General features: G+C 63.8%; 42 protein-coding genes and 2 pseudogenes (1 of these 44 only partly in view). 19 read left to right on the top strand and 25 right to left on the bottom strand.

Annotated features, from left to right (window positions below; translation table 11 throughout):
• Positions 1-520: 520 nt before the first annotated feature.
• Entirely contained in the window at positions 521-1,267 is a 747-nt protein-coding gene (locus tag FJW08_RS17470; protein ID WP_140811645.1) for a glucose 1-dehydrogenase, read from the bottom strand.
• A 113-nt stretch (positions 1,268-1,380) separates the two neighbouring features.
• Here FJW08_RS17470 and FJW08_RS17465 point away from each other — a divergent pair, with 113 nt between their 5' ends.
• Positions 1,381-1,746, top strand: a complete 366-nt coding sequence (locus FJW08_RS17465) for a helix-turn-helix domain-containing protein (protein ID WP_140765386.1) — start codon at positions 1,381-1,383, stop codon at positions 1,744-1,746.
• 433 nt (positions 1,747-2,179) lie between these two features.
• Here the strand turns inward: FJW08_RS17465 and FJW08_RS17460 are convergent, their stop codons facing one another.
• Genes FJW08_RS17460 through FJW08_RS17425 form a run of 8 tightly spaced genes read right to left on the bottom strand, consistent with a single transcriptional unit; the run spans position 2,180 to position 10,933 of the window.
• On the bottom strand, positions 2,180-3,259 hold the full coding sequence (locus tag FJW08_RS17460) for an ABC transporter ATP-binding protein (protein WP_140811644.1): 1,080 nt from the start codon (positions 3,257-3,259) through the stop codon (positions 2,180-2,182).
• Entirely contained in the window at positions 3,256-4,056 is an 801-nt protein-coding gene (locus tag FJW08_RS17455; protein ID WP_140811643.1) for an ABC transporter permease, read from the bottom strand. The genes FJW08_RS17460 and FJW08_RS17455 overlap by 4 nt, the downstream gene beginning before the upstream one ends.
• A 1-nt stretch (position 4,057) precedes the next feature.
• Entirely contained in the window at positions 4,058-4,918 is an 861-nt protein-coding gene (locus tag FJW08_RS17450; RefSeq protein WP_140811642.1) for an ABC transporter permease, read from the bottom strand.
• 60 nt (positions 4,919-4,978) lie between these two features.
• A complete protein-coding gene (locus FJW08_RS17445) occupies positions 4,979-5,983 on the bottom strand; it encodes an ABC transporter substrate-binding protein (RefSeq protein ID WP_140811641.1) in 1,005 nt (334 codons plus the stop codon).
• 59 nt (positions 5,984-6,042) lie between these two features.
• The gene (locus FJW08_RS17440; protein WP_140811640.1) at positions 6,043-7,512 is read right to left on the bottom strand and encodes an aldehyde dehydrogenase; all 1,470 of its coding nucleotides are present in this window, start codon (positions 7,510-7,512) and stop codon (positions 6,043-6,045) included.
• Positions 7,513-7,522: 10 nt separating this feature from the next.
• Positions 7,523-8,560, bottom strand: coding sequence for an LLM class flavin-dependent oxidoreductase (locus tag FJW08_RS17435; RefSeq protein ID WP_140811639.1), 1,038 nt, complete (start codon positions 8,558-8,560; stop codon positions 7,523-7,525).
• Positions 8,557-10,353: an alpha/beta fold hydrolase gene (locus tag FJW08_RS17430; protein ID WP_140811638.1), complete on the bottom strand. Its 1,797-nt coding sequence runs from the start codon at positions 10,351-10,353 to the stop codon at positions 8,557-8,559. Before FJW08_RS17430 ends, FJW08_RS17435 begins: the two co-directional genes overlap by 4 nt.
• The gene (locus FJW08_RS17425) at positions 10,346-10,933 is read right to left on the bottom strand and encodes an amino acid synthesis family protein (RefSeq protein WP_140811651.1); all 588 of its coding nucleotides are present in this window, start codon (positions 10,931-10,933) and stop codon (positions 10,346-10,348) included. The genes FJW08_RS17430 and FJW08_RS17425 overlap by 8 nt, the downstream gene beginning before the upstream one ends.
• A gap of 114 nt (positions 10,934-11,047) precedes the next feature.
• On the opposite strand from FJW08_RS17425, the gene FJW08_RS17420 reads away from it, so the two are divergent.
• Positions 11,048-11,725 (top strand): GntR family transcriptional regulator, encoded by a 678-nt coding sequence (locus tag FJW08_RS17420; RefSeq protein ID WP_140811637.1) that lies wholly within the window; start codon positions 11,048-11,050, stop codon positions 11,723-11,725.
• Between the two features lie 17 nt (positions 11,726-11,742).
• Here FJW08_RS17420 and FJW08_RS17415 read toward each other — a convergent pair whose 3' ends face one another.
• Positions 11,743-13,182, bottom strand: a complete 1,440-nt coding sequence (locus FJW08_RS17415; protein ID WP_140811636.1) for an ROK family protein — start codon at positions 13,180-13,182, stop codon at positions 11,743-11,745.
• 34 nt (positions 13,183-13,216) lie between these two features.
• Positions 13,217-14,125 carry a tagatose-bisphosphate aldolase gene (locus tag FJW08_RS17410; RefSeq protein ID WP_140811635.1) on the bottom strand — a complete coding sequence of 303 codons (909 nt, stop codon included), beginning with the start codon at positions 14,123-14,125 and terminating at the stop codon, positions 13,217-13,219.
• 266 nt (positions 14,126-14,391) lie between these two features.
• Between FJW08_RS17410 and FJW08_RS17405 the strand changes: the two genes are divergently transcribed.
• The 4 genes from FJW08_RS17405 (at position 14,392) to FJW08_RS17390 (ending at position 18,622) form a co-directional block, all read left to right on the top strand.
• Entirely contained in the window at positions 14,392-15,297 is a 906-nt protein-coding gene (locus FJW08_RS17405) for a sugar-binding transcriptional regulator (protein WP_140811634.1), read from the top strand.
• Positions 15,298-15,733: 436 nt separating this feature from the next.
• Complete coding sequence (locus FJW08_RS17400) at positions 15,734-16,711, top strand: ABC transporter substrate-binding protein (protein WP_140765358.1); 978 nt, start codon at positions 15,734-15,736, stop codon at positions 16,709-16,711.
• 101 nt (positions 16,712-16,812) lie between these two features.
• Entirely contained in the window at positions 16,813-17,874 is a 1,062-nt protein-coding gene (locus tag FJW08_RS17395) for a ribose ABC transporter (protein WP_140811633.1), read from the top strand.
• On the top strand, positions 17,867-18,622 hold the full coding sequence (locus FJW08_RS17390; protein WP_140811632.1) for an ATP-binding cassette domain-containing protein: 756 nt from the start codon (positions 17,867-17,869) through the stop codon (positions 18,620-18,622). Before FJW08_RS17395 ends, FJW08_RS17390 begins: the two co-directional genes overlap by 8 nt.
• Positions 18,623-18,660: 38 nt before the next feature.
• On the opposite strand, the gene FJW08_RS17385 is transcribed toward FJW08_RS17390, so the two are convergent.
• The 5 genes from FJW08_RS17385 to FJW08_RS17365 all read right to left on the bottom strand — a co-directional run bounded on the left by FJW08_RS17385 (position 18,661) and on the right by FJW08_RS17365 (position 24,156).
• Positions 18,661-19,437, bottom strand: coding sequence for a dipeptide/oligopeptide/nickel ABC transporter ATP-binding protein (locus tag FJW08_RS17385; protein WP_140811631.1), 777 nt, complete (start codon positions 19,435-19,437; stop codon positions 18,661-18,663).
• Positions 19,434-20,462, bottom strand: a complete 1,029-nt coding sequence (locus FJW08_RS17380) for an ABC transporter ATP-binding protein (RefSeq protein WP_140811630.1) — start codon at positions 20,460-20,462, stop codon at positions 19,434-19,436. The genes FJW08_RS17385 and FJW08_RS17380 overlap by 4 nt, the downstream gene beginning before the upstream one ends.
• On the bottom strand, positions 20,459-21,289 hold the full coding sequence (locus FJW08_RS17375) for an ABC transporter permease (protein ID WP_140811629.1): 831 nt from the start codon (positions 21,287-21,289) through the stop codon (positions 20,459-20,461). Before FJW08_RS17375 ends, FJW08_RS17380 begins: the two co-directional genes overlap by 4 nt.
• On the bottom strand, positions 21,286-22,272 hold the full coding sequence (locus tag FJW08_RS17370) for an ABC transporter permease (RefSeq protein WP_140811628.1): 987 nt from the start codon (positions 22,270-22,272) through the stop codon (positions 21,286-21,288). Before FJW08_RS17370 ends, FJW08_RS17375 begins: the two co-directional genes overlap by 4 nt.
• 273 nt (positions 22,273-22,545) lie before the next feature.
• Positions 22,546-24,156: an ABC transporter substrate-binding protein gene (locus FJW08_RS17365; protein ID WP_140811627.1), complete on the bottom strand. Its 1,611-nt coding sequence runs from the start codon at positions 24,154-24,156 to the stop codon at positions 22,546-22,548.
• Between the two features lie 369 nt (positions 24,157-24,525).
• Between FJW08_RS17365 and FJW08_RS17360 the strand changes: the two genes are divergently transcribed.
• Positions 24,526-25,716 carry a Xaa-Pro peptidase family protein gene (locus tag FJW08_RS17360; protein WP_140811626.1) on the top strand — a complete coding sequence of 397 codons (1,191 nt, stop codon included), beginning with the start codon at positions 24,526-24,528 and terminating at the stop codon, positions 25,714-25,716.
• Positions 25,717-25,935: 219 nt separating this feature from the next.
• Here FJW08_RS17360 and FJW08_RS17355 read toward each other — a convergent pair.
• From FJW08_RS17355 to FJW08_RS17345, 3 genes and pseudogenes are all read right to left on the bottom strand, one after another.
• Positions 25,936-26,347 (bottom strand): annotated as a pseudogene (locus FJW08_RS17355) (cupin domain-containing protein).
• Positions 26,348-26,353: 6 nt separating this feature from the next.
• Positions 26,354-27,217, bottom strand: coding sequence for a phosphoenolpyruvate hydrolase family protein (locus FJW08_RS17350; RefSeq protein ID WP_140811625.1), 864 nt, complete (start codon positions 27,215-27,217; stop codon positions 26,354-26,356).
• Positions 27,218-27,226: 9 nt separating this feature from the next.
• The gene (locus FJW08_RS17345) at positions 27,227-28,423 is read right to left on the bottom strand and encodes a Tm-1-like ATP-binding domain-containing protein (protein ID WP_140811624.1); all 1,197 of its coding nucleotides are present in this window, start codon (positions 28,421-28,423) and stop codon (positions 27,227-27,229) included.
• Positions 28,424-28,521: 98 nt separating this feature from the next.
• Here FJW08_RS17345 and FJW08_RS17340 point away from each other — a divergent pair, with 98 nt between their 5' ends.
• The 8 genes and pseudogenes from FJW08_RS17340 to FJW08_RS17305 form a co-directional block, all read left to right on the top strand.
• Positions 28,522-29,199 carry a TetR/AcrR family transcriptional regulator gene (locus tag FJW08_RS17340; RefSeq protein ID WP_140811623.1) on the top strand — a complete coding sequence of 226 codons (678 nt, stop codon included), beginning with the start codon at positions 28,522-28,524 and terminating at the stop codon, positions 29,197-29,199.
• Between the two features lie 365 nt (positions 29,200-29,564).
• Positions 29,565-30,881, top strand: a complete 1,317-nt coding sequence (locus FJW08_RS17335; RefSeq protein ID WP_140756449.1) for an extracellular solute-binding protein — start codon at positions 29,565-29,567, stop codon at positions 30,879-30,881.
• A 65-nt stretch (positions 30,882-30,946) separates the two neighbouring features.
• The gene (locus tag FJW08_RS17330; RefSeq protein WP_140756447.1) at positions 30,947-31,852 is read left to right on the top strand and encodes a sugar ABC transporter permease; all 906 of its coding nucleotides are present in this window, start codon (positions 30,947-30,949) and stop codon (positions 31,850-31,852) included.
• 1 nt (position 31,853) lies between these two features.
• Positions 31,854-32,810, top strand: a complete 957-nt coding sequence (locus tag FJW08_RS17325; RefSeq protein ID WP_140756445.1) for a carbohydrate ABC transporter permease — start codon at positions 31,854-31,856, stop codon at positions 32,808-32,810.
• Positions 32,807-33,028 carry a hypothetical protein gene (locus FJW08_RS17320; protein WP_140811621.1) on the top strand — a complete coding sequence of 74 codons (222 nt, stop codon included), beginning with the start codon at positions 32,807-32,809 and terminating at the stop codon, positions 33,026-33,028. The genes FJW08_RS17325 and FJW08_RS17320 overlap by 4 nt, the downstream gene beginning before the upstream one ends.
• A complete protein-coding gene (locus FJW08_RS17315; RefSeq protein WP_140811620.1) occupies positions 33,025-34,128 on the top strand; it encodes an ABC transporter ATP-binding protein in 1,104 nt (367 codons plus the stop codon). Before FJW08_RS17320 ends, FJW08_RS17315 begins: the two co-directional genes overlap by 4 nt.
• Positions 34,128-35,231 (top strand): ABC transporter ATP-binding protein, encoded by a 1,104-nt coding sequence (locus FJW08_RS17310; RefSeq protein WP_140811619.1) that lies wholly within the window; start codon positions 34,128-34,130, stop codon positions 35,229-35,231. Before FJW08_RS17315 ends, FJW08_RS17310 begins: the two co-directional genes overlap by 1 nt.
• Before the next feature lie 142 nt (positions 35,232-35,373).
• A pseudogene (locus FJW08_RS17305) lies at positions 35,374-35,808 on the top strand (MFS transporter); the annotation flags it as partial.
• A 106-nt stretch (positions 35,809-35,914) separates the two neighbouring features.
• Here the strand turns inward: FJW08_RS17305 and FJW08_RS17300 are convergent.
• A complete protein-coding gene (locus FJW08_RS17300; protein WP_140811618.1) occupies positions 35,915-36,262 on the bottom strand; it encodes a GFA family protein in 348 nt (115 codons plus the stop codon).
• Positions 36,263-36,377: 115 nt separating this feature from the next.
• On the opposite strand from FJW08_RS17300, the gene FJW08_RS17295 reads away from it, so the two are divergent.
• Complete coding sequence (locus FJW08_RS17295) at positions 36,378-37,673, top strand: amidase (protein WP_140811617.1); 1,296 nt, start codon at positions 36,378-36,380, stop codon at positions 37,671-37,673.
• Between the two features lie 23 nt (positions 37,674-37,696).
• On the opposite strand, the gene FJW08_RS17290 is transcribed toward FJW08_RS17295, so the two are convergent.
• The 5 genes from FJW08_RS17290 to FJW08_RS17270 form a co-directional block, all read right to left on the bottom strand.
• Positions 37,697-37,981, bottom strand: a complete 285-nt coding sequence (locus tag FJW08_RS17290) for a hypothetical protein (RefSeq protein ID WP_227792053.1) — start codon at positions 37,979-37,981, stop codon at positions 37,697-37,699.
• A gap of 144 nt (positions 37,982-38,125) precedes the next feature.
• A complete protein-coding gene (locus tag FJW08_RS17285) occupies positions 38,126-39,106 on the bottom strand; it encodes a hydroxyacid dehydrogenase (RefSeq protein WP_140811650.1) in 981 nt (326 codons plus the stop codon).
• 14 nt (positions 39,107-39,120) lie between these two features.
• Positions 39,121-39,840 (bottom strand): FadR/GntR family transcriptional regulator, encoded by a 720-nt coding sequence (locus FJW08_RS17280; RefSeq protein WP_140811615.1) that lies wholly within the window; start codon positions 39,838-39,840, stop codon positions 39,121-39,123.
• Between the two features lie 2 nt (positions 39,841-39,842).
• Complete coding sequence (locus tag FJW08_RS17275) at positions 39,843-41,012, bottom strand: mandelate racemase/muconate lactonizing enzyme family protein (protein ID WP_140811613.1); 1,170 nt, start codon at positions 41,010-41,012, stop codon at positions 39,843-39,845.
• Between the two features lie 59 nt (positions 41,013-41,071).
• Positions 41,072-41,959 (bottom strand): sugar phosphate isomerase/epimerase, encoded by an 888-nt coding sequence (locus FJW08_RS17270; RefSeq protein ID WP_140811612.1) that lies wholly within the window; start codon positions 41,957-41,959, stop codon positions 41,072-41,074.
• A 399-nt stretch (positions 41,960-42,358) separates the two neighbouring features.
• Between FJW08_RS17270 and FJW08_RS17265 the strand changes: the two genes are divergently transcribed.
• The 3 genes in view from FJW08_RS17265 to FJW08_RS17255 are tightly spaced (at most 53 nt apart) and all read left to right on the top strand, a layout consistent with a single transcriptional unit that may run on beyond the window.
• Positions 42,359-43,414: a sugar phosphate isomerase/epimerase gene (locus FJW08_RS17265; protein ID WP_140811611.1), complete on the top strand. Its 1,056-nt coding sequence runs from the start codon at positions 42,359-42,361 to the stop codon at positions 43,412-43,414.
• A gap of 53 nt (positions 43,415-43,467) precedes the next feature.
• Entirely contained in the window at positions 43,468-44,655 is a 1,188-nt protein-coding gene (locus FJW08_RS17260) for a Gfo/Idh/MocA family oxidoreductase (protein ID WP_140811610.1), read from the top strand.
• 37 nt (positions 44,656-44,692) lie between these two features.
• On the top strand, positions 44,693-45,374 hold the 5' portion of the coding sequence (locus FJW08_RS17255) for a sugar phosphate isomerase/epimerase (protein ID WP_140811609.1). It continues 170 nt past the right edge of the window; 682 of the gene's 852 nt are visible here — the first part of the coding sequence; the start codon lies at positions 44,693-44,695; its stop codon lies beyond the right edge, outside the window.

Genomic DNA, 45,374 nt, shown 5'->3' with positions numbered 1-45,374 from the left:
CGGTAGCTCGTCAGGCTCATAACCTGAAGGTCACAGGTTCAAATCCTGTCCCCGCAACCAATTTTGCCATAAATCACTGGCCGTCCCGAGCTAATCGGGGCGGTTTTCGCGTTTGAGGAACGCGGTTCTTCTTCTCGGCAGCCGCGTCGCGGCAGCACCAAGGCGGAGCCGAATGAAGGCGTCCGCACGGTCCCTCCGCCCCCCAATACAGTACAGCTGCCGCTCGAAGCAGTGAAGCAGTTCACGATCAGGACTTCGAGCAAATCTGCGTCGACATCGCCGAAAAGGAAAGCGGCGTTGCCCGGGCAGAATTGAAACGGGTTTCCGGCGTCGCGCAATTCGGCGTCGATGTCGCGGGCTTCTCGGACGCGCAGACGCGTTCGAGTCCCGCCCGGTCCGGCATCACGCTGCAGTGAAACAGAGCGTGCCGCAGATTGCTGGATCGCAGAATCGGTGTTTCCCGTGCGCTCGCAGAAAAGGCCCCAAGCAAGGAAGCTCGGGGCCGAGGTTCGATGGGCCGTCAAACTTGTGCGGCTCCGCCGTCAACGAAGACCTCGCTACCGGTCATGAAGCTGCTTTCGTCCGAGGCAAGGAAGAGCGCCACAGCAGCAGTCTCCTCGGGGTGCCCGATACGGCCGAGCGGTATCTGCATGGCAAGGCCCTTCAGCAAGGCATCCTCCTCTCCAGCCTCTGCTAGACCCTTGAGGCCGGGTGTCTCAGTGGCGCCGGGAGAGAGCACGTTCACACGGATGCCTGCCCCCTTCAGGTCCAGCGCCCAGCTTCGGGCGAAATTGCGGATTGCAGCCTTGGTCGCGCTGTAGACGCTGAATGCAGGCGTTCCCGTCGAGCCGGTGGTCGAGCCGGTGAGGATGATGGATCCACCGGCCCGCATAAGCGGCAGCGCCTTCTGCACCGTGAAGAGCGTGCCTTTGACGTTGACGTCGAACGTCAAATCGAATGACGCTTCATCGATGGCGCCAAGCGGAGCCAGCTTTCCGAGCCCCGCATTGGCGAACAGAACGTCTATTCGTCCGCTCTTTGCACGCACTGCCGCGAACAGCCGATCAAGATCATCCAGACGCGAAACGTCGCCGTGCACCGCTGTCACTGCGGAGCCGATCTCTTCGACCGCCCTGTCCAGTTCCTCCTGACGACGGCCGGTAATAAAAATTTCTGCGCCTTCCGCCACAAACCGTTTGGCGGTAGCCAGACCGATGCCACTGTTGCCGCCAGTTATGACGACGATTTTACCTTCAAGCCTGCCCATCTCGATCTCCTGGAAAATGATGACCGCTTCGATCTAGAGGCTTGCTTTTCTTTCTTCCAGTATGCACATTTTGGTAAGTGACATTTTAGCAAGAACTAATTGGAGCATACGAAATGGCGACACCTAGCTTTATCTGCGGGCTGGATGCTGCGTTGGCTGTCATCGGTGGCAAGTGGAAGCCTTTGATCCTGTTCCACCTTGCTCACGAAGCCCGACGCTATGGTGACCTGAGGCGCGCCATCGGCAATGTCAGTGACAAGATGCTCATCCAGCAACTCAAGGAACTGGAGGCTGATGGGATCGTCGACCGGCTCGACTTCAAGGAAATTCCGCCGAAAGTCGAGTATTCCCTCACTGCGTTTGGCCAGACCCTTGCCGGAGCCTTGAAGCCACTCTGCGCCTGGGGAACGGAACATATGATCGAAGTCGAGAAACTCATGTCACGCCGCGGCGCTTCCGAGGTGGAGAAAGTCGCCTGAATTTCAGAATATCTCGCAGGCAAGCTATAGGGTCTCGCAGGTGGCTATAGCGTGAAAATTGTGCCCATCTGCATCTTCCCGGACGGCTGGACGATTTGAACCGTAGCGGCATTTCTCCAAATCAGACGTAAGTTCGCTTTCCTGCCATCGCTCTCCAGAAGCGGACGGTCCCCTTCCGGCCTTGAGGACGAAGCCGCTCGCGCGACACCGGCGCCCGTAGTGACGGTGCGGCAATGATCTGAACGCCGTGCATTCTGTGGGTTTGCCATCTTGATCGAGAAGCCGACGCATGTCAGGCAGCGCTTCACCGTCGGCTACTGATTGATGCCGGCTGCGGGGCTGGCGGTGATTTCTCATGGCCCGGCGTTACGGGCGACAGGCCTGGTCGTGCGGGCCGCTGGCGGAATCGACGCTGTGGTTTCAAGGGCAGGCTTCAGGCTGGAAACAGGAAGGCGGAAGCAGGATCGAAAAAGATCCGCCTGCCCGTGGCGCAATCCGCGCTATCCGGTTCCACCGCATCCGAAGTCGGCCTGACATCGATCTCATCGCCGCCGGCGGTTCGCGCCACGACGCGCTTGCGGTCGCCGAAGAAGGCGGTATCGACGATCTCGACAGCAAGTGCTGCGCTCGCCGGCCCAGGCGTGAGCCGGAACGCTTCAGGGCGCACCATCAGGCGGGCCTTCTGGCCGCGATCGAAGGCCTGTGTGGTCTTAACGCCGCTCACGACCGAGCCGTCGGCCAGGCGCACGGTCGATGCGCCATTGGCGGTTTCCAGATGCTCGGCGGGCAGGAAATTCGAGTTGCCGATGAAGCCGGCGACGAACTCGCTGGCCGGCCTGAGATAAAGGTCCTCGCCGGTACCGATCTGTTCGATGCGCCCCTCCTTGAACAGGGCGATGCGGTCCGACAGATGGAGCGCCTCCTCCTGGTCGTGGGTGACATAGAGTATGGTGACGCCGGTCTCGCGGTGGATGCGGCGGATCTCGGCCTGGATCTCCTGGCGCAGCTTTTTGTCTAGCGCCGACAGCGGCTCGTCCATCAAGAGGATCGGCGGATCGTAGGCGAGCGCACGGGCAAGTGCCACGCGCTGCTGCTGGCCGCCCGACAGCGCGCCGGGATAGCGGCCGGCGAAATTCTCCAGCCGCACCAGCGCCAGCATGTCGGCGACTTTCCCTTTCACTTCGGCGTCGGGGCGGCCGCGTACACGTAGTGGAAAGGCGACGTTCTCGGCGACGCTCAGATGCGGAAACAGCGTGTAGCGCTGGAAGACCATGCCGATGTTGCGCTTGTGCGACGGCACTGAAAGCAGCGACTTGTCCTCCAGCAGGACGTCGCCGGCGGACGGGTCCTGGAAACCGGCAATCGCGTAGAGCGTCGTCGACTTGCCGGAGCCGGACGGCCCGAGGAAGGTCAGGAATTCGCCCTTGGGCACATCGATGGTGACATCGTGGACGGCGACGAAGGCGCCGAACGTCTTTCTCACCGCGCGTATGGATAGGAATGGCCGGGTCATCTCGATAATTTTCTGCGAAGGAGTGCGGTCACGATCATCAGGCACAAGGTCAGGCCGACGAGCAGGCTGGAGGCGGCGGCGACGACCGGACTGAGGTCGGCGCGCAAGCTGCCCCAGATCTTCACCGGCAAGGTCTGCAAGGTCGGGCTCGCCATGAAGATCGCCACCACGACCTCGTCCCATGAGGCGAGGAAGGAGAAGATCGCCGCCGAAAAGATGCCGATCCGGATCGAGGGCAGGGTGATCCGCAGACGTGCCTGCAGCGGGCTGGCGCCGCAGACGATGGCCGCGTCCTCGATGGACTTGTCGAAACCCTCGAGCGCGGCGGTGATCGGAATGATGGCGAAGGGCAGTGCCAGGACGGTGTGCGCGATGACGAAGCCGATCGTGGTGCCGGCCAGCCCGATGCGCAGGAAGAAAGCGTACACGGCGATGGCGAACACGACCACCGGCAGCACCATGGGCGTCAGCAGCAGCCCGCGCAGAATTTGCCGCCCGCGAAATTCACCCCGGACCAAAGCGAAGGATGCGAACAGGCCGATGACGACGGCCAGGATGGCGGCCATGGCGGCAATCCTGGCGCTGGTCAGCGCGGCATCGATCCAGGTCGGGTCGGCCAGCAGCTGCTGGTACCATTTCAGAGTCCAGCCGGGCGGTGGAAAGGCCAGCCAGCGCGAGGAGCCGAACGACAAGAGCACGATGAAGACCACCGGCAGCAGCAGGAAAGCCGCGACCAGCGCGGTGAAGCCGGCAAGCGCCACGCGCAGCCATCCGAGCCTGTCATAGTCGAGCAGCATGTCAGAGCCCTCCGGCGGGGCGCTTGGCGCCAACGAGGCGAAGCTGGAGCGCGTAGAGCGCCATAGTGACGGCCAGGAGCACGAAGGCGGCGGCACTGCCGAGCCCCCAGTTGAGCAGCGACTGCACCGTCTGGGCGATCATCTCCGCCAGCATCATGTTGGATGTGCCGCCGAGCAGGGCAGGCGTGACGAAATAGCCAAGCGACATGACGAAGACCATCAGCCCGCCGGCGGCGATGCCGGGAAGCGACAGTGGCAACAGGATGCGGCGGAAGGCCTGGTACGGGGTTGCCCCGCAAAGAGCGGCGGCGCGCAGCGTCATCGGGTCGATGGCACGCAGCGTGCCGACCAGCGGCAGGATCATGAAGGGCAGCATGATGTAGACCATGCCGATGGTGACGCCGGTGAGGTTGTTGATCAGCGGCAGGGGCTCCTGGATGACGCCCAGGCCCATCAGCGTCCTGTTGATCACCCCCGTGCGTTGCAGCAATACCATCCAGGCATAGGTGCGGGTGAGCAGGTTGGTCCACATCGACAGGATGATGATGCCGAAAACCAGCGAGCCGAAGGCCGGCGGCATGATCGCCAGCATCCAGGCGACCGGAAACGCCACCACGATCGTGACGGCGGTGACGACGGCGGCGACCAGGAAGGTGTTCAGGAACACCCGGGCATAGGTGCCGCTGCCAAGCAGCGCGGCGTAGTTCTGCAGACCGGGCTCGGGATCGGTGACGCTGCGCAGCAAAAGAGCGATGACCGGCACGACGAAGAAAAGGCCGACTAGAACCAGGGCCGGCAAGGAACCACCGCTGCCGGCCGGCAGGCCGGCAATGGCGCCGCGTTTGAGAGAATTTCGTTGCATCGGCCGGTTCCCGTTGCCCGAACGGGGCGCGGTTCCCGCGCCCCGCCGGTTCCTGTGGCGCTACTTGGTCTGCCAGGCGTACCAGCGCGTGGCGATCTCGTCGCGATGCTCGGCCCAGTAGTTCATGTCGAGGTTGATCTGGCCGTCGACATGGGCGTCGGGCAAGGCCTTGACCGCATCGGCCGGCATCTCGGCCTTGGCCTTGGTATTGATCGGCGCATAGCCGCTGGCCTCGGCGAATTTCGCCTGGCCGGCCGGGCTGGTGGCAGCGGCCAGGAACTTCATGGCGCTATCCTTGTTCTTCGCCCCTTTCGGTACGACCAGAACGTCGGCGGCGGTGAGGTTCTGGTTCCAGGAGACACCGACATCGGTTCCGTCCTGCTGCAGCGCGAAGACGCGGCCGTTCCAGAGCTGGCCGAAGGCAGCCTCGCCGGAGGCGATCAGCTGCTGCGACTCCGCGCCACCGCCCCACCAGACGATATCAGACTTGATGGTGTCGAGCTTCTTGAAGGCACGGTCGAGGTCGAGCGGATAGAGCTTGTCCGCCGGCACGCCGTCGGCGAGCAGCGCGATCTCGATGACGCCCGGCGCCGACCATTTGTAGAAGGTCCGTTTGCCGGGGAACTTCTTGGTGTCGAACATGTCGGCCCAACTCGCCGGTTCACCGGAGACCGCGCCCTTGTTCCAGGCAAGCACGAAGGAATAGTAGAAGCTGCCGACGGCATGCTCGTTGCTGAAGCGGGGGTCGAGATCTGCCTTGGGCACGATCGCATAGTCGATAGGCTCCAGCAGACCGTCCTTGGCGGCCTTTATGGCGAAGTCCATCTCGACGTCGACGACATCCCAGGTGACGTTGCTGGCGTCGACCATGGCCTTGAGCTTGCCGTAGTCGGTCGGCCCGTCCTGGAGGACCTTGATGCCGGAGCTCGCCTCGAAGGGCACTGCCCAGGACTTGGTCTGTGCTTCCTGCGTTGTGCCACCCCAGCTGGTGAACGCCATCTCATCGGCCTTGGCGGCGGTCGCCGCGAGCAGTCCGGCCAGAATGCCGGTCAAAATCAGTTTCATCTTATTCTCCTCTGTTGGTCTGTTCTTGTTTTTCTCAGTGCACCTTTGTCCTGCGCTCCTCAGCGCATGACGAAGGGATCGGGGATCGGCTCGTCCGACGTCTTGATCCAGACGGATTTCGAGCGCGTGTAATCTCTAATGGCATCGAGGCCGCCCTCGCGACCGAGCCCGGAATGGCCGTAACCACCAAAGGGAACGAGCGGCGACACGGCGCGATAGGTGTTGACCCAGACCACGCCGGCATGGATGTCGCGCGCCATGCGGTGCGCCTTGCCGAGATTGCTGGTGAACACGCCGGAAGCCAGCCCGAAGGGCGTGTCGTTGGCGAGCGCCAGCGCTTCAGCCTCGGTGTCGAAGGCAAGCACGCTGAGCACAGGCCCGAACAATTCCTCGCGCACGCAGGGCAGGTCGGTGCTGCCGGCATCGATGATGGTCGGCGCGTAGTAGAAACCGGGGCCGCCGGGACGTGTCCCACCGGTGATAAGCTTGCCGCCCTTGTCGAGGCTTTCCACGACGATCTTCTCGATCCAGTCGCGCTGCCGTTGCGTGGCGAGCGGACCCATTTCGGTGGCCGGGTCCTGCGGATCGCCGATCCTGATCGCCTCGGCCTTGCGCTTCAGCCGGGCGAGGAACTCGTCCTTCACCGAACCTTCGACCAGCAGGCGCGAGCCGGCGACGCAGCTCTGGCCGGTCGCCGCAAAAATGCCGGCGACCACCGCATTGGCGGCGCTGTCGAGATCGGCGTCGGCGAAGACCACGACCGGGCTCTTGCCGCCGAGTTCGAGCGTCGTATAGGCGAGATTTTCCGCCGTGTTCCTGACGATCGCACGCGCCGTGGACGGGCCGCCGGTGAAGGCGACGCGCGAGACCAGCGGGTGGCTGGTCAGGCGGCGGCCGCAATCCTGGCCGAAGCCGGTGAGAATGTTGACGGTGCCTTCGGGAAAGCCGGCCTGCTGGACGAGCTCGGCGAAGGCGAGCAACGGCGCCGGGCCGTCCTCGGAGGCCTTGAGCACGACCGTGCAGCCGGCGGCCAGCGCCGGGCCGAGCTTGACGGCGGAGAGGAAGAGCTGCGAATTCCATGGCACGACCGCGGCAACGACGCCGATCGGCTCGCGGCGGATGGTGACGTCGAGGTCCGCCTTGTCGATCGGCACATGCGCGCCTTCATGCTTGTCGGCGAGCCCGCCATAATAGCGGTAGTAGTCCCCGACATAGGCGATCTGGGCGCGGGTCTCGCGAATGATCTTGCCGGTGTCGCGCGTCTCGAGTTCGGCGAGACGTCCGGCATTGGCGGCGACGAGGTCACCGAGCTTGACCAGCAGTTTGCCGCGCGCGGTGGCGGTCGTCTTTCGCCACGCGTCGGACCGCAGCGCCCGGTGCGCCGCTTCGACGGCGCGGTCGACATCGGCTTCGCTCGCCGCCGGCATCCTGGCCCACGGCGTACCCGTCGACGGATCTACGCTGTCGAAGGTCGCGGACGGCTCGTCGAAGCGGCCGTCGATGTAGTTCCTGAAAAGAGCGTCGGTCATGGGCTCGCTATCAGAGGAAGGCCGGCATCACCCGGTCGATGAACAGTTGCAGCGATTTCTTCTTGCGTTCGTGCGAGAGCCCGCTGTCGATCCAGATCGAATACTGGTCGTAGCCAAGCGCCTCATAGGCCTTCAGCCGGGCAATGACTTCGTCCGCTTCGCCGATCACCAGGTTCTGTCGGATCTTGTCTGGCGCATATTGCGGCATCGCGGCGATCTCATCCTCTGTGAGCGGCTCCAATACGCCTTGATGCACCGGCTTCTTGTTCTGGAACCAGGCGCCGAACTGGCAGTAGAAACTCGACAGGTCCCGGGCTAGCCGGTCGGCATCGGCCGCGTCCTCGGCGACGAATGTGTGCATCAAGAGCATGATTTCCGGCCGGGCGATGTCCGGATGTGCGTCGCAAGCGGCGTTGAAGCGCTGCATCAGGCTCGACACCTCGTCGTCGCCTGAAGCTAGCGGCGTCACCTGGATCTTGCATCCGTTGGCGACGGCAAAATCGTGCGAGTTCGGGTCGCGCGCCGCCACCCAGATCGGCGGATAGGGTTTCTGCAAGGGCTTGGGCGAGGAGGTGGTCGGCGGGAACGACCAGAACTCGCCGGAGAGTTCGAAGTCGCCGTCCCATAGGCCACGGATCGCCGGCACCATTTCGCGCATGCGCTGGCCGGCGCCCCAGGCGTCGAGACCGGGGAAGAGACGTTGATATTCGTAACTGTAGGCGCCGCGCGCGATGCCGATGTCGAGCCGGCCGCCGCTGATGACGTCGGCCATCGCCGCTTCGCCGGCAAGCTTGATCGGATGCCAGAACGGCGCAACGATCGTGCCCGTGCCGAGACGGATGCGGCTCGTTTTGGCCGCCAGATAAGCGATGTTGATGAACGGGTTCGGCGAGATGGTGAATTCCATGCCGTGATGCTCGCCGATCCAGGCCGTCTCGAAGCCGGCCTGCTCCGCTTGCAGGACCAATTCCTCGAGCTCGCTCACCAGCTCCGAATGCGGCTTGGCGAGATCCGACCGTTCCATATGCACGAAGAGCGAGAACTTCATCTGTGGTCACCTGTATAGGAGGCAGCGGACATAGGCGCTTTGCCTAGCGGCCTGACTTCGCCTTCCCTCTCATTGCCGACATAGACGCCAAAGGCGTCCTGCGTGCATTCCCTGACATAGCGGGCAAGCATCGAGCGGACCGCCGGATCGACGATCTTCAAGTCGCCGATCGAGTCGATGTCGACCAGCCGGATGCCACGATCGCTGGAGGCGGGCACGTCGAACGTGCCGCGATAATAGACATGCGTGCGCGCCGAATTGCCAGCGTCGTCCCAGACGGCGAAGAGGAAGCCGAGCTGGGCCTCGATAGCCTTGGCGGCAAGCAGGCCCCGGAGACTTTTGGCATCGCCGGCCGAGCCCAATCCCCGGCCGCGCGGCAGTTCGAAGCCATCAGCCGTTTCCAGGAACAGGACCCTGCCGCCATTTTCGAGGATGGCGCCGACATCGGTGCCGGGCTGGGTGGCGGCAAGCGCCTCCTGGCTGAGGCCGGGTGCGATATAGGCGCCGCGGCAGTAGCCGAGAGGCTGCGAGGAGTTGTGCTCGAAATCGCGTACGCGGCCGATAAGAATCGAATGGTCGCCCGCGTCGACCAACCGCTCCATGTCGCAGTCGAAGGACGCGACCGAGCCGTCCAGCAACGGACTGCCGGTCTGTCCCGGGCGCCAGGCCACGGAGGCGAACTTGTCGGCCGCTTTCGAGGCGAAGATGCCGGATGCCGCCTTCTGATCCTCGTTGAGGATGTTGATGGCGAAGCTCTTAGAGGTGGCGAAGACGGGATGGCCCAAGGCCTTATGGGCGACGCAGACGAGTACCAGCGGCGGATCGAGCGACACCGAGGTGAAAGAGTTGGCTGTGAAGCCGCGCGGCTCGCCGTCGGGCCCGATCGTGGTGACGATGGTGACGCCGGTAAGGAAGGAGCCGAGTGCGCGGCGGAAGTCGCCGCTATCGAAACCGGAAGTCACCATCCCATCCCCTTGCCCCGCCGCTTCGAGGAAGTCGACGATGCGGCGTGTGGTGAGGTCCGGTGCGGCTACCGCCATCATGTGCCGTTCGCCGGCAAGCACGATGCAGCGGCCATGCGGCGCCAGCCGCGCCATGGCGGCCGACATTGCCGGCGAGGAGTTCCTGTCCTCGGACCCGGTCATGAACAGGACCGGCACGGCAAGCGTTTGCAGGCGCTCGGCGTGGTCGCCGTCGGCGCGGGCGAACAGGCGATAGGTGCGGGCGTAGCCTTCCGGGTCGACCGCGCCAAGCGCGGATGCGGTCTTGCTTGCCGCCGCCTCGAGCTCGGCCGGCACTGGATCTCCGAACCAGCGGGTGATGGTCTGTGCCGTGCCAGCCGCGTCGCCCCGGCCGGTGAGGGCGGCCGCGCGCTGACGGACGGCCTCGGCCAATTCTGGTGGGCGCCGGAACACGGCATTCATCGATACGATGCCGCGCACGCGCTGGGGTGCCCGCAACGCAAGCTCCTGGGCGACGAGCGCGCCCATCGAGTGACCGACGACCGACACCTTGTCGAGGCCGAGGTGATCGAGCAGGCGAATGGCCTGATCGGCATAGTCGGCCAGTTCCGGGCTCGGTGGCGGCAGCGGCGACCGGCCATGGCCGAGCATGTCGATGGCGATCACATCCCATTTGCCGGCCATCCGTTCGATCTGCGGCTGCCAGATCGCGGCGTTCATGCCGACACCATGGATGAACAGCACCGGCGCGCCCGAGCCGGCTCGGATGAAGCCGGTGCCATCAGGCGCCGTATCCTGTCGAGCCCATGCCGATGCGGGTGCGTCAGCCATGCAGGTCGCCCACTTCCTTGAGGTCCTGGTAGCGGTCGCCAATACGATGGTGCGGCCGGCCGCCGATCGAGGCGCCGAGCGCCACCACCAACTCGTCCGGCGCCGGCGCGTCGCCGATCTGGAAATGCACCGTCAGGTAGTGCGAGCGCCGACCCTCGTCGTTCTTGTCCATCAGCGGGATCATGATGGGCGTGTTCGGGCCACCGCGCAGATTGGTGAAGGCAAGATAGGTCTTTGCGGCGACCGCGCGGCGGTAGTGATTGCCGAAATGCAGCGTGTGGATCAGTGCCGAAGCGTGTTCGATCTCGCCCGACGTGCCGCAGATGGCGGCCTTGCCATAGCCCTCGATGGCGTCGCCCGAACCGGCGATGGCGATGATTTCACGGGTCAGTGTCTCTCCCAGCACGGGCGCACAGGCGCGGATTTCGGGCGACAGATCCTCGGTGAAGCCGCGTCCGGCCCACGGATTGGTAAGCACCGCCGCGACGCCGATGAGGCGGAGCGGCCGAGGCGCTGCCTTGCCGCCTTCGATCAGCGTGTTCTCGGTGTAGGTGACGATCTTGCGAATGACGGGCTGCATGAAATCCTCGGTCGTCGATGCCATATCATCTTATGGTATACCATGCTATGGAGCGCCAAGTAACTTGTCAACCGGCCATGGAATCTGTTTTCGTGGCGAGGCAGGAGACCGCCCATGTCAGACGACACGCTTCGCATCGATCGCAGCGCCAAGACCTTGAGAACGCTGGCACTGGAGCGCATGCGCGAGGCGATCATGGATTTCCATTTCCAGCCCGGCGAAAGGCTGGTCGAGCGGCCGCTTTGCGACCAGCTCGGCGTCAGCCGTTCGGTCGTGCGCGAGGTCTTGCGGCAGCTAGAGGCCGAAGGCCTGGTGCAGATGATACCAGGGCACGGGCCGGCGGTGGCCAAGCCGGACCTTGGCCGCACCGACGAGATCTATGAGCTCAGGGCCCTGCTCGAAGGCATAGCCGCGCGTGCCTGCGCCATGTCCGCGACGAATGCGCAACTGACCCTGCTCGACAGTGCGCTCGCCGATCTTTTCGAAGCCTGGGCATCCGGCAAGCCGGCCGAGGTGATGCGGGCGACGACAAAGTTTTACGAAGTGCTTTTCGACGCGGCCGACAAGCGCGTCGCCTGGGAGATCGTGACCGGGCTCAATGTACGCATCAACCAGCTGCGCTCCATGACCATTCTCTCGGAAAACCGACGCGTACCGGCGATTGCCGAGATGACCGAGATCATGGATGCCATCAGATCGCGCAAGCCCGACGCGGCCGAAGCGGCGGCGCGGCGGCATGTCGAATCCGCCTGGCAGATCGCCCGCACGACGCTTCGGCTGCCGCCGGCGTAACCGGCACCGGCAGCGGCTCAGGCGTCGCTGGCCAAGGTCGCGCGCAGCCATGCGGCGATGGCATCGAAGTCGATCGGCTGCGTCGTATCGACGTCGAACAGCGGCCCGCGCCGCAGCGGTTCGGCGCGCTTGGCCAGTTCAATCAGTTCAGGGATGTAGGCAGCGCCGGGATGGCCGGGGAGACGCTGACCGAGCCGGGCGCCATAGCGTTCGGCCAGAACCTCGCCGGGGGCGTGGCACCAGATTTCGACGGTGTGTTCGACGCCGGCCTTGCGCAGATGATCTTCGAGCACTTGCCGCGGCTGGAAGCCGAACCAGGCATCGACGATGAAGGTGCTGCCGGCCGGAGCGTCGCCGACCACCGACCAGATTGCCTGGTAGCTGGCGCGGCCCAGCGTGCGATTGAATTCGCGGTCGGCGCCGCCGAGCACTTCGAGGAATGGGTTCTTGATCGTGTCGAGCGCAAGCAGCGGCCATCCCATGCGATCGGCGATGCCGCGCGACACCGTGCTCTTGCCGCTGGCCGGGATGCCGTTGACGAGCACGGCGCGTCTGGCGCGGCCAGGCTGAACGGCAAGCGATGTCGGCGCCGAAAGCGCCTGGAGCGCGGCGCCGATCACACCGGCATCGTCGCCGAGCTGCGCCGGCGCTACCGGGCATTGGTACCACGGCGCCAATGCCGGCGCGTGGTCGAGCGCTCTGTGTGCCGCCAGGCCAAGCCCACCGCCAAGCAGGATGAGATCGGGGTCGAACATGGCGACGGTGGTATCGATCGCCGCGCGCAGCGGTCTTGCCCAGGCTTCCAGTATGCCGCGCGCCTTGATATCGCCGGCCGCGTCGCGGGCAAAGAGCTGGTCGACCGAAACGTCGGGGCCCAAGCCGGCGCGCGCGATATGGCGGCCAAGTGCCGTGCCGGAACTGGTGGTTTCGACACAGCCGCGCCGCCCGCAGGCGCAGACCTCGCCGTTGACGTCGACGGTGATGTGGCCAAGTTGCCCCGCCGTTGCCCGGCCGCGCATGATCCGTCGGTTCTGGACGACGGCGCCGCCAATGCCGGTGCCGATGGTGAACATGGCGATGTTGTCGTGGCCCTGGCCGGCGCCAAGCGCCATCTCGGCGGCCAGCGCCATGTTGCAGTCATTGTCGAGGATGACAGGCTTGCCGGTCATGCTTTCCAGCCGCTGCGCGAGCGCGACCGAGGCGAGGTTGACATAGCCTCCCGACAGGACCGCGCCGCGGCGCGCGTCGACGCGGCCGGGAACACCGACGCCGATGGCCGCCACATCAGGCGTATCGAGAACGCGCACCATGTCGGCGATGCGGCCAAGCACCAGCTCCGGGTCGGGCGCGCTCTTCTCGGAAAGACGTTTGAGGATTTCACCTTTGCCCGAGATGCGGGCGGCACGCAAATTGGTGCCGCCGATATCGATCCCTATGGCCATCGATTTTTGTGGCATGACATCCTGCACGTGCCGGTGATCCAACAGGATATCAGGCGGCGGCCTTCTGCCGATAGTGCCCGATCACCGCCTGGATCTCGCGCAGTCGCGGCACCGCGATGGTCTCAAGCCTTTCGCGCTGAATGTCACGATCGAGCGAGATGCAGTCCTTCCACAGCGAACGGCCGGCGATCACACCGGAGGCGCCATTCTGCATGGCGATCTCGACCTGGCCGAGGAAGGTGGCGTGGTTGACGCCAGCCGAAAGTACGGCCCACGGCACTTCGCCGGCCATTTCCGTGATGGTGGCGCAGGCTTCCGGCGTTCCGGGGTAGGGAAGCTTCAGCACCTTTGCGCCGCATTCCAGCGAAATCCTCGTACCTTCTTCTACCAGCCAGGGCGTCTTGGCCGCATAGTCCTCGGGGCTTTCCCCTTCGAGCTGGTAGGTCAGGAATTCGACGACGAGCAGCAAGTCCTCCTTGCCGAAATCGGCGATGCATTGGCGCAGGATGGCGATGTTGTGTTCGTTGGCTTGCGGCTTGTCGGCCCGCAGATAGACCATGATCTTGCCACCCGTGCCGCCGAGTTCGCGCACTCGCCGCGCATCGATGCCGGGAACCAGCCGCGACAGGCGGTAGCCTTCCGGCGAGACGTCGAAACCGGACGCGTCGAGGCCGATGAGGAGTGCGGTATCCCGGTTCAGCACGCCCTCGTCCACAACCCGCGGTACCGCGCAGAGCGGGTCGAGCAGTACACAGGAGGCCGCACTTGCGAGGTAGCGCGTGATGTCGGCCTTGGTGTCGCCGAGCATGTCGTTGGTGATCCTGGCCTGGTCCTCGGGGTCCGACGCCAGCAAGGTGCGCATGCCGCCGCGCTGGTCGCAGGCGATGGCCACCATGGCTCCATCCTTGCCGCATATCTGCTGGTAGCCGCGCAGTTCCGCGGTGGTCATCTTCGTCATGGTTTTCTTCTGTCCGATGTTGGCGCGCCGACGGCGCTGATCCCGTGGAACAATGGTCAGTTTGCCCGCCTGCCGGCAGGAAGATTTCGCCGCCTGATGCATCGCCGGCCGCTGGGATAAGCAGCCTTGCCGGCGTGGCCCTCAAAGTTGCGAGTTCGCCGGATTTGCGCGATAACTCCCATCGGCGTATACGTGTGTAACACGTTGCTGAAAGGAATTGCAAGCTGTCTGTTCCCTCCGTCCAGGACGCGACCGCATCGCGCACGATGCTGCACACGGTTGCCAAGCTGCACTATGTGGAAGAGATGTCGCAGGTCGATATAGCGCGGCAGCTCGGTGTCTCCACCGCGACGATTTCGCGCCTGCTGCAGCGGGCGCGAGCGGAGGGCATCGTGCGCATCGAGGTCATCGACCTGGTGACGCCCGAGGATATCACCAGGCAACTGGTCGATGGATTGAAATTGCGGGACGCCGCCGTCGTCGAGACGCCGGCGGCGGGCGCGCTGACGGCGCTTTCCGCCCCGCTCGGCGCTTTGCTCAGGCAGGCACACCTGGTGGCCGGTTCCGTCGTCGCGATCGGCTGGGGGCGCGCCGTGCGCGAGGTCATTCGAGCCGGCCTGCCGCGTATGCCGGGCGTGCTGACGGTGGCCGCAACCGGCGGCATGCAGCAGCACGCGGCGCATTTCCAGGTCAACGAATTCGTGCGGCTTGCCGCGGAGGAGTTCGGCGGCACACCGCACTTCATCCACGCTCCCTATCTGCCGTCGAGCGAGCTGCGTGAGGTCTTCCTCGGAGACGCCACCATCCGCGATGCCGTCGCGCTGTGGGAGAGGACCGATGTGGCGATCGTCGGCATTGGCCTGCCGCACGCCATCAACCCCCCCGAGGCGAGTGCCGCGACGCCGACCGAGCAGGCGCTGGTCCATGCGGCTGGCGACGTGCTGCGTCATTACTTCGATCCGGAAGGCGCGCTGATCGCCTGGGAAGGGGAGAGCCGGATGATCGCCATGTCGCCGGCGCAGCTTCGCGCCGTGCCGTTGGTTATCGGCGTCGCCGCCTCGCCGGAAAAAGCGACGGCCATTATTGGCGCCGCTCGCGCCCGGCTGATCAACGCGCTGGTAACGGATACCAAGACGGCGCAGGCTATCCTCGCGGTTCTTGCAACGCGATAGCGGCGGATATGCCGGACTGATGCCGCGCTGTCGCACGGAGAGAAGTCGTTGCGAAATCGATTGTGTCGCCGGAGAGTCGGGACGATAGTTCGCCGGGGCTCCGAGGAACAGTCATATGGTGTCTGGAAAAAGCCGGCGTTGCGGCCTCGGAAAAACCGAGTTGCAATTTATTTCTGCAAAGTGTTACAAAATGCGGACCCGACGTGCAGGCATGCCGGGCGCGGTGGTTCCCTGACCTTGCGGAGGCGAGGAAAGCGAGTACGGCGATTGTGCCGGTCGGCTGGACCGGCTGACATTTAGACTGGAGGGCGCTTGGGAGGAGCTGCCCGCGAAAGGCAACAGGCGTTCCCGGCCGTCGGCATCCTGCCTCCGCGCGGATGACGGCCATTCCAATGTCACCGAAAACGGCAGAACTGCTAACAATGAGGAGGATGTCATGAAGAAGATCGTTGCCGCGCTCGCGGCGCTTGCCGTCAGCGCGACGGTGCTGATGGCGCCCGCGCAGGCGCAGGACAAGAAATACACCATTGCGCTCATTCCGGGCCTCACCACCGACGGTTTTTACATCACCATGCGCAAGGGTGCCCAGGCAGCCGCCGACGCGCTCGGCGTGAATCTGGTCTTCCAAGGTGCTCCGGACTTCAACCCGGTCACCCAGGTGCCGGTGCTCGACGCGGTCATCGCCAAGAAGCCGGACGCGATCCTGATCGCGCCGACCGACAAGGTTCAGCTGGTCGAGCCGCTGCGCAAGGCCAATGACGCCGGCATCCCGGTCATAACAGTCGATACGTTCATCGGTAGCGGCGTCTACCAGACGGGTGCCGGCGATGCCGATTTCCCGCTGGCCTACATTGCCTCGGACAATGTGCTGGGTGGCGAGATCGCCGCGCGCGCGCTAGCCGCCGCCATCGGCGACAAGGGCAAGGTCTACGTGTCGAACGTCAAGCCGGGCATTTCGACCACCGACCAGCGCGAAGAGGGTTTCAAGAAGGAGATGGCCAAGCATACGGGCATCACCGTGCTGGAGACCCAATTCAATGACGACGACGCCAACAAGGCGGCCTCGCAGCTGCAGGCCGTCTTCGCGCGCAATCCCGATCTCGTCGGCGTGTTCGGCGCCAACCTGTTCTCGGCACTGGGTGCCGCCAACGGCGTCAAGCAGGCGGGCCAGACGGGAACCGTCAAGGTCGTTGCCTTCGACGCGCCGACCAGCATCGTCGACAACATCAACACCGGCCTCGTGGATGTGGCAATCGCCCAGCACCCCGCCGAGATCGGTTATTTCGGGGTCGTTTCGGCCTATGCCCATCTGACCGGCCAGTCGATCCCGGTCACGATCGGCACCGGCTTCACGATCATGGACAAGTCCAACATCGCGGACCCGAAGATCTCGAAGTATCTCTACTCCGAGTAGGTCCAGACGAGCTTGGCTCCCCCCGGTTCGCCGGGGGGAGTTCGTGCCGGGTCCCGCAAAAGGCGGGGCCTGTTTGAAGGCAGCCGCGCCGCGGAGTACTCATGACCTCGACATCACCAGCCCAATCGGCCGAGAAGCATGTCGCCCCCCAGGCCGATCATGGCGATCCGGCCAGGACCCTGATCGGACGCATCGCCGACGGGCGCGCCTGGCTGTTCCTCGCCGGCCTGATCATCTGTTTCGAGATATGGTCGAGGTTCGCCTTCGGCGCGACGTTCGTGCTCAACCCGTTCAATCTGCAATCCATCGCGATCTTCGCGATAGCGCCGCTGCTGCTGGCGACCGGACAGACCTTCGTCATCATTTCGGGCGGCATCGACCTGTCGCTCGGCTTCATCATGGGGCTTGCCGCCGTCGTTGCCGCGCATGCCACCAATCTGGCGGGCGCCGCCATTCCCTTGCCGCTGGCCATGCTGGCGGGCATTCTCGCCGCCGTGATCGTCGCTGGCTTGCCCGGGGTCATCAATGGTCTGCTGATCTCGCGTCTCAGGGTGCCGCCGTTCATCGGTACGCTCGGCATGTTCGGCGTCGCGCGCGGTGTCGCCTTCCTGCTTGCCGGCGGCACGACGGTGCCGGTGCAGAATTCCTGGTTCGCGCTGCTCGGCAACGGCAAGTTCTACGGCGTGCCTTATCTGGTCATGATCGCTGCCGTCTTCGTCATCCTGATGCACTATCTGCTCAGCCAGACGCGGTTCGGACAGCACAATTATGCCATCGGCGCCAATGTGCAGGCGGCGCGGCGCGCCGGCATCGATATCAGGGGCCACATATTGCGGCTCTATGTGCTGTCGGCGATGTGCGCCGGCCTTGGCGGGGCGCTCTACGCGGCGCGCTTCACCGCCGGTGCGGCGCAAGCCGGCGAGCCTCTGCTGCTCGACAGCGTCGCTGCTGTGGTGATCGGCGGCGCCAGCCTGTTCGGCGGCTCCGGCACGATCCTGGGCACGGTCGCCGGCGCGCTGGTGATCGCGGTGATCCAGTACGGGCTGGTCTTCGTCAATGTCGAGCCGTTCTGGCAGTTCATCGCCGTCGGCGTCGTCATCATCATTTCCGTGCTCATAGACCAGGCGCAGCGCCGGTTCAGTGGAGGCCGCCAGGATGAATAGCATCGACCAGAACACCCCCTTGCTCGAAGTCCGCAACCTGTCCAAGCATTTCGGCGCCGTGCGTGCGCTCAGCGGTTTCTCCATGGCCGTGCGGCCGGGCGAAGTGGTGGCGCTTGCCGGCGACAACGGCGCCGGTAAGACGACGCTGATCAAGGCGATCTCGGGCGTGTTCCAGCCGACGGGGGGCGAAATCCTGCTCGGTGGCCAGCCGGTGGCATTCGCGACGCCGCAGGAGGCGCGTGAAAAGGGTATCGAGACGATCTACCAGGATCTGGCTCTGGCCGACAATCTGTCGATCGGCGCCAACATCTTCCTTGGCCGCGAACCGATGCGCAAGGCGTTCGGCTTCCTGCCGGTACTCGACCGCAAGGCCATGGCAGACGCAGCCAGGGAAACGATGAAGCGGCTGGATTTCCACGTCAGCCGGATGAACGCCCCGGTCAGCAATTTCTCCGGCGGCCAGCGCCAGGCCGTCGCCATCGGCCGCGCCGTCTACTGGGACGCGCAGATCCTCATCATGGACGAACCGACGGCGGCATTGGGCGTGCCGGAGCAGCGCAAGGTGATTTCGCTGATCCACCAGCTCAAGGCGCAAGGACGCGGCGTGATCTTCATCTCGCATAATCTGCAGGATATCTTTGCTGTCTCAGACCGCATCGTCGTGCTGCGGCGCGGCGTCCAGGCCGGCGAGCGCAAGATCTCCGAGACCAACCATGATGAGGTCGTCCGGCTGATGGTCGGGGGATAGGCGGGGTTCTCTCGGTGTGATCTTGTTTAAATATCGGATCATGATCTGTTTCTGTTCAATCTAGGCGCAGCCGCCACCAATGCCTTGCCGACGACCGATTGCGGTGCGTCGATGACGGTTTGGGCATCACCGCTCTCCGCAATCCGTCCGGCATCGAGAAGGATGACACGGTGGGCGACCGCCCGGACGACGCCGAGGTCATGTGAAATGAAGAGATAGGCGATCCGTTGCTGGCGCTGCAGGTCGAGCAGGAGGGCGAGGATCTGGCCCCGCACCGAAACATCGAGCGCCGACACCGCTTCGTCGAGCACGATCAGCGACGGCTTGGTGGCGATGGCGCGGGCAATCGCCACGCGCTGCCGCTGACCGCCGGAGATTTCATGGATGGCGCGCGGCGCAAGATCGGCCGCCAGGCCGACCCGCTCCAGCAAGGCGGCGATGCGGCGCGGGCGCTCGGAGCGTGGGGCGACGCCATGAATGCGCAAGGGGTCGTCGAGGACGCGCGCCACCGTGGCGCGCGGGTTGAAGGCAGCGAGCGGATCCTGGAACACCATCTGCAGACGGGCGCGGCGCGCACGCAAGGCCGCGCCGCGCAAGACAAGGAAATCATCGCCTTCGAATTCGAGGCGTCCGCCATCGGGCTCGATCAGTCGCAGCACCAGCCGCGCGATGGTCGACTTGCCGCTGCCGGAAGGGCCTGCCAGCGCCAGCGTTTCGCCGGGCTCGATATGAAAGGAGACATCGTCGACCGCGGCGAGAGTCGTGCCGCCGCGACTATAGCGTTTGGTGAGATTGGACACCGTCAGCAGGTTCATGCATTCAGCCCGCTTCGGTTCAGCAAGGGCTCGGCGTCGAGGCCGATATGGGCGTCGAGCAGCGCGCGCGTATAGGCTTGGATCGGCGCATTGACGATTTGCCTGGTGCCGCCGAGTTCGACTAGGTCGCCATGACGAAATACGGCGATGCGTTCGGCAAGCTCGGCGGCGAGCGCTATGTCGTGGCTGATGAAGAGCAGCGTCATGCCGTCCTCGGCCACCAGTTGTCGGATCAGCGCGACGATCTCGGCCTGCACGATGGTGTCCAGCGCGCTGGTCGCCTCGTCGGCGATCAGCAGTTTCGGCCCGGCTGCAATCGCGGCTGCAATCGCCACACGCTGCTTCTGGCCGCCGGAAAGCTGGTGCGGGAAGGCGTGAATGGTCGAGCCAGGGTCGGGCAGGCGGACGCGTTCGAGCAGTGTCTTTGCCCTGGCGTAAGATGCTGGCCAGCCGAGGCCAAGATGGGTGCGCACCACTTCCGCGATCTGTTTGCCGACGGTCATTACCGGGTCGAGGCTGGCGGATGGGTCCTGGAACACGAAGCCGATGTCGCGACCGAGGAGAGGGGTATGGTTCGATTTGGAGGCAGACTTTTGCCCCCTGCGCCCTACGAGGCCCCCCTCTGTCCTGCCGGACATCTCCCCCTCTAGGGGGGAGATTGCGCGCCTATTGCCGCTTTCGCCAATCGCCGAAGTTGTCGGGGCTGAGGTTGGTTGGAAGGAGCCAGCGGCGGAACTGCCGATCTCCCCCCTTGAGGGGGAGATGTCCGGCAGGACAGAGGGGGGTGCCTTGGCACCCGACGGTGGCCGGGAGAACCATTCGATGCCGCCGCCAATCCTGGCAGACTGCGGCAACAACCCTGCGATTGCCAGCGCCAGCGTGCTCTTGCCCGATCCGCTTTCACCGATAATCGCCAGCCGTTCACCTGCCTGGACATCGAGAGTAATGTTCTTCAGCGCCGCGACTTCGCTGCCGTCGCGGCGGTAGGTCACCGCCAGATCGCGGATCGACGCCAGCACCGTCATGACAGGCCCCTGCGTACGGCCGTCGTCTCGACGATGCCTTCGCCGGCGAGATAGACACCCAATACCGTCAGCACCAGCGCAATGCCCGGGACGATCGACAGGAAGGGCGCGGTGCGCAAGACAGTGCGGCCTTCCGCGATCATGCCGCCCCAGGTGACGCGGTTGGGATCGCCGAGGCCAAGGAACGACAATGCCGCTTCGGTGAGGATCGCGGCGGCGACGATCACCGATGACATCGCCAGCACCGGCGGCAAGGCGTTGGGCAGCACTTCGCGAAAGGCGATCTCCAGTGGATGCATGCCGATGACGCGGGCACCAGCGACATAGTCGCGCTCGCGGATCGACAACACTTCCGCGCGCGCAATGCGCGCCGGCCCCGTCCAGGTGCCGAGCGCTATCGCCACGACGACGACGCCGAGCGACGGGCCAACCACGCTGACGAAGGCCAGCGCCAGCAGGAAACCAGGCACGGTCTGGAACGCGTCGGTGATGCGCATCAGCACCTCGTCGACGAGGCCGCCGGCAAAGCCGGCCAGCGTCCCGACGACCGCGCCGATGACAAGGGCCGCGACGGCCGCGGCGAGGCCGACAGCCAGCGAGGTGCGGGCGCCGTGGAACAATTCGGCCAGTACGTCGCGGCCGAGCCGGTCGGTGCCGAGCGGCAGCGACCAATCCTGGAATGGCGGCAGCAGCGCGGGGCCGGCAATGGCCTGTGGGTCCCCGGGAAACAATAGCGAGGCCGACAGCGCCATGGCGAACAGCACCGTCAGAAGGATGGTGCCGGCAAGCGCTTCGGGCGTGCGCAGGAAACGGCGCAGGCGGTTCATGCGCCCGCCTCGCTGGCGCCGACGCGTGGATCGAGAAAGGCATAGGCAATGTCGACGAGCAGATTGATGAGGATGACGAGGACGGCGCTTGTGAGGATGATGCCAAGCAGCAAGGGGGTGTCGCGCGCGGCCACCGCTTCCTGCGCCAGCCGGCCGAGGCCGGGCACGGCAAAGACGCTCTCGATGACGACGCTGCCACCCAGCATCTGCGCCGATTGCAGACCGAGCATGGTGATCAGCGGCAGCAGTGCGTTGCGGGCGACATGGGCGAGCACGATGCGGCGGCGCGATAGCCCCCTGGCGCCGGCGGCCAGCACGAAATCCTGGCGCCAGACCTCGGCCATGCCGGCGCGCATCATGCGCAGATAGAGCGCCAGATAGATGAAGCCGAGTGCGCAAACCGGCAACGCCAGATGGATGGCGATGTCGGCGGAGCGGTCGAGACCGGTCTTGTCCGAGGCCAGGGTCTCGACACCGCCGATCGGCAACCAGCGCAGCTCGACGGCGAAGACTAGGATCAGCACCAGCCCGAGCCAGAAGCCGGGCACCGCGTAGAGCGCCAGCGAGGCGACGGAGAGAAAACGGTCGCGCAAACCGCCGGGCCTTGCGCCGGCATAGATGCCGAGCGCCGAGCCGAGGCCGAAGGAGAGCGCGGTGGCGCTGACCATCAGGATGAGCGTGGTCGGGAGGCGTTCGAGGATGACGTCGCGGATCGGCCTGGAGAAGGTGACGGACTGGCCGAGATCGAGATGCAGCAATGCCCAGAGGTAGTTGGCGAGCCGCGTCAGCTCCGACTGGTCAAGGCCCCAGCGGTGGCGCAACAGCTCGATCATGCCGGCGTCCCCGCCGGTCGAGACGATGTAGGCGTCGACTGCGTCGCCCTGGGCAGCTTCGAGCAAAAGGAAGGTGCCGACGACGACGATCAGCAGTACAAAGATGCTGCCGACGAGGCGACGGCGTAGGAGGATGAGGGCGCGGGTCATGCGCGCCTTGGAGGTTTGGCGCGCGGCTGGCTATAAGAAATGCCGAGCCCAGGCACCCCCCTCTGTCCTGCCGGACATCTCCCCCGCAAGGGGGGAGATTGGCTATAATCAACGGTTTCGCCAATCGCCGACGTTGCGGAATTGGCGAGGCGGACAAGCTGCTGATCTCCCCCCTTGCGGGGGAGATGTCCGGCAGGACAGAGGGGGGTGTGAAGGAACTCGGCTTTTGCCCAAGCTCCCATTCTCTCGCGAACTCTCATCCGCGTGAGTGTGTCACGACTCCAAATACGTGTCCGCCCAGTTCGAAACCGCCCAGCGCGGGTTGTTGGCGATGTTGCCGAGCTTGTCACTGGCCACACTGATAAAACTCCATTCAGCGACGTTGATCAGGGGCAGGTCCGCGGCGACTTGCTTCTGGAACTCCTTATAGAGGTCGGTGCGCGCCGCTGTGTCCAGCGTTTCCGAGGCCTTGGTGATCAGCGCGTCGAGCGCAGGGTTTTTGTAGCCGCCCTGGTTGGAGAACGGCACGCCATCGGGGATGCCGCTCTGCACCAGGATGGTGGTCGAGATCGCCGGGTCGCCGCGGAAGACCGGCGGGCCGACCGCGAGGTCGAAGGCGTGGTCGGTGTAGACCGCCTTAATGTGCGCGGCAGAGTCGTTGTTGACCAGTTGCGCATCGATGCCTATTGCCGCGAGCGCCTGGCGCAGATAGTCGCCGAACTGTTTTGTTTCGTTGAAATAGGGGGCGGGCAAGAGCTTGAGCGAGAAGCGGTTGCCATCGGCGCCTTTCTTATAGCCGGCTTCGTCGAGCAGGGCGTTGGCCTTGGCGACATCGAAAGCATAGGTCGGCACGTCCGCGGTGTAGAATTGCGGATCGTTCTTCGGCACTGGGCCGGTGGCGGTGGCGGCATAGCCGAGGAACACCGTCTTGACGACGAAGTCCTTGTCGATGGCATGCGCGATGGCTTGGCGCACCTTGAGGTTGGCCAGTTCCTTGCGGCGATGGTTGATCTCGACCACGAGCTGGTAGGTCAGCCCCTCATAACCCTTGGTGATGACCTTCAGGCCGGGAACCTTGGAAATGCGGTCGAGGTCGGCCAGCGGCACGGCGGAGAAAGCCGCGAGCTGGATTTCCTCGGCCTCCAGCGCGGCAGCGGCCGAGGTACGGTCGGGCAGGACCTGATAGATGATCTCATCGAGATAGGGCTCGTCCTTGCCCCAGTAGTCGGTGTTCTTCGTCAGCCGGTAATACTGGCCGGCCCTGTACTCGCCGAACTTGAACGGACCGGTACCGATCGGCGCGTTGTTGGCGGGGTTGTCCTCGATCTTGCCGACTTCGTAGACGTGCTTCGGCACGACGCTGGACAACGCCGGCAAGGCGTTTCGGATCAGCTGGAACGGCGTTGGCTTGGCGAACTTGAACACTGCGGTCAGATCGTCCGGCGTGTCGACCGCGCTGAGGTCCTTGAACACGGTGCGGCCGAGATTCTGCAGCGGCTTCCAGATCTGCAGCGCCGAGAAGGCGACGTCGGCCGAAGTGAATGGCTTGCCGTCATGCCATTTGACGCCTTCGCGCAGCTTGAACGTCGCCGAGAGCCCGTCGGCGGCCGCCTCCCAGCTCACCGCCAGCCGTGGCGCGAGCCCGTCCTTGCCGTCGAAGGAGGCTTCGGCCAGCGTCTCGACGATCTTGCTGGAGATGAAGAAGACGCCGTTGGAGGCGACGATCGCCGGATTGAGATTGCGTGGCTCGGAATCGGCGGCAAGCACGAGCCGGCCGCCCTTCTTCGGTGTCTGTGCCCAGCCGAGTGCCGGCATGGCCGTGGAGGCCAGCAGCATTGCCGAGCCCGTAAGCATGGTGCGTCTGGAAATGGTGAAACCTGACATGAACTCCGTCCTCTCCGCGCGACCCGACCAGGCGCGACCTCGAACGCCGGCGCGTGCATCGGCATCCTGCGGCGGGGATTATGAGCCTTGCCGAGGGTTTCGCCAGAGACGGAATTGGCGCATCATTGCTTGGCTTTGAAATTTCCGTCCGCTGGACCAGTTTGGCGTAGGTTCATTCAATTCAGGTTTCTGGTAGGACCAGATTTGCGGATATGTGGACGAATAATGGCTTGGTGCCGCCTGAATGCGGTCTTCGTCACGTTTCTGGCTGGACCAGAGTGAGAAAAATGGTGCAGATTTGATCGCGAGCCAGCGGATCGGGTGCGAAACAGCGCCGATCCCGGGCAATTCAGGGAGAGAGAGAGAGAGATGAACGTTGCGCCGGGCAAGAGTGCTGTCAGCAATATCCCGTTCCACCAGGCCAGGGTCGACCGACTGATGGAGGAGGCTGGCATCGACGTGCTGCTCGCGACCTCCAAGCACAACACACAATATCTGCTGGGCGGCTACAAGTTCATCTTCTTCGCGGCCATGGATGCGATCGGCCACAGCCGCTACTTGCCATTCGTCGTATACGAGAAGGGCGGGCCGGATCATGCGGCCTATATCGGCAACCGCATGGAGGGCGGTGAGCACCAGAACCATCCGTTCTGGACGCCGACGCTGCATGCCGCCTGCTGGGGCACGCTCGACGCCGCCAATCTTGCCGTCGAGCATGTCAGGAAGATCGGCAAGGGCGATGCCCGCATCGGCATCGAGCCCGGTTTCCTGCCGTCGGACGCCTATGCGCTGATCCGCAAGGCGCTGCCGGACGCCAAGCTGATCGACGCGACCGACATGCTGGAGCGCATGCGTGCCATCAAGACCGACGCCGAGCTCGAAAAGCTGCGCATAGCCTCGGAACTGATCACCGATTCCATGCTGGCGACCATCGCCTGGGCGCACGAGGGCACGACCAAAGCCGAGATGATCGAACAGCTCCGGCGCGAGGAGACCAATCGCGGCGCGCATTTCGAATATTGCCTGCTGACGCTGGGCTCGAGCCACAACCGCGCTTCATCAAGCCAGGCGTGGAAGAATGGCGAGGTGCTGTCGATCGATTCCGGCGGCAATTATCACGGCTATATCGGCGACCTCTGCAGGATGGGCATTCTAGGCGAACCGGACGCCGAGCTGGAAGATCTGCTGGCCGAGGTCGAGACGGTGCAGCAGGCGGCGTTTTCGAAGGTGAGGGCAGGTGTGCTGGGTGGCGACATCATCGCTCACGCCGAGGGCGTGCTGAAGAAATCCAAGGTCGCGCCCTACACGGATTTCTTCGCCCACGGCATGGGCCTGATCACGCATGAGGCGCCGTTCCTGATGACCAACCATCCGGTGACTTATGAAGGCACCTACGCGGCCAAGCCGCTGGAGAAAAACATGGTGTTGTCGGTGGAGACCACCATGCTTCACCCGACGCGCGGCTTCATCAAGCTGGAGGACACGCTTGCCGTGACAGAGAGTGGTTATGTGATGTTCGGCGATCGGGGCAGGGGCTGGAACAGGGGTGGGGCTCTTTAGAGCCAAAAAGGGTCAAAGGCCAGCGCTGCCCCTCATCCGCCTGCCGGCACCTTCTCCCCGTATAATGACAGGGAAAAGACGACAGCGGACATCTCGGCACTTACTTTGATACGTCGGAAATTGGCGAAAGCCTGGATGAGAGCGGCTTTCTCCCCGTCACTATACGGGGAGAAATGTCCGGCAGGACAATGAGGGGCGGCGCTGCCTCGACCAAGCTCATCACTGCCCCACCGGGATCAGCCTGAAATCCGGCAGCTCCCGCAGCCCAAGCTCCGGCCCGGCCGGCGAATAAACGACGAACAGCTGCATCGGCTGATCACCAGTGTTGAGCGTCGAGTGGAACCGGCTTTCCGGCACATAGATGGTGCAGCCGGGGCCGACTTTCTCGACCACCGGATTGCCCTTCTCGTCCTCGACCATCTGTTCGCCATGGCCGGAGATGACGAAGATGATTTCCTCGGCGCCCGGATGGTTGTGGCGGGTGTGGCCCTGAGGGCAGGTCGACGACGCCGCCGGAAAAGCGGGTCGCGCCGTTCACTTCAGGTGCCACCGTCAAAGATAGTTTTCCCCAGTCGAAACCGAAGGCGCTGACGTCCTTCGGGTAGACAAACACCTTGCTCTTGTCGGTCATCTCTCATCACCCCTTCGTTTTCTTGGCGGTCTTCTCACTGCCCAGCGTCACGGCCTTGAAATCCGCCGTCTGCCTGGCGATCGCGGCTTCCGCGGGCAGCCGTTCCATCGAGCTCGCGCCATAGAAGCCATGCAGGCCCTTGGCATGGGAGAGGATGTAGCGCGCATCGTCGGGCATCGAGATCGGGCCGCCATGGCAAAGCAGGATGACGTCCTTGCGCACAGAGCGCGCCGCCTCGGCGATGGCGTCGATGGCAACGACGCAGTCGTCGAGCGACTTGGCCGACGTGGCGCCGATCGAGCCGCCGGTCGTCACGCCCATATGGGCGACGACGATATCGGCTCCGGCTTTGGTCATGGCGCGCGCTTCTTCGGGATTGAAGACATAGGGCGTGGTCAAGAGGTCGAGCTTGTGCGCCTCGGCGATCATGTCGACCTCGAGGCCGAAGCCCATGCCGGTCTCCTCGAAGCTCTGCCGCATGCTGCCGTCGAACAGGCCGATGGTTGGAAAGTTCTGCACGCCGGAAAAGCCCATCGTCTTCAGTTCCGCGAGCAGCAGCGGCATGATGACGAAAGGGTCGGTGCCGTTGACCCCGGCCAGCACTGGCGTGTGTCTGACCACCGGCAGCACCTCATAGGCCATCTCCTTGACGATCTCGTTGGCATTGCCATAGGCGAGCAGGCCGGCTGCCGAGCCGCGCCCGGCCATGCGGTAGCGGCCGGAATTGTAGATGATGATGAGGTCGATGCCACCGGCTTCCTCGGCCTTGGCCGACAGGCCGGTGCCGGCGCCGCCGCCGACGATCGGCACGCCCTTGTCGATCATTCCCCGGAATCTCTTCAATATGTCCTTGCGCGGTATGGCTGGCATGTCTGGGTCTCACTGTCTGGCGATATCGAGAAAGGCAGCGACCGCGGCCCTGGCGAATTCGGGATCGTTGATATGCAGCGGCAGGCGGGTGACGCGGCGCGCCGCATCCGGCCGGATGGTGCGCTCGATGGCGTCGAACAGGACGGCGTCGGCTTTCGGATCGAAGAAAGCGCCGCCTTCGATGTCGAGTGCGGAAACGCCTTTTTCCGGGATCAGGAAATGCACCGGACCTTCGCACTGGGCGAGCCTGGTGCCGATCCATTCGCCGATCGCGCGGCATTCCTGCGCGCTCGTGCGCATCAGCGTGACGTTCGGGTTGTGCTCATAGAACAGCCTGCCGCGATAGCGCTCCGGAATGGTCGATGGTGCCCAGAAGTTGACCATGTCAAGTGCGCCGACCGAGCCGACATAGGGCAGCTTGGTGCGGGCGATGGCACCGAAACGGTCCTGCGTCGCCGGCAACACGCCGCCGCACAAGAGGTCGCAGACCTCGGTCGTGGTGATGTCGACGACAGCCGATAGCAGGCCGCTGTCGGCCAATTTCTCCATGCTGCGGCCGCCGGTGCCGGTGGCATGGAAGACCATGCAGTCGTAGATGTCGCGCAATTGATCGGCAATTGCGGTCACGCAAGGCGTGGTGACGCCGAACATGGTGAGGCCGATCGACGCTTTGCCGTCCGCTGCCGGCGCCGGATTGCCTGCCATGCCCGCTATCGCCTGGGCGGCGTTGTGCAGGACGACACGAGACAGCCGGTTGAGGCCGGCCATGTCCGTCACCGATGGCATCATGATGATGTCGGATACGTCGACATAGGGAGCGGTGTCGCCGGAGGCCAGCGTCGAGACCATGATCTTGGGCAGGCCGAGCGGCAGCGCACGCATGCCTGCGGTGATGATCGAAGTGCCGCCGCCGCCGCCAATGCCGACCACACCGGCAATGTCATTTCGCGATTGGATGAAACGGGTAAAGGCGACGCCCATGGCGGCGACCGCCGCGCCACGGTCATTGCCGCCGAGTACGGCGGTGCTGCCGCCGGGATGATGTGCGGCGACATCCTTGGCAGCAATGTCGAGAGATATTGTCGCCTCGCGCGTTCCGACGTCGACACGGCAAACGACGGCGCCTGCCGCGGCGATGGCATCGGCCAGGAAGCTGAGTTCCTCGCCCTTCGTGTCAGCCGTGCCCACCACATAGACGCGCTTCATCAAGGGTCCCCAATACTGGCGGCTGCGATGCGTGTGTCTCATCGCCAAGCCTGGCGGACGGCCATTGCAATTTTTTGAGACGCGCGTATCGTATTGGCATGGATGTCTCACGTCAACAAGGTGCGGCGAACGAAGACACCGGTGAGAGAGCCGAGCGCGGACCCCGCGCGCGTACGAGACGGCTGATGCTGGAGACGGCGACAAAGCTGATGCAGGCGGGGGCGACGCCCTCGGTCAGCGAGGTGGCGGAGGCGGCGCAAGTGTCCCGCGCCACCGCCTATCGCTATTTTCCGAGCCAGGCAGCCTTGGTGCAGGCGGTCGTCGACGAGGGGCTCGGACCGATCCTCACCTGGAAATCCACCGCCGCCGATGCCGAGCGCCGCGTGGCCGAACTGTTCGATACGGCCATGCCGCGCATCGAGGCCTTCGAGGCGACATTCAAGGCAGCGTTGAAGCTGTCGCTCGATCAATGGGCGCGGCGCCAGGCAGGCACGCTGGGCGGCGAGCCGGCCTTCACGCGCGGTCATCGCGTCGATTTGCTGAAGGAAGCGCTCGCGCCGCTCAAGGGCCGCTTGCCGCCGCGCGACTTCAAGCGGCTGGCGCAGGCGCTGTCGCTGATCTTCGGCGTCGAGGTGCTGATCGTGCTCAAGGATATATGGGGGCTGGACAGCCGCCGGATGATGTCGGTCGCGCAATGGGCAGCGAGTGCGTTGGTGCGCGCGGCGATCACGGAGTCGACCGTCGATACGGCTGGGATGACGCTGGCGACGAGATAGAAATGGCGCTTATCTGGTTCTACCAGATTTGCATGCCGACGACTGACAATGCCCATGGTGCAAAAGTCCGCATGAGGTCAAGACGTATCAATGAGTAGGAAAATATAGAGAAAACAGTTGGATAAATCTGGAACTCGATGGCTTTGGCCGGCATCATTGCTCAAGAAAGGGCTTGACGGGCATTCATAATTGGTAATACCAGATGGAAAGAAAAGCGGATCGGAAATGGAGGGCTGAGATACGTTTTCCGGCAGGGCGAGGAGGCTCGGAACCGGAAAAGGTTCGATTACGGGAGGAACTACCAGGGCCGGCTCCGTCGCCGCCTCGCATGACAGGGTAGAACGCGCACAAGGGAGGAAATCATTATGCGCAAGTTAGTGACCAGCGTGCTCGCTGGTATCGGCCTGACGCTTGCCTACGGAACGTCCGTCCACGCGCAGGACAAGGAACTCACCATCTTCTGGGCGGAATGGGATCCGGCTAACTATCTGCAGGAACTCGTCAACGACTATACGGCCGAGACCGGCGTAAAGGTCACGGTACAGACCACGCCGTGGCCTGACTTCCAGACCAAGGCCTTTACCGAATTCAACGCGCATGGCGATGCCTACGACCTGGTGGTCGGCGACTCGCAATGGCTCGGCGCCGGCTCGACGCAGGGCCACTATGTCGACCTCACCGACTTCTTCAACAAGCACAAGCTCAAGGACGTGATGGCGCCCGCGACCATCAAATACTATGCCGAATACCCTGGCGGGTCCGGCAAGTACTGGGCGATTCCGCTGGAAGGCGATGCGATCGGCTGGTCCTATCGCAAGGACTGGTTCGAGGACCCGAAGGAGAAGGAAGCCTTCAAGGCGAAATACGGTTACGACCTCGATATTCCGAAGACCTATGCGCAACTGCGCGACATCGCCGAGTTCTTCTATCGTCCCGACCAGAAGCGCTACGGCGTCGCCATCTATACCGACAATTCCTATGACGCGATGGCGATGGGCGTCGAAAGCGCCATCTTCAGCTATGGCGGCGATCTCGGCGACTACGCAACCTACAAGGTCGACGGCATCACCAATTCCAAAGAGGCTGCCGCCGGCCTCGACATGTACAAGGAACTCTACAAGTTCACGCCTCCCGGCTGGGGCAAGACTTTCTTCGTGGAAGACAACCAGGCGATCACCGGCGGCCTCGCCGCGATGAGCATGAACTTCTTTGCCTTCTTCCCGCCGCTGGTGAACAAGGCCACCAACCCCTATGCCGACGTCACCGGCTTCTTCGCCAACCCTGCCGGCCCGGACGGCAAGCGCTTCGCCGCTCTCGGCGGCCAGGGTGTTTCGGTTATCTCGTATTCGAAGAACAAGGACGAGGCGATGAAGTTCCTTGAATGGTTCATCAAGGACGAGACCCAGAAGAAGTGGGCCGAGCTCGGCGGCTACACCTGCAGCCAGGCCGTGCTGAAGTCGGAAGCCTTCCAGAATGCCACCCCCTACAACAAGGCGTTCTACGACACAATGTTCATGGTCAAGGACTTCTGGGCGACGCCTGAATACGCCGAAGTGCTCGATCAGCTGAATCAGAACATCTATCCGTTCGTGGTTGGCGGCAAGGGCACCGCCCAGGAGGCGCTCGACAAGACCACCGCCGACTGGAAGGCGACGTTCACCAAGTACAACCGCTACAAGTAAGCATCACAGTCAGAATGCCGGAGGAGGGTTTCCCCTCCGGCATTCCTGTTTTCAGGAGACAACCGTTGGCTTCAGTAGCCCTCACCAATCTTGACCCTGCGTCCAGGGCCGCTGCCCGCGGCTGGTCCGATCTGACCATCCGCAACCTGTTCATCATCCCGACACTGGTCTTTCTGATCGTCTTCAACATCTTTCCGCTGATCTATTCGCTCGGCTATTCCTTCACCAACTTCGCCGCGAACCGCAGCGAGCCCTGGCAGTTCGTCGGCTTGCAGAATTATCGCGAGCTGCTCAGCGACGACCATATCTGGTCGAACTTCGTCATCACGGCGAAATACGTGATCGTTTCGGTGGCCGGACAGATGATCGTCGGCTTCGGCCTTGCGCTTCTGCTCAACCGCAGCTTTCCGATGAAGGGCCTGATCACCACGCTCTTGCTGTTGCCGATGATGATGTCGGCGGCGGTCGTCGGCCTGTTCTGGCAGCTGCTCTACAGCCCGTCCTGGGGTCCGATCAACTATGTCTTCGGCCTGGGCGACTTCGCCTGGCTCTCCAATCCCGACAGCGCGCTCTACGCGGTCGCGATCACCGACATCTGGATGTGGTCCCCCTTCGTCATGCTGCTGTCGCTCGCCGGCCTTTCGGCCGTGCCGCAGCACCTCTACGAGGCCGCCGCGATCGACCGCGCCAGTTGGTGGTACACTTTCACCCGCATCACCTTGCCGCTGGTCTCGCCGATCCTTTTGATCGCGCTGATCTTCCGCACCATGGAAGCCTTCAAGACCTTCGACATCGCCTACACGATGACGACCCAGCCGACAGCCGAGCTGATTGCGATCCGGCTCTACAAGCAGGCCTTCCAGCAATGGGACACAGGCAAGTCCTGCGCGCTAGCCTACATCGTGCTGATCATGGTGCTGGCCATCACCAACCTCTACGTGAAGTACCTCAACAAGGTGAAGGAGCGCTGACATGGCCGCCGTCCGCACTTCTTCCGAGATCGCTTTCAACCGCATCGCCATCGCCGCGGTGCTGATCGCCACGCTGATGTTCCTGGCGCCGATCTACTGGATCGCCTCGACGGCGTTCAAGCCGAAGGAGTTGGCCGTCAGCGTGCCGCCTACCGTGCTGTTCGAGCCTGAGGTGACGCCGTTCATCAGGCTCTTCACCAAGCGCGTGCAGATGCAGAAAGCCGTTGACCCGCAAGTCTACGAGGCCGCGCCCTGGTGGGAAAAGCGCATCTATGATGGCGGCGAGAGGGTGCTGAAGGTCGGCAAGGACGTACAGCTTTCGCAATATCCCGACCGGTTCATGAACAGCCTGATCGTGGCGGTCATCAGTACCGTGCTTGCGGTGGGCATGGGAACCTTCACCGCCTACGGCTTCTCGCGCTTCAAGATCGCCGGCGAGGCGGACCTGCTCTTCTTTATTCTGTCGACTCGCATGCTGCCGCCGGTGGTGGTCGCCATCCCTATGTTCCTGATGTACCGGGTGGTCGGCCTCAACGACTCGCATATCGGCCTGATCATCCTCTACGTTGCCTTCAACCTGTCCTTCTCGGTCTGGCTGATGAAGGGCTTCATGGACGAGATCCCGAAGGAGTATGAGGAGGCGGCGCTGGTAGACGGCTACACCCGCATGCAGGCCTTCTTCAAGATCGTGCTGCCGGAAGCGGCAACCGGCATCGCCGCCACCGCCGTGTTCTGCTTCATCACCGCTTGGAACGAATACGCTTTCGCGCTGATCATGACCAATCGCCGCGCGCAGACGGCGCCGCCCTTCATCCCATCGCAGATCGGCTCCGGCCTGCCGGACTGGACCACGATCGCGGCGGGCACTTTCCTGTTCCTGCTGCCGGTCGCGATCTTCACCTTCCTGCTGCGCAACCATCTGCTTCGCGGCGTGACGTTCGGAGCGATCCGCAAATGAGTTTTCGCGCCATCAACGAGAAGTACCTGTTGCCGGCATCGCAGATCCTCATGGTTCTGGGCATCGTTGCGCTCTGCCAGCCATGGAGCCTCAACCTGCATTCCTACGGCGTGACGATCATTCTGGCCGGACTGATCGGCTTCAACATCACATCGAAGATTGCGCCGGAGCGCGGCGAGGAAACCGGCGCCGCGACGTATGGGGGAGCCCGGCAGTGACGCAGATCGAACTTCGTGGCATCGAGAAATTCTTCGGTGCCGTCCAGGTCATCCACAACTTGAACCTCGCCATCGCCGACAACGAGTTTATCGTGCTGCTCGGCCAGTCTGGCTGCGGCAAGACCACGACGCTGCGCGCGATAGCGGGGCTGGAGACGATCGATCAGGGCGACATTCTGATCGACGGCAAGGCGGTGCAGCACCTCAAGGCCGCCGACCGCGACATCGCCATGGTGTTCCAGTCCTTCTCGCTCTACCCGCACATGACAGTGTTCGAGAACATCGCCTTTCCGCTGCGCGCCACGCGCATGAGCAGCGGCGAGGTCGACAAGTCTGTGCGCGAGGTCGCCCGGGTCCTGCGCATCACCGACCTGCTCGACAAGAGGCCGTCTGCGCTCTCCGGCGGCGACATGCAGCGCGTTGCGATCGGCCGAGCGCTGGTGCGGCGCCCGAAGGCAATGCTGATGGACGAACCGATCGGCGCGCTGGACGCCAAGCTGCGCGAAGAGATGCGCGCCGAGATCAAGCGCCTGCACGTCAAACAGGGGTCGACCACGATCTACGTCACCCACGACCAGATCGAGGCAATGAGCCTGGCCGACCGGATCGTCATCATGCATGAGGGTTTCATCCAGCAAGTCGGTACGCCGGACGATGTCTATTCGCACCCGGCGAACCTGTTCGTGGCGCAATTCGTCGGCAGCCCGGTGATGAACATCGCCGAGGCCAGCGTCACCGAACATGCCAGTGCCGCCGCCGTCACGGTCGGCGGCGCGCCGGCGGGCTTTGAGTTCCCGCGCCAGCTCCTGTCCAAGCTCAACGGGCATTCCAACGGTGGCTTGACGCTCGGCATCCGCCCGGAGGGCGTGCTCGTCCGGCACGATGCAGCGCCAGGCTACATGCCGGTCGAGGCGAACATCATCGAGCCGCTGGGATCGTTCGACGTCGTCGACCTCAAGGTCGGCTCCGAGATGCTGCGTGCGCGCACCAAGGCCGGCTACGTTTCGGGTCCCGGCGAGAAGGTCCATGTCCGCATCGATCCGGAGCAGGCGCATTTCTTCGACACGGCAAGCGGCAAGTCGCTGGGGGTGAGGCTGTAATGGCCCATATCGAACTGAAGAACATCACCAAGAAGTTTGGCAGCCACACCGCGCTGATCGACCTCGACCTCGACATCGCCGATGGCGAGTTCTTCGTGCTGCTCGGCGAGACTGGCGCCGGCAAGACGACGACACTGAGGCTGATCGCCGGTCTCGAAAAGCCGACGGAAGGCCAAGTGTTCATCAACGGCACCGATGTCGCCGACTGGGGCGCGGCCGAGCGCGACGTGGCGCTGGTGCTGCAGCAATACTCGCTCTACCCGCGCTACACGGTGCGCGAGAATCTCGAATTTCCGCTGAAGCCGAAGATCCGCAGGCTGCCGGACGCCGAGATCAAGGACCGCGTCGACCGCGCCGCCCGCACGCTGCGGATCGAGCACCTGCTCGACCGCAAGACCGACCGGCTGTCCGGCGGCGAGATGCAGCGCGTCTCCATCGGCCGCGCCATCGTGCGCAAGCCGCGCGTGTTCCTGATGGACGAGCCGCTGTCGGCGCTTGACGCCAAATTGCGCGAGGCGCTGCGCACCGAGTTGAAGAACCTGCAGATACAGCTCGGCGCCACCTTCCTGTTCGTCACCCACGACCAGATCGAGGCAATGTCGATGGGCGACAAGGTCGGCGTGCTCAACCACGGCCGCATCATCCAGACCGGCACGCCGCACGAGATCTACAACAATCCGCGCGACACCTATGTAGCGAGCTTCGTCGGCTCGCCGCCGATGAACCTCATCGACGGCAGGCTGGTGAACGGCCGCGCGGTGATGGCGCCATTGAATTTCGAACTGCCCTTTGCGGGGGCGGCCAAGACTTTTGCGGGGGCAGGGGCGCGTGCGACGACCGACGGTCGCCCGCTGGTCTTCGGCATCCGTCCGGAGGACGTCTATCTGGAGAGCGGCGCACCGGTCGAGGCACGCGTCCACGACGTCGAGAACCATGGCGTGGAGAAGATCCTGACGCTCCGCGTCGGCGACACCTTGTTGCGCGCCACGGTGCCGGCCAGGACCGATGTCGCGATCGAGCAGCCGGTGCGCTTTGCCTGGAATCCCGACAAGGTGGTGCTGTTCGACAAGGGCAGTGGTGTCAGCTTGCGCCACGCGTCATAGGGCGCGGCTATTTCGGCAGATAGGTCTCGTATGGCGTGTCGTTGATCAACAGGATCACGCATTCCGTCTGCGAGAGGCAGGCGTCGTCATGCATCTCATTGGCCTTCTGGGTTCAGTAGGATCCAGGTGGCAGTTCGACCTTACGATCTCGCTGGTGCTGCTGGCCTACGGCATTGGTGGCTTCTTCGGCAATCTTGCCGGCGGCTTCCTGGCTGAGCGCAACCTCAAGGCCGCGGTGGCACTGGCGCCGTTGCTGATTGCATTGGCGGCCGCCTCGATGCTGATCCTTGGCGCTTCGCCCATGATCGCCGCCGCCGCCGTCGCGGCCTGGGGCTTTGCCTTCGGCGCGGTGCCGGTCGGGCTGCAGAGCTGGCTGGTGCGGGCAGCGCCCGACCAGGCTGAAAGCGCCGGCGGACTGATGGTGGCGACCTTCCAGGTCGCGATTGCCATGGGCGCCGTCTTTGGCGGCCTGCTGGTCGACCATGCCGGCGTCGCCAGCGCCTTCGCCTATTGCGGCATCGCCACGCTGCTGGCTGCCGTCGTGGTGCTCCTGCGCGGCCAGAAGCAGGCCGAATAGCCCCTCCCAACAGCCACGCAACGGCCCGAGAACCACTGCGGTTTTCGGGCCGTCGTTATTTTGAGGCCGCGTTGAACGAATAGTGGTCGACCGGGTACTGGGAAGCTTAGACTGCCCGCCCGTCGAACTCGAAGACCGACAAGGCGGACGGGTCGAGACCTGTGACGCAATTGACGTTGACGTAGGCGCTTCGTTCGCCGCCTTCACTGGTGTCTTCGGCAAAGGGATGGATGCCGCAGGATCGGCAGAAGCGGTGCGCTATTTTCGCCCCGCCGAATGTGTAGCGGCCCAGATCATCGCCCCAGGCGACGAGGGTAAGCTTGTCATGTGGCACGGCCCATAGCAGCGCACCCTTGCGGGCGCAGATCGAGCAATTGCAGCGCACGACGCCCTCAAGCTCGCCCTCCACCTCGAACGCAACCTTGCCGCAGTGGCAACTGCCCTTGTACAGCATCAGTATCTTCCTATCGCTGGCAGGTGCAAAGGCACGCTGGCCTTGTTATCCCTTCGGCAGGCCTGGCGGCTGCTTGCCCTAAGAACGTTCTATCCTGGCGGAGTCCGACATCGACATGCAATCAATCCGCGACCATCTCGAAAACATCCTGTCACGTCTTGCCAATCGTGCGGCCGACGAGAAGGTCTTCATGAAGCTCTATGCCGAAGCGGCGCGGGCCGCGGCTGATGCCAGCGACGCCCGTATACGAGCCGGCGTGACGCTCGGCCCACTCGACGGCACCATTGTCTCTATCAAGGATCTGTTCGATGTCGCTGGCGAGCCGACCACGGCTGGTTCGCTGATGCGCAAGACCGCCGCGCCGGCTCAGCGCGACGCCGCCATCGTTGGCCGGTTGCGCCAGGCCGGCGCGGTTATCATCGGCAAGACCAACATGACCGAATTCGCCTTCACCGCGATCGGTGACAACATGCATTACGGCACGCCCGGCAATGCCGTCGATGCAAGCCGCATTCCAGGCGGGTCGTCATCCGGCGCGGGCGTATCCGTCGGTGAGGGGACCAGCGACGTCTCGATCGGTTCCGACACCGGCGGGTCGATCCGCATTCCAGCGGCGCTCAATGGCGTCGTCGGCTTCAAGCCGACGGCTCGGCGCGTGCCGCTTTCTGGCGCCTTTCCGCTTTCGGGCACGTTGGACTCGGTCGGGCCGCTTGCCCGAACCGTCTCGCAATGCGCCGCCGCCGACGCGGTGATGGCCGGCGAGGTGCGGAACGAATTGGCGGCCATTCCACTCGCCGGGCTTCGCATCGGCGTTCCGCGCGGCGTTCTCTTCGGCGACACGGAAGGCGAGATTGCCGCGGCCTTCGAGCATTGTCTCGGCAAGATAGGGTCGACTGGCGCACGCATTGCGGATCTGTCGATTGACGACATGATCGGGGATTTGCGCGTGGCCACCAAGCGCGGTTCCATCGCGGCGATGGAAGGCGCGGAAGTGCATGCCGACTGGCTGGCGGCAGGGGCGTCGGTGTCGGTCGACCCGCATGTCAGCGGACCATTGTCGCGGGCGGCGCTGCTGCCGACGCCGGTCTATATCAGGGCGCTCCGCCGCCGTGCCGCGCTGGCCGCCGCCATGGATGAGCGGCTGGCGTCGATCGATGTGCTGGCTTTACCGACCACGCCGGTGACGGCGCCGACCATCGCTTCCCTGGCTGAGGATGCCGAACTGCGTGATCGTATCGAAGGCCTGCTTTTGCGCAACACGCAGGTCGCCAACCAATTCGACCTCTGCGCGATCTCGCTGCCGATGCCGGGAACATCGCTGTCAATGGGGTTGATGCTGGTGGCGCGCAAAGGCCATGACAATCGTTTGCTGAGGATCGCCGCTGAAGTGGAGAGGCTGCTGGCTGGTTGATCGGCGTGAGTCGCAGCGACGGATCAGTGCGATGAACAGTGCTTGCGTTCGCCGTCCTTGGCGGTGCGAACGATACGGGTCGCGACCAGCCAGGGCAGGCTGTAGTTCTTGCCGGTGATGGTCTGCGTGCGCTGTTCGATCGAACCCCTGACCACGATCTTTCCGCTATAAAGCACGTCAGACTGATCGGTTATCGCCTTGTCGGCCTGCGGCAATCCGCTGGTGTCGATCGACACATCCTTGATGATCGTGCCGGTGACAAGATCGCGCGCGCTGCCCGATGGACAGGGTGCCTTGAAGCAGCGCATTCCGTTGTCGCAATAGACATAGCTGCTCTCGGCTGCCGCGTATGCCGGCAAGATGCTGACAGAGGAAATTGCGGCAATCAGAACTGCAAGGCGAAGACAGGACATCGCCTAAACGTCGCGGAGAATTGGGGCGAAACCGCGATGCTATATCTGCGCCGGAAACCGCCGCCGGTAATGATCGACCACTTCCGGATTGCGCAGATTGACCGGCAGTTTGCCCGCCAGCACCAGCAAGGCTTCGCCCGCCGCGCCGACGCCCATGCGCATCATCGATTCCTCGGTGATACCAGCCATATGCGGGGTGATGATGACATTGTCGAAGCCGAAATAGGGATGATTTGGCGGCAGTGGCTGCGTCGAGAAAACGTCGAGCGCGCCGCCGCCGATGCGTCGCTCCCGCAAGGCCTCGATCAGCGCGTCATCATCGACGACCGGCCCGCGCGACACGTTGATCAGCAATGCGTTGGGTTTCATGCGGGCGATGCGCTCTCGGCTGATCAGGCCGCGCGTCTCCGGGGTCAGCGGACAGCAGAGCACGACGATGTCGCTCTGCTCGACCAGCGCGTCGATCGACAGGAAGCCCACTTTTTCCGGCGCCGGCTGCATGCTGCGCGTCGTTGCCACCACTCTCAGGTCGAAGCCGTGCGCGGCGATATGGCCGACGGCTTGCCCGACGGCGCCGAGACCAACGATGCCGATGGTCTTGCCGGCGAGTTCGATGTTGGAGTTGGCATGCTCGCGTCCGGCAAGCCAACCCTTGGCGCGCAGGTCGCGGTCGACCCTGCGGAACTGCCGCAGCAGTGCAAGCGCGGTGAACATGACATGCTCGGCGACCGAGCGGGCATTGACCGCCGGCACGTTGGCCACGAGCACGCCGGCTGCCGCGGCCGCTTCCATCGGGATCATGTCGAGCCCGGCGCCATGGCGGATCGCGGCCCTGAGCTTCCAGGCTCCTTCGAACAATGCCGGCGGCAGTGGCGCGCGCACGATGACGATATCGGCGTCCTTGGCCTCCCTGGTCAAGGTGGCGGCATCGAGCGCGGAGGCGATGACGAGCTGACCAGCGCCCGCCAGCCTGGCCGAGGCGTGTGGGTGCAGCGGATGGGTCGACAGGATCTTTGGCACGGTCTGGGTCACGGTCAGGCCTTTTCGAGCGCCGCGCCCGCGGGTGAAGCCGCCATGCCACCTTCGATCAGGCCTTTCCAGTAGCTTTCCGCGCCTTGCAGATGGGCGCTCATCAGCGCCTGGGCGAGATTGCCGTCGCGGCGCAGCAGCGCCTCGTAGATCTGCACATGCTCGGCATGCGAACGCACGCTGCGTTCGGGATCGTTGAAATAGATCGGCAGGCGCTGCTCGCCCATCAGGTAGTAGACGCTGCAGATGTTGTGGAAGACGCTGTTCTTGGTGGCGCGCACGATTTCGAGGTGGAATTCGCGGTCCTCCTTGGCAAGGCCTTCGCCTGCGGCGATGCGTTCCTCGGAGGCCTTGAGGATCTCGCGTAGGCGCTCGAAATTCTCTTCGGTGGCGCGCGAACAGGCAAGCTCGGCGGCCTTGATCTCATGGATCTTGCGCAACTCGACCGTCTCATAGATCTGCAGGGGATCGAGCGGCAGGCCGGCGCGCGCGAACAGCGCCAGCGCCTCGACGCTCGCCTGTTTGGTGTCGATGTAGATGCCCGATTTGGCGCGGCGCTCGACGATGCGCATGGCTTCGAGGATGGCGAGCGCTTCGCGGATCTGGCCGCGGCTGACGCCGAAATGCTCAGCCAATTCGCGTTCGGAAGGCGTGCGGCCGCTCTCCTTGTCCGAGTGGGAGAACAGATAGGCGGCGAGTTCCGCGAGAAGGTTCTTTTCTTTCATAATCAATTGCGTTGCGCGTGCGCCTCCAGGAATCGCTCAGAAATGGTGAATCCCAATCCGGGCTTTTCCGGGATCGCTATCATACCGTCCTTGGCTTCGACAGTCTCTTCGACCAGATCGTGGATCATCGGGTTGGCGCCGAGCGAATATTCGACCGTGAAACTCGAAGGCGACGCCGCGCAGACATGCAGCCCGGCGAAGAAGCATGGCGCGCCGGCCCATAGATGCGGTGCAAAACGCAGGTTGAAGGCGCTGGCGATGGTGCCGATCTTCATCGCCTCGCTGATGCCGCCGCAGAAGGCCGGGTCCGGCTGGAAGATGTCGGCGGCCTTGAGCACGGCGAGATCGCGGAAGGCATAGCGCGTCGCCTCGCTTTCGCCAGTGGCGATCGGAACCGCGCCGGTGGCTCGCACCTCTGCCATGCCCGGCTTGTCGTCGGCGATCACAGGCTCCTCGAACCAGGCGAGATCGAGATCGCCGACCAGATGGATGAAGCGCTTGGCCTCGGCCACCGTATAGGTGCCGTGGGCATCGACCATCAGCTCGACGTCGGGGCCGAGCGCCTGGCGCGCGGCGCGGACGCGGGCGGCGGAGATGTGTGCCGCTCCATCCATGGCGCCGACCCGCATCTTCAGCGCCTTGAAGCCGCCCTTGGCGACGTAGGATTTCAATTGCTCGCCGATGGCATCGGCCGACGCCCAGCCGCCGGAGGCATAGGCCTGCATGCGATCGGCCTTGCGGCCGCCGAGCAACCGCCAGACCGGCTGTCCCAGCGACTTGCCCAGGATGTCCCAGAGCGCGATGTCGACGGCACTGATGGCGGCGATGCTCATGCCGCGCCTCGCCAATTGCGGCATGGCGTGGCCGGCATGAGCGGCGGTCTCATGGCGTACGCCGTTGTAGAGCATCTCCCAGATGACGCCGATGTCGGCCGGATCGCGGCCGATCAACTGCGGCCCGACCTCGTGGTTCAGCATGTGGACGAGGGCGCCGTAGCTCCCGGCACTACCGGCGGCATTCTTGCCTTCGCCCCAGCCGACCAGCCCGTCATCGGTTTCGATGCGCAGGATCGCGGCGTCGAAGGTCGTCACCTGGCCGAAGTCGCTGCGGTGCTGCTTCGCGGCTTCGATCGGGATGCGGACCCACCAGGCCTGGACTGTCTTGATGCGCATATTCTTCCCCAGCCCTGCCGCCGGCCAGGGCGGAAGGGCAAATTCCCAGAGGCAATCGACTACTTGATCAGCGGCAGCAGCGTTTCGGCGGTGATGCGCATCTGGTCGGTGTAGAATTTTTCGGTGAGCACGCTGGAGCCATGATCCTGGATGAACTTCAGCTGCTCGGGCGAGATATCGACCGGGTGGCGCTCGACCATTTCGGGATAGGGTGCTGCCGGTGTGCGATCGACCGGGGCGACGAACTCATTGGTCAGCGCGCCGTCATAGCCGACTTCCTTCAGGGTCCCGACGATCCTTGGCCAGTCGATCTGGCCGAGGCCGGCGGCAAAGCGGTTGTTGTCGGCGACATGGAAGTCGAACAGGCGCTTTCCGACCTGCCGGATGGCGTCATGGACGTTAAATTCCTCCATGTGGATATGATATGCGTCAAGGCAGACGCCGCATTCGGGGCTGACCGCATCAGCCAGCGCCAGCGCCTGGGCGCCGCGGTTGAACAGGTAGGTTTCGAAGCGGTTGAGCGGTTCGACGGCGATCTTGACGCCGACCTTCTTGGCGTGGGTGAAACATTCGCGGGTCGCGTCGACCACCCACTTCCATTCCTCTTCCTCCGTGCCGTCCGGCACTACCTTGCCGACGGTTGCCGGAACCAGCGTGATGATATCGCCGTCGAGTTCGCTGACCATCGTCAGCACGTCCTTGACGTATTGCACGGAGCGCTCGCGCTGGCCCTGGTTCCTGGCGGCGAGGTTGCGTTCGCCCAGCATCAAGGTGACCGCGCCCCAGCAGCGGATGCCATGCTCCTTCAGCAGCGCCCGCGTCTCCTTGGTCTTGTACTGCGCGGGCTCGCCGGAAATCTCGATCGACTCATAGCCGAATTTCTTGATGCGCTTGAGCGTCGTCTCGAGGGGTTCCGCGCGCATCCAGTTGTGCGTCGAGAGATGCATGGCCTGTCCTTCCCAGATTCGTCCGTATGGTTGCCTGCGACATGCATCGCCGAAAGACGACGCAAGGGTTCCTCCCCAAGGCATCCCCAGCCTTTTCTTGCGAACTGGTTCGACCAATTGGGCCTGAAATGAGGTCTACAGCAAATTCTCCGAGACGGCAACAACTGTGGCAATGCAACTTCCATGGTGGATTAGTTGGTTGATTACATTGCGATATGTGCCGTTATTTTGCGTGTTCGGAGAGCCTCTTCGGCGCATTCCGAGACTTGACCAAATTGCCTTATTTGGTCATACCAGAATGGCAGTGTCGGCAGAGCGTCCGACGCGAAAAGACCAAAGTGACTGGCCCTGCTCCCCTCAGGCGCTATGCTTGGTCGTGACAAAACGAGGAGGATGCCGATGCCGACGACAATGAAGGGCCCTGGACTGTTTCTGGCGCAGTTCGCGGGCGATGCAGCACCGTTCAATTCGCTGGCGTCGATCACCAAATGGGCCGCCGGTCTCGGCTACAAGGGCGTCCAGATCCCGACCTGGGACGCGCGCCTGTTCGACCTCAAGAAGGCGGCATCCTCCAAGGCCTATTGCGATGAGGTGACGGGCATCTGCACCGATGCGGGCGTCGAGATCACCGAATTGTCGACGCATCTGCAGGGGCAATTGGTGGCGGTGCATCCGGCCTATGACGCGCAGATGGATGGGTTCGCGCCGCCATCGGTACACAACAACCCGAAGGCGCGGCAGGAATGGGCCGTCGAACAGATGAAGTTCGGTGCCAAGGCGTCGCGCAATCTCGGGCTGAATGCCTCGGTGTCGTTCACCGGCTCTCTGGCTTTCCCTTACCTCTATCCCTTCCCGCAGCGGCCCGCCGGTCTGATCGAGGAAGCCTTCGGCGAACTCGGAAAACGCTGGAAGCCGATCCTCGACGCCTATGAGGACAATGGTGTCGATGTCGGCTACGAAATCCATCCCTCGGAGGACGTGTTCGACGGGGCGACCTTCGAGATGTTCCTCGACGCTGTCGGCGGCCACAAGCGCTGCAACATCAACTACGACCCTTCGCACTTCCTGCTGCAGCAGCTCGACTATCTCGAATTCATCGACATCTATCACGAGCGGATCAAGGCTTTCCACGTCAAGGACGCCGAGTTCAATCCGACCGGACGGCAGGGCGTCTACTCCGGTTACCAGAGCTGGACGAACCGCGCGGGCCGTTTCCGTTCGCTCGGTGATGGGCAAGTGGATTTCGGCGGGATCTTCTCCAAGCTGACGCAGTACAATTACGATTCCTGGGCGGTGCTGGAATGGGAATGCTGCCTGAAGCATCCTGAGGACGGTGCGGCCGAAGGGGCGCCCTTCATCCAGCACCACATCATCCGGGTGACGGAGAAGGCATTCGACGATTTCGCCGCGGGCACCACGGACAAGAAGCTGCTGCGCGCCATGATGGGAATTTGACATCGCTTTCGCTTCCCCTCGGGGGAGGGGCATCTCATACGAGGGAGAAAAACATGGTTGGCGCATCGAAGTCGGAAACGGGAGGCGGCCCGATCCGCTACGGCATGGTTGGCGGCGGACAAGGCGCCTTCATCGGTGCGGTGCACCGGATCGCGGCACGCATGGACAATGATTTCATGCTGGTCGCCGGCGCCCTGTCATCCGACCCGGCGCGTGCGAAAGCCTCGGCCGCCGAACTCGGCCTCGATCCCTCACGCAGCTACGCGTCCTACGCCGAAATGGCCAAGGCCGAGGCGAAGCGCCCGGATGGCATCGAGGCGGTGGCCATCGTCACCCCCAACAACGTGCATGTGCCGGCAGCCAAGGCTTTCCTGGAGGCAGGCATCCACGTCATCTGCGACAAGCCGCTGGCAACGACGCTGGCCGAAGCGAAAAAGCTTGCGGCGATAGTCGAAAAGACCGGAAAGGTGTTCGTGCTCACTCACAATTATACAGCCTATCCAATGGTGCGGCAGGCCCGCGAAATGGTGGCCAAGGGCGTCCTCGGCGACATCCGCATCGTGCAGTCGGAATATCCGCAGGACTGGCTGACCGAGGACCTCGCCGCCACCGGCCAGAAGCAGGCTTCATGGCGGGGCGACCCCAAGCAGGCGGGTGCCGGCGGTGCGCTCGGGGATATCGGCACCCATGCCTACAACCTCGCCCGCTTCGTCTGCGGGCTCGAACTCGACTCCCTGTCGGCCGATCTCGATGCCTTCGTGCCGGGCAGGCTGCTCGACGACAACGTCAATGTCATGCTGCGTTTCAAACCGACGGGAAAAACGCATCCGGCCAAGGGCATGATCTGGGCAAGCCAGGTGGCGCCCGGTCATGAGAACGGCCTGAAACTGCGCATCTACGGTTCGAAGGGCGGTCTGGAATGGGTTCAGGCCGATCCCAACTATCTCTGGTACACGCCGTTCGGCCAGCCGAAACAATTGATCACCCGCAATGGCGCCGGCGCGCTGCCGGTGGCGGGCCGTGTCAGCCGCGTTCCGTCAGGCCATCCCGAGGGCTATCTCGAAGGTTTCGCCAACATCTATCAAGAAGCAGCACGCGCCATCCGCGCGGCACGCAAGAAGGGCGGCAAGCCGGCAAAGGATGTCGTCTTCCCGACCATCCAGGACGGTGTCGAAGGCATGGCTTTCATCGAGGCCTGCGTGAAGTCTTCGAAGAAGAATGGGGCGTGGACGAAGCTGTAAGAGGTGCCTGGCCAACGCAAAATGGGGGGAGGCGTCGATGAAGATCGGCATGTGCATGTTCTTGTGGACGACGGCGGTGTCGAAGAAGCATGAGCCGCTGCTTCGCGACATCAAGGCAACCGGCTTCGACGGTGTCGAGATCCCGATCTTCGCCGGCACGCCGGACGACTACAGGAAATTGGGTGAATTGCTCGACCGTATCGGGCTGCAGCGGACCGCCGTGTCAGCGATGGGGGATCCGGCGATGAACCTGATCGCGGCCGATGCGGCAACGCGCAAGGCTGGCGTCGACTACATGAAATGGGCCATCGATTGCGCCGATGCGCTTGGCGCCAGTACGCTGAGCGGACCGCTGCATTCGACGCTTGGCGCCTTTTCCGGAACCGGGCCGACAGCGGCCGAAAAGAAGCGCTCGATCGCCTCGCAGCGCGCCATCGGCGATCATGCCGGCAAGCGCAACGTCACCATCGGGCTCGAGGCGCTGAACCGCTTCGAATGCTATCTCCTCAACACCATGGCCGACCTGTCGGAGCATATCGACGCCATCGACCGGCCGCACATCAAGGCGATGTACGACACGTTCCACGCCAATATCGAGGAAGCCGACCCGATTGGCGCCTATACGAAGCACCGCAGGAATATCGTTCATATCCACATATCGGAGAACGATCGCGGCGTGCCGGGACGCGGCAACATTCCGTGGAAAGAAACCTTCGCGG

Source organism: Mesorhizobium sp. B3-2-1 (assembly GCF_006439515.1).
GTDB lineage: Bacteria > Pseudomonadota > Alphaproteobacteria > Rhizobiales > Rhizobiaceae > Mesorhizobium.
This window is presented reverse-complemented; position numbering and strand designations above follow the sequence as displayed.

Coding starts and splice junctions, on each gene's coding strand:
- FJW08_RS17470 (WP_140811645.1), bottom strand. CDS start 1,267: ATGGGCAGGCTTGAAGGTAAAATCGTCGTCATAACTGGCGGCAACAGT.
- FJW08_RS17465 (WP_140765386.1), top strand. CDS start 1,381: ATGGCGACACCTAGCTTTATCTGCGGGCTGGATGCTGCGTTGGCTGTC.
- FJW08_RS17460 (WP_140811644.1), bottom strand. CDS start 3,259: ATGACCCGGCCATTCCTATCCATACGCGCGGTGAGAAAGACGTTCGGC.
- FJW08_RS17455 (WP_140811643.1), bottom strand. CDS start 4,056: ATGCTGCTCGACTATGACAGGCTCGGATGGCTGCGCGTGGCGCTTGCC.
- FJW08_RS17450 (WP_140811642.1), bottom strand. CDS start 4,918: ATGCAACGAAATTCTCTCAAACGCGGCGCCATTGCCGGCCTGCCGGCC.
- FJW08_RS17445 (WP_140811641.1), bottom strand. CDS start 5,983: ATGAAACTGATTTTGACCGGCATTCTGGCCGGACTGCTCGCGGCGACC.
- FJW08_RS17440 (WP_140811640.1), bottom strand. CDS start 7,512: ATGACCGACGCTCTTTTCAGGAACTACATCGACGGCCGCTTCGACGAG.
- FJW08_RS17435 (WP_140811639.1), bottom strand. CDS start 8,560: ATGAAGTTCTCGCTCTTCGTGCATATGGAACGGTCGGATCTCGCCAAG.
- FJW08_RS17430 (WP_140811638.1), bottom strand. CDS start 10,353: ATGGCTGACGCACCCGCATCGGCATGGGCTCGACAGGATACGGCGCCT.
- FJW08_RS17425 (WP_140811651.1), bottom strand. CDS start 10,933: ATGCAGCCCGTCATTCGCAAGATCGTCACCTACACCGAGAACACGCTG.
- FJW08_RS17420 (WP_140811637.1), top strand. CDS start 11,048: ATGTCAGACGACACGCTTCGCATCGATCGCAGCGCCAAGACCTTGAGA.
- FJW08_RS17415 (WP_140811636.1), bottom strand. CDS start 13,182: ATGCCACAAAAATCGATGGCCATAGGGATCGATATCGGCGGCACCAAT.
- FJW08_RS17410 (WP_140811635.1), bottom strand. CDS start 14,125: ATGACGAAGATGACCACCGCGGAACTGCGCGGCTACCAGCAGATATGC.
- FJW08_RS17405 (WP_140811634.1), top strand. CDS start 14,392: ATGCTGCACACGGTTGCCAAGCTGCACTATGTGGAAGAGATGTCGCAG.
- FJW08_RS17400 (WP_140765358.1), top strand. CDS start 15,734: ATGAAGAAGATCGTTGCCGCGCTCGCGGCGCTTGCCGTCAGCGCGACG.
- FJW08_RS17395 (WP_140811633.1), top strand. CDS start 16,813: ATGACCTCGACATCACCAGCCCAATCGGCCGAGAAGCATGTCGCCCCC.
- FJW08_RS17390 (WP_140811632.1), top strand. CDS start 17,867: ATGAATAGCATCGACCAGAACACCCCCTTGCTCGAAGTCCGCAACCTG.
- FJW08_RS17385 (WP_140811631.1), bottom strand. CDS start 19,437: ATGAACCTGCTGACGGTGTCCAATCTCACCAAACGCTATAGTCGCGGC.
- FJW08_RS17380 (WP_140811630.1), bottom strand. CDS start 20,462: ATGACGGTGCTGGCGTCGATCCGCGATCTGGCGGTGACCTACCGCCGC.
- FJW08_RS17375 (WP_140811629.1), bottom strand. CDS start 21,289: ATGAACCGCCTGCGCCGTTTCCTGCGCACGCCCGAAGCGCTTGCCGGC.
- FJW08_RS17370 (WP_140811628.1), bottom strand. CDS start 22,272: ATGACCCGCGCCCTCATCCTCCTACGCCGTCGCCTCGTCGGCAGCATC.
- FJW08_RS17365 (WP_140811627.1), bottom strand. CDS start 24,156: ATGTCAGGTTTCACCATTTCCAGACGCACCATGCTTACGGGCTCGGCA.
- FJW08_RS17360 (WP_140811626.1), top strand. CDS start 24,526: ATGAACGTTGCGCCGGGCAAGAGTGCTGTCAGCAATATCCCGTTCCAC.
- FJW08_RS17350 (WP_140811625.1), bottom strand. CDS start 27,217: ATGCCAGCCATACCGCGCAAGGACATATTGAAGAGATTCCGGGGAATG.
- FJW08_RS17345 (WP_140811624.1), bottom strand. CDS start 28,423: ATGAAGCGCGTCTATGTGGTGGGCACGGCTGACACGAAGGGCGAGGAA.
- FJW08_RS17340 (WP_140811623.1), top strand. CDS start 28,522: ATGGATGTCTCACGTCAACAAGGTGCGGCGAACGAAGACACCGGTGAG.
- FJW08_RS17335 (WP_140756449.1), top strand. CDS start 29,565: ATGCGCAAGTTAGTGACCAGCGTGCTCGCTGGTATCGGCCTGACGCTT.
- FJW08_RS17325 (WP_140756445.1), top strand. CDS start 31,854: ATGGCCGCCGTCCGCACTTCTTCCGAGATCGCTTTCAACCGCATCGCC.
- FJW08_RS17320 (WP_140811621.1), top strand. CDS start 32,807: ATGAGTTTTCGCGCCATCAACGAGAAGTACCTGTTGCCGGCATCGCAG.
- FJW08_RS17310 (WP_140811619.1), top strand. CDS start 34,128: ATGGCCCATATCGAACTGAAGAACATCACCAAGAAGTTTGGCAGCCAC.
- FJW08_RS17300 (WP_140811618.1), bottom strand. CDS start 36,262: ATGCTGTACAAGGGCAGTTGCCACTGCGGCAAGGTTGCGTTCGAGGTG.
- FJW08_RS17295 (WP_140811617.1), top strand. CDS start 36,378: ATGCAATCAATCCGCGACCATCTCGAAAACATCCTGTCACGTCTTGCC.
- FJW08_RS17290 (WP_227792053.1), bottom strand. CDS start 37,981: ATGCGCTGCTTCAAGGCACCCTGTCCATCGGGCAGCGCGCGCGATCTT.
- FJW08_RS17280 (WP_140811615.1), bottom strand. CDS start 39,840: ATGAAAGAAAAGAACCTTCTCGCGGAACTCGCCGCCTATCTGTTCTCC.
- FJW08_RS17275 (WP_140811613.1), bottom strand. CDS start 41,012: ATGCGCATCAAGACAGTCCAGGCCTGGTGGGTCCGCATCCCGATCGAA.
- FJW08_RS17270 (WP_140811612.1), bottom strand. CDS start 41,959: ATGCATCTCTCGACGCACAACTGGATGCGCGCGGAACCCCTCGAGACG.
- FJW08_RS17265 (WP_140811611.1), top strand. CDS start 42,359: ATGCCGACGACAATGAAGGGCCCTGGACTGTTTCTGGCGCAGTTCGCG.
- FJW08_RS17260 (WP_140811610.1), top strand. CDS start 43,468: ATGGTTGGCGCATCGAAGTCGGAAACGGGAGGCGGCCCGATCCGCTAC.